The organism is Epibacterium sp. MM17-32, assembly GCF_022348205.1.
In the GTDB taxonomy this organism is placed as follows: domain Bacteria; phylum Pseudomonadota; class Alphaproteobacteria; order Rhodobacterales; family Rhodobacteraceae; genus Epibacterium.
Window position 1 is genome coordinate 167,037 of sequence record NZ_JAKRFC010000008.1, and the last position, 52,028, is coordinate 219,064.

Annotated in this window: 75 protein-coding genes and 1 tRNA gene (2 of these 76 cut by a window edge); 53 read left to right on the forward strand and 23 right to left on the reverse strand. The window is 59.5% G+C overall.

The window, feature by feature from the left end; genetic code table 11:
- The 11 genes from MHM88_RS14325 to MHM88_RS14370 form a co-directional block, all read right to left on the reverse strand.
- Window positions 1–2,267, reverse strand: the 5' portion of a protein-coding gene (locus MHM88_RS14325) for a hypothetical protein (protein WP_239366455.1). It extends 1,282 nt beyond the left edge of the window; the window shows 2,267 of its 3,549 coding nt (coding positions 1–2,267); its start codon is at window positions 2,265–2,267; its stop codon lies off the left edge, out of view.
- Window positions 2,267–7,858: a phage tail protein gene (locus tag MHM88_RS14330; protein ID WP_239366457.1), complete on the reverse strand. Its 5,592-nt coding sequence runs from the start codon at window positions 7,856–7,858 to the stop codon at window positions 2,267–2,269. The genes MHM88_RS14325 and MHM88_RS14330 overlap by 1 nt, the downstream gene beginning before the upstream one ends.
- Window positions 7,858–8,565 carry a hypothetical protein gene (locus tag MHM88_RS14335; RefSeq protein ID WP_239366459.1) on the reverse strand — a complete coding sequence of 236 codons (708 nt, stop codon included), beginning with the start codon at window positions 8,563–8,565 and terminating at the stop codon, window positions 7,858–7,860. Before MHM88_RS14335 ends, MHM88_RS14330 begins: the two co-directional genes overlap by 1 nt.
- A complete protein-coding gene (locus tag MHM88_RS23205) occupies window positions 8,507–8,737 on the reverse strand; it encodes a Mov34/MPN/PAD-1 family protein (RefSeq protein WP_370687495.1) in 231 nt (76 codons plus the stop codon). The genes MHM88_RS14335 and MHM88_RS23205 overlap by 59 nt, the downstream gene beginning before the upstream one ends.
- Before the next feature lie 22 nt (window positions 8,738–8,759).
- On the reverse strand, window positions 8,760–9,320 hold the full coding sequence (locus MHM88_RS14340; protein ID WP_239366461.1) for an NlpC/P60 family protein: 561 nt from the start codon (window positions 9,318–9,320) through the stop codon (window positions 8,760–8,762).
- Complete coding sequence (locus tag MHM88_RS14345) at window positions 9,304–9,792, reverse strand: hypothetical protein (protein WP_239366474.1); 489 nt, start codon at window positions 9,790–9,792, stop codon at window positions 9,304–9,306. The genes MHM88_RS14340 and MHM88_RS14345 overlap by 17 nt, the downstream gene beginning before the upstream one ends.
- Window positions 9,789–10,154, reverse strand: a complete 366-nt coding sequence (locus MHM88_RS14350) for a hypothetical protein (protein WP_239366477.1) — start codon at window positions 10,152–10,154, stop codon at window positions 9,789–9,791. The genes MHM88_RS14345 and MHM88_RS14350 overlap by 4 nt, the downstream gene beginning before the upstream one ends.
- Complete coding sequence (locus MHM88_RS14355; protein ID WP_239366487.1) at window positions 10,154–15,016, reverse strand: phage tail tape measure protein; 4,863 nt, start codon at window positions 15,014–15,016, stop codon at window positions 10,154–10,156. The genes MHM88_RS14350 and MHM88_RS14355 overlap by 1 nt, the downstream gene beginning before the upstream one ends.
- Before the next feature lie 332 nt (window positions 15,017–15,348).
- Complete coding sequence (locus tag MHM88_RS14360) at window positions 15,349–15,738, reverse strand: hypothetical protein (protein WP_239366490.1); 390 nt, start codon at window positions 15,736–15,738, stop codon at window positions 15,349–15,351.
- Window positions 15,739–15,797: 59 nt separating this feature from the next.
- Entirely contained in the window at window positions 15,798–16,133 is a 336-nt protein-coding gene (locus MHM88_RS14365; RefSeq protein WP_239366493.1) for a hypothetical protein, read from the reverse strand.
- Window positions 16,134–16,189: 56 nt separating this feature from the next.
- A complete protein-coding gene (locus MHM88_RS14370) occupies window positions 16,190–16,954 on the reverse strand; it encodes a hypothetical protein (protein ID WP_239366497.1) in 765 nt (254 codons plus the stop codon).
- A gap of 117 nt (window positions 16,955–17,071) precedes the next feature.
- Between MHM88_RS14370 and MHM88_RS14375 the strand changes: the two genes are divergently transcribed.
- Window positions 17,072–17,278, forward strand: coding sequence for a hypothetical protein (locus tag MHM88_RS14375; protein ID WP_239366499.1), 207 nt, complete (start codon window positions 17,072–17,074; stop codon window positions 17,276–17,278).
- Here the strand turns inward: MHM88_RS14375 and MHM88_RS14380 are convergent.
- The 11 genes from MHM88_RS14380 to MHM88_RS14430 all read right to left on the reverse strand — a co-directional run bounded on the left by MHM88_RS14380 (window position 17,229) and on the right by MHM88_RS14430 (window position 26,794).
- Window positions 17,229–17,660 carry a hypothetical protein gene (locus tag MHM88_RS14380; protein WP_239366502.1) on the reverse strand — a complete coding sequence of 144 codons (432 nt, stop codon included), beginning with the start codon at window positions 17,658–17,660 and terminating at the stop codon, window positions 17,229–17,231. The two genes, MHM88_RS14375 and MHM88_RS14380, sit on opposite strands and share 50 nt — an antisense overlap.
- A gap of 2 nt (window positions 17,661–17,662) precedes the next feature.
- Window positions 17,663–18,367 carry a hypothetical protein gene (locus MHM88_RS14385; protein WP_239366505.1) on the reverse strand — a complete coding sequence of 235 codons (705 nt, stop codon included), beginning with the start codon at window positions 18,365–18,367 and terminating at the stop codon, window positions 17,663–17,665.
- A complete protein-coding gene (locus MHM88_RS14390; RefSeq protein ID WP_239366507.1) occupies window positions 18,367–18,885 on the reverse strand; it encodes a hypothetical protein in 519 nt (172 codons plus the stop codon). Before MHM88_RS14390 ends, MHM88_RS14385 begins: the two co-directional genes overlap by 1 nt.
- 1 nt (window position 18,886) lies before the next feature.
- The gene (locus tag MHM88_RS14395; protein ID WP_239366509.1) at window positions 18,887–19,594 is read right to left on the reverse strand and encodes a hypothetical protein; all 708 of its coding nucleotides are present in this window, start codon (window positions 19,592–19,594) and stop codon (window positions 18,887–18,889) included.
- Between the two features lie 3 nt (window positions 19,595–19,597).
- Window positions 19,598–19,924: a hypothetical protein gene (locus MHM88_RS14400; RefSeq protein ID WP_239366512.1), complete on the reverse strand. Its 327-nt coding sequence runs from the start codon at window positions 19,922–19,924 to the stop codon at window positions 19,598–19,600.
- Between the two features lie 70 nt (window positions 19,925–19,994).
- A complete protein-coding gene (locus MHM88_RS14405; protein WP_239366515.1) occupies window positions 19,995–21,188 on the reverse strand; it encodes a hypothetical protein in 1,194 nt (397 codons plus the stop codon).
- Between the two features lie 14 nt (window positions 21,189–21,202).
- Window positions 21,203–21,601, reverse strand: a complete 399-nt coding sequence (locus tag MHM88_RS14410; RefSeq protein ID WP_239366518.1) for a hypothetical protein — start codon at window positions 21,599–21,601, stop codon at window positions 21,203–21,205.
- Window positions 21,602–21,617: 16 nt separating this feature from the next.
- Entirely contained in the window at window positions 21,618–22,787 is a 1,170-nt protein-coding gene (locus tag MHM88_RS14415) for a hypothetical protein (RefSeq protein ID WP_239366520.1), read from the reverse strand.
- 119 nt (window positions 22,788–22,906) lie between these two features.
- Complete coding sequence (locus MHM88_RS14420) at window positions 22,907–24,382, reverse strand: hypothetical protein (RefSeq protein WP_239366522.1); 1,476 nt, start codon at window positions 24,380–24,382, stop codon at window positions 22,907–22,909.
- Between the two features lie 142 nt (window positions 24,383–24,524).
- Complete coding sequence (locus MHM88_RS14425) at window positions 24,525–26,270, reverse strand: phage terminase large subunit family protein (protein WP_239366524.1); 1,746 nt, start codon at window positions 26,268–26,270, stop codon at window positions 24,525–24,527.
- Window positions 26,267–26,794, reverse strand: coding sequence for an HNH endonuclease (locus MHM88_RS14430; protein WP_239366526.1), 528 nt, complete (start codon window positions 26,792–26,794; stop codon window positions 26,267–26,269). The genes MHM88_RS14425 and MHM88_RS14430 overlap by 4 nt, the downstream gene beginning before the upstream one ends.
- 150 nt (window positions 26,795–26,944) lie before the next feature.
- Here MHM88_RS14430 and MHM88_RS14435 point away from each other — a divergent pair, with 150 nt between their 5' ends.
- The 6 genes from MHM88_RS14435 to MHM88_RS14460 all read left to right on the forward strand — a co-directional run bounded on the left by MHM88_RS14435 (window position 26,945) and on the right by MHM88_RS14460 (window position 31,009).
- On the forward strand, window positions 26,945–27,424 hold the full coding sequence (locus tag MHM88_RS14435; protein WP_239366528.1) for a hypothetical protein: 480 nt from the start codon (window positions 26,945–26,947) through the stop codon (window positions 27,422–27,424).
- Between the two features lie 2 nt (window positions 27,425–27,426).
- Window positions 27,427–27,753: a hypothetical protein gene (locus MHM88_RS14440; protein ID WP_239366564.1), complete on the forward strand. Its 327-nt coding sequence runs from the start codon at window positions 27,427–27,429 to the stop codon at window positions 27,751–27,753.
- Window positions 27,750–30,209 carry a phage/plasmid primase, P4 family gene (locus MHM88_RS14445; protein ID WP_239366567.1) on the forward strand — a complete coding sequence of 820 codons (2,460 nt, stop codon included), beginning with the start codon at window positions 27,750–27,752 and terminating at the stop codon, window positions 30,207–30,209. Before MHM88_RS14440 ends, MHM88_RS14445 begins: the two co-directional genes overlap by 4 nt.
- Window positions 30,210–30,273: 64 nt before the next feature.
- Complete coding sequence (locus MHM88_RS14450) at window positions 30,274–30,480, forward strand: hypothetical protein (RefSeq protein ID WP_239366570.1); 207 nt, start codon at window positions 30,274–30,276, stop codon at window positions 30,478–30,480.
- Window positions 30,480–30,809: an HNH endonuclease signature motif containing protein gene (locus MHM88_RS14455; protein WP_239366588.1), complete on the forward strand. Its 330-nt coding sequence runs from the start codon at window positions 30,480–30,482 to the stop codon at window positions 30,807–30,809. The genes MHM88_RS14450 and MHM88_RS14455 overlap by 1 nt, the downstream gene beginning before the upstream one ends.
- Window positions 30,806–31,009, forward strand: coding sequence for a hypothetical protein (locus MHM88_RS14460; RefSeq protein ID WP_239366591.1), 204 nt, complete (start codon window positions 30,806–30,808; stop codon window positions 31,007–31,009). The genes MHM88_RS14455 and MHM88_RS14460 overlap by 4 nt, the downstream gene beginning before the upstream one ends.
- Before the next feature lie 10 nt (window positions 31,010–31,019).
- Here the strand turns inward: MHM88_RS14460 and MHM88_RS14465 are convergent, their stop codons facing one another.
- Window positions 31,020–31,349: an H-NS family nucleoid-associated regulatory protein gene (locus MHM88_RS14465; protein WP_239366594.1), complete on the reverse strand. Its 330-nt coding sequence runs from the start codon at window positions 31,347–31,349 to the stop codon at window positions 31,020–31,022.
- Window positions 31,350–31,376: 27 nt separating this feature from the next.
- Here MHM88_RS14465 and MHM88_RS14470 point away from each other — a divergent pair.
- The 46 genes from MHM88_RS14470 to MHM88_RS14695 all read left to right on the forward strand — a co-directional run.
- Window positions 31,377–31,452, forward strand: a tRNA-Thr gene (locus MHM88_RS14470).
- Between the two features lie 949 nt (window positions 31,453–32,401).
- Window positions 32,402–32,977 carry a hypothetical protein gene (locus MHM88_RS14475; protein WP_239366597.1) on the forward strand — a complete coding sequence of 192 codons (576 nt, stop codon included), beginning with the start codon at window positions 32,402–32,404 and terminating at the stop codon, window positions 32,975–32,977.
- A gap of 187 nt (window positions 32,978–33,164) precedes the next feature.
- On the forward strand, window positions 33,165–33,500 hold the full coding sequence (locus MHM88_RS14480) for a hypothetical protein (RefSeq protein WP_239366600.1): 336 nt from the start codon (window positions 33,165–33,167) through the stop codon (window positions 33,498–33,500).
- 614 nt (window positions 33,501–34,114) lie between these two features.
- On the forward strand, window positions 34,115–34,525 hold the full coding sequence (locus MHM88_RS14485) for a hypothetical protein (protein ID WP_239366603.1): 411 nt from the start codon (window positions 34,115–34,117) through the stop codon (window positions 34,523–34,525).
- Window positions 34,519–34,794: a hypothetical protein gene (locus MHM88_RS14490; protein ID WP_239366605.1), complete on the forward strand. Its 276-nt coding sequence runs from the start codon at window positions 34,519–34,521 to the stop codon at window positions 34,792–34,794. The genes MHM88_RS14485 and MHM88_RS14490 overlap by 7 nt, the downstream gene beginning before the upstream one ends.
- A 99-nt stretch (window positions 34,795–34,893) precedes the next feature.
- A complete protein-coding gene (locus tag MHM88_RS14495; protein ID WP_239366607.1) occupies window positions 34,894–35,292 on the forward strand; it encodes a hypothetical protein in 399 nt (132 codons plus the stop codon).
- A 222-nt stretch (window positions 35,293–35,514) separates the two neighbouring features.
- A complete protein-coding gene (locus tag MHM88_RS14500) occupies window positions 35,515–36,195 on the forward strand; it encodes a hypothetical protein (protein ID WP_239366609.1) in 681 nt (226 codons plus the stop codon).
- Window positions 36,196–36,211: 16 nt separating this feature from the next.
- Entirely contained in the window at window positions 36,212–36,730 is a 519-nt protein-coding gene (locus MHM88_RS14505; protein ID WP_239366611.1) for a hypothetical protein, read from the forward strand.
- On the forward strand, window positions 36,721–37,008 hold the full coding sequence (locus MHM88_RS14510) for a hypothetical protein (protein WP_239366613.1): 288 nt from the start codon (window positions 36,721–36,723) through the stop codon (window positions 37,006–37,008). Before MHM88_RS14505 ends, MHM88_RS14510 begins: the two co-directional genes overlap by 10 nt.
- Window positions 37,005–37,256 (forward strand): hypothetical protein, encoded by a 252-nt coding sequence (locus tag MHM88_RS14515; RefSeq protein ID WP_239366615.1) that lies wholly within the window; start codon window positions 37,005–37,007, stop codon window positions 37,254–37,256. Before MHM88_RS14510 ends, MHM88_RS14515 begins: the two co-directional genes overlap by 4 nt.
- A 91-nt stretch (window positions 37,257–37,347) precedes the next feature.
- Window positions 37,348–37,515, forward strand: a complete 168-nt coding sequence (locus MHM88_RS14520) for a hypothetical protein (RefSeq protein WP_239366617.1) — start codon at window positions 37,348–37,350, stop codon at window positions 37,513–37,515.
- Window positions 37,508–37,774, forward strand: a complete 267-nt coding sequence (locus MHM88_RS14525; protein WP_239366619.1) for a hypothetical protein — start codon at window positions 37,508–37,510, stop codon at window positions 37,772–37,774. Before MHM88_RS14520 ends, MHM88_RS14525 begins: the two co-directional genes overlap by 8 nt.
- Entirely contained in the window at window positions 37,771–38,076 is a 306-nt protein-coding gene (locus tag MHM88_RS14530; RefSeq protein WP_239366622.1) for a hypothetical protein, read from the forward strand. The genes MHM88_RS14525 and MHM88_RS14530 overlap by 4 nt, the downstream gene beginning before the upstream one ends.
- Window positions 38,073–38,330 carry a hypothetical protein gene (locus MHM88_RS14535; protein WP_239366625.1) on the forward strand — a complete coding sequence of 86 codons (258 nt, stop codon included), beginning with the start codon at window positions 38,073–38,075 and terminating at the stop codon, window positions 38,328–38,330. Before MHM88_RS14530 ends, MHM88_RS14535 begins: the two co-directional genes overlap by 4 nt.
- Window positions 38,317–38,577 carry a hypothetical protein gene (locus tag MHM88_RS14540; RefSeq protein WP_239366628.1) on the forward strand — a complete coding sequence of 87 codons (261 nt, stop codon included), beginning with the start codon at window positions 38,317–38,319 and terminating at the stop codon, window positions 38,575–38,577. The genes MHM88_RS14535 and MHM88_RS14540 overlap by 14 nt, the downstream gene beginning before the upstream one ends.
- On the forward strand, window positions 38,574–38,777 hold the full coding sequence (locus tag MHM88_RS14545; RefSeq protein WP_239366636.1) for a hypothetical protein: 204 nt from the start codon (window positions 38,574–38,576) through the stop codon (window positions 38,775–38,777). The genes MHM88_RS14540 and MHM88_RS14545 overlap by 4 nt, the downstream gene beginning before the upstream one ends.
- A 16-nt stretch (window positions 38,778–38,793) precedes the next feature.
- Entirely contained in the window at window positions 38,794–39,264 is a 471-nt protein-coding gene (locus MHM88_RS14550) for a hypothetical protein (RefSeq protein ID WP_239366639.1), read from the forward strand.
- Window positions 39,248–39,541, forward strand: a complete 294-nt coding sequence (locus tag MHM88_RS14555) for a hypothetical protein (RefSeq protein ID WP_239366642.1) — start codon at window positions 39,248–39,250, stop codon at window positions 39,539–39,541. Before MHM88_RS14550 ends, MHM88_RS14555 begins: the two co-directional genes overlap by 17 nt.
- Entirely contained in the window at window positions 39,538–39,930 is a 393-nt protein-coding gene (locus MHM88_RS14560) for a hypothetical protein (protein ID WP_239366645.1), read from the forward strand. The genes MHM88_RS14555 and MHM88_RS14560 overlap by 4 nt, the downstream gene beginning before the upstream one ends.
- A complete protein-coding gene (locus MHM88_RS14565; protein ID WP_239366648.1) occupies window positions 39,917–40,405 on the forward strand; it encodes a hypothetical protein in 489 nt (162 codons plus the stop codon). The genes MHM88_RS14560 and MHM88_RS14565 overlap by 14 nt, the downstream gene beginning before the upstream one ends.
- Entirely contained in the window at window positions 40,402–40,764 is a 363-nt protein-coding gene (locus MHM88_RS14570) for a hypothetical protein (protein ID WP_239366651.1), read from the forward strand. The genes MHM88_RS14565 and MHM88_RS14570 overlap by 4 nt, the downstream gene beginning before the upstream one ends.
- On the forward strand, window positions 40,761–40,976 hold the full coding sequence (locus tag MHM88_RS14575; protein ID WP_239366654.1) for a hypothetical protein: 216 nt from the start codon (window positions 40,761–40,763) through the stop codon (window positions 40,974–40,976). Before MHM88_RS14570 ends, MHM88_RS14575 begins: the two co-directional genes overlap by 4 nt.
- A gap of 4 nt (window positions 40,977–40,980) precedes the next feature.
- On the forward strand, window positions 40,981–41,364 hold the full coding sequence (locus MHM88_RS14580) for a cell wall hydrolase (protein WP_239366657.1): 384 nt from the start codon (window positions 40,981–40,983) through the stop codon (window positions 41,362–41,364).
- 166 nt (window positions 41,365–41,530) lie between these two features.
- A complete protein-coding gene (locus MHM88_RS14585; protein ID WP_239366660.1) occupies window positions 41,531–42,154 on the forward strand; it encodes a hypothetical protein in 624 nt (207 codons plus the stop codon).
- A complete protein-coding gene (locus MHM88_RS14590; protein ID WP_239366663.1) occupies window positions 42,138–42,551 on the forward strand; it encodes a hypothetical protein in 414 nt (137 codons plus the stop codon). The genes MHM88_RS14585 and MHM88_RS14590 overlap by 17 nt, the downstream gene beginning before the upstream one ends.
- Window positions 42,552–43,081: 530 nt before the next feature.
- Window positions 43,082–43,459 (forward strand): hypothetical protein, encoded by a 378-nt coding sequence (locus MHM88_RS14595; RefSeq protein WP_239366666.1) that lies wholly within the window; start codon window positions 43,082–43,084, stop codon window positions 43,457–43,459.
- Window positions 43,460–43,741: 282 nt separating this feature from the next.
- Window positions 43,742–43,996, forward strand: a complete 255-nt coding sequence (locus MHM88_RS14600) for a hypothetical protein (RefSeq protein ID WP_239366668.1) — start codon at window positions 43,742–43,744, stop codon at window positions 43,994–43,996.
- A gap of 30 nt (window positions 43,997–44,026) precedes the next feature.
- Window positions 44,027–44,320, forward strand: coding sequence for a hypothetical protein (locus MHM88_RS14605; RefSeq protein WP_239366670.1), 294 nt, complete (start codon window positions 44,027–44,029; stop codon window positions 44,318–44,320).
- Complete coding sequence (locus MHM88_RS14610; protein WP_239366672.1) at window positions 44,320–44,538, forward strand: hypothetical protein; 219 nt, start codon at window positions 44,320–44,322, stop codon at window positions 44,536–44,538. Before MHM88_RS14605 ends, MHM88_RS14610 begins: the two co-directional genes overlap by 1 nt.
- Complete coding sequence (locus MHM88_RS14615; protein WP_239366674.1) at window positions 44,535–44,843, forward strand: hypothetical protein; 309 nt, start codon at window positions 44,535–44,537, stop codon at window positions 44,841–44,843. The genes MHM88_RS14610 and MHM88_RS14615 overlap by 4 nt, the downstream gene beginning before the upstream one ends.
- On the forward strand, window positions 44,840–45,202 hold the full coding sequence (locus tag MHM88_RS14620; RefSeq protein WP_239366676.1) for a hypothetical protein: 363 nt from the start codon (window positions 44,840–44,842) through the stop codon (window positions 45,200–45,202). Before MHM88_RS14615 ends, MHM88_RS14620 begins: the two co-directional genes overlap by 4 nt.
- Window positions 45,199–45,399 carry a hypothetical protein gene (locus MHM88_RS14625; RefSeq protein WP_239366678.1) on the forward strand — a complete coding sequence of 67 codons (201 nt, stop codon included), beginning with the start codon at window positions 45,199–45,201 and terminating at the stop codon, window positions 45,397–45,399. The genes MHM88_RS14620 and MHM88_RS14625 overlap by 4 nt, the downstream gene beginning before the upstream one ends.
- Complete coding sequence (locus tag MHM88_RS14630; RefSeq protein WP_239366681.1) at window positions 45,396–45,593, forward strand: hypothetical protein; 198 nt, start codon at window positions 45,396–45,398, stop codon at window positions 45,591–45,593. Before MHM88_RS14625 ends, MHM88_RS14630 begins: the two co-directional genes overlap by 4 nt.
- Entirely contained in the window at window positions 45,590–47,581 is a 1,992-nt protein-coding gene (locus MHM88_RS14635; RefSeq protein ID WP_239366683.1) for a hypothetical protein, read from the forward strand. The genes MHM88_RS14630 and MHM88_RS14635 overlap by 4 nt, the downstream gene beginning before the upstream one ends.
- An 11-nt stretch (window positions 47,582–47,592) precedes the next feature.
- The gene (locus tag MHM88_RS14640; RefSeq protein WP_239366685.1) at window positions 47,593–47,997 is read left to right on the forward strand and encodes a hypothetical protein; all 405 of its coding nucleotides are present in this window, start codon (window positions 47,593–47,595) and stop codon (window positions 47,995–47,997) included.
- Entirely contained in the window at window positions 47,997–48,458 is a 462-nt protein-coding gene (locus tag MHM88_RS14645) for a phosphohydrolase (RefSeq protein WP_239366698.1), read from the forward strand. Before MHM88_RS14640 ends, MHM88_RS14645 begins: the two co-directional genes overlap by 1 nt.
- On the forward strand, window positions 48,445–48,870 hold the full coding sequence (locus MHM88_RS14650; RefSeq protein ID WP_239366701.1) for a hypothetical protein: 426 nt from the start codon (window positions 48,445–48,447) through the stop codon (window positions 48,868–48,870). The genes MHM88_RS14645 and MHM88_RS14650 overlap by 14 nt, the downstream gene beginning before the upstream one ends.
- 30 nt (window positions 48,871–48,900) lie before the next feature.
- Window positions 48,901–49,110, forward strand: coding sequence for a hypothetical protein (locus MHM88_RS14655; protein WP_239366703.1), 210 nt, complete (start codon window positions 48,901–48,903; stop codon window positions 49,108–49,110).
- Between the two features lie 183 nt (window positions 49,111–49,293).
- On the forward strand, window positions 49,294–49,881 hold the full coding sequence (locus MHM88_RS14660) for a hypothetical protein (RefSeq protein WP_239366712.1): 588 nt from the start codon (window positions 49,294–49,296) through the stop codon (window positions 49,879–49,881).
- Window positions 49,878–50,234, forward strand: a complete 357-nt coding sequence (locus MHM88_RS14665; RefSeq protein WP_239366715.1) for a hypothetical protein — start codon at window positions 49,878–49,880, stop codon at window positions 50,232–50,234. The genes MHM88_RS14660 and MHM88_RS14665 overlap by 4 nt, the downstream gene beginning before the upstream one ends.
- Entirely contained in the window at window positions 50,231–50,524 is a 294-nt protein-coding gene (locus MHM88_RS14670; RefSeq protein ID WP_239366718.1) for a hypothetical protein, read from the forward strand. The genes MHM88_RS14665 and MHM88_RS14670 overlap by 4 nt, the downstream gene beginning before the upstream one ends.
- Entirely contained in the window at window positions 50,511–50,783 is a 273-nt protein-coding gene (locus tag MHM88_RS14675; RefSeq protein ID WP_239366721.1) for a hypothetical protein, read from the forward strand. The genes MHM88_RS14670 and MHM88_RS14675 overlap by 14 nt, the downstream gene beginning before the upstream one ends.
- A complete protein-coding gene (locus tag MHM88_RS14680) occupies window positions 50,776–50,967 on the forward strand; it encodes a hypothetical protein (RefSeq protein WP_239366723.1) in 192 nt (63 codons plus the stop codon). The genes MHM88_RS14675 and MHM88_RS14680 overlap by 8 nt, the downstream gene beginning before the upstream one ends.
- Window positions 50,968–50,995: 28 nt before the next feature.
- Window positions 50,996–51,343 carry a DUF2958 domain-containing protein gene (locus tag MHM88_RS14685; RefSeq protein ID WP_239366726.1) on the forward strand — a complete coding sequence of 116 codons (348 nt, stop codon included), beginning with the start codon at window positions 50,996–50,998 and terminating at the stop codon, window positions 51,341–51,343.
- On the forward strand, window positions 51,340–51,657 hold the full coding sequence (locus MHM88_RS14690) for a hypothetical protein (RefSeq protein ID WP_239366729.1): 318 nt from the start codon (window positions 51,340–51,342) through the stop codon (window positions 51,655–51,657). Before MHM88_RS14685 ends, MHM88_RS14690 begins: the two co-directional genes overlap by 4 nt.
- A protein-coding gene (locus tag MHM88_RS14695) for a hypothetical protein (RefSeq protein WP_239366731.1) crosses the window boundary here: on the forward strand, window positions 51,654–52,028 show its 5' portion. Its footprint extends 201 nt past the window's final position; the window shows 375 of its 576 coding nt (coding positions 1–375); its start codon is at window positions 51,654–51,656; the stop codon falls past the right edge of the window. Before MHM88_RS14690 ends, MHM88_RS14695 begins: the two co-directional genes overlap by 4 nt.

Consider the following 52,028-nt stretch of genomic DNA (forward strand, 5'->3'; position numbering starts at 1 on the left):
GAGGAGTAGTTCCCGTCACTGTTCCCATCACCAAGGAGGTAAAAGGAGCTGCCGTTAATTCCAAGGAAGGCATTGGCCCCATCGTTCTGGGCGAAATAGATCGAGGGGGCGTCCCCTGTCAGGCGGAACCGGTTTTCGTCCCAGGAGCCAGCATCTACTTGGATCCCCCCGGAGAAGGTAATCCGGTGAGAAGCTGTGTCGGTGGTGTTTGAGCGCAGGAAGCTAGAGGCGTGATGACCATCCAGCTTGTCCGCGTCGAGGCCAGAGCCGGAGCCGTCATTTGCTCCGTGCCATACGACACCCCCTCCGACTTTCACAGTCCCACCAGGGTTGAATACTAGGTCGCCCGCTGGCTTAAGATCCAAGTTACCCGCCAGGGTGCCGATAATACCGGTGCCGGAGTTGAAGATCTCATTGTCGTCCATCGACCAACCTGTGGACGCGTCACCGATCCGGAACCAACCATTGTTCCAGTTGCTGCCCCCGATAGCCCCACCGTCAGTATTAATCGTGAGGGTACTGGTCATGGTTTGGGAGCTATCGTTCCGCACGAACTGGGAAGCCTGGATCCCGTCCAGCTTATCTGCGTCGAGGCCCGAGCCGGAGCCGTCGTTACCGTCGTGCCAAATTTTACGCCAAGACTTCCATTCCCCGACGCCACCGGTGTTAGGGGAATTTCCCCCACGGAAACGGATGTTGTTCTTGTGGTCGATAACTAGTTGCCACCCCACATCCGAGTTGTTGTCTCGGATTGCGAGCATGACGCCGTAGTCCACCTCGTTCGGAATATTCGTGGAGTTTTCCCCAACACCATAGACTCCCCACACCTTGGTGTCTGCATCAATGTCGTCACGGTTCCAGCGGGTTAGGAAACGCTCCGCCTGCAACCCATCCAACTTGTCGGCGTTCAGACCCGATCCCGCTCCGTCATTCCCTGAGTGCCACATCGTGTTGCCGTTCAGGATGAGCTCGCCTCGGACATCAATGCCGCTGTCGTTGATGATGAGACGGGTCTCATTGTTCGTGCGGATTTGAACCCCAGCAGTGCTGTCGGTGATCCGGATCGAGTTGCCTCGGCCCGCGTTCTTCAGCTCGTAGTCCCCAGCGGAATAGTTGATCAGCTGGAGCGCGCTGCCGTTGCCTTCAACCGAGAGCATCACCTTCGCGGATCCAGCCGCCGCGGTATCGAGGATCCGGCCCTTCTGCATCTGCACTTGGCCAATGGAGGTCACAGCAGCGTTCACAGTCAGCGCGCCAGAGAATGTCTCGGGCTGATCCTTCCGGGCGTAGTTGGCCAGGTTGGTCGGCGCTGGGATGTCAGCTGTATAAGCAACCTCTTTACCGCCGGGGGTCGAACCGTCATGGACGACCAAGCGGCCATCGGTGTTCTGGTAGACCAGCTCCGCAGCCAGTCCGGTCAGGGTGTCGTTGTCTGTCGCGGTCTCAGAACGGATCTGAAGCCGGTTCGCACCATCGAACATATGTCCGTGAGCCGAAGGGGAGAAGGTGTCGGGCTTGTCAACAATCTCCCCCCAAGTCGGAACGTGGCCCTCGTGGAAGACACGACGCATCGTGCCGTTGTTGTCTTCCATCGTCCAGTCGTTGACGCTGTCGCTCCACTGAAGCGTGCGAAAGGTGCTCGAATTGTTGTCCCAGAAAAGGATGCTGCTATTACCGAGTGATCCGGCGCCAACCTCGAGGGTGCTCTTCGCTTTAAGGGTGCCAGAGGTCTCCACCTGGTTGAAAACCACGTTGTCGGTGGTCCGCAGGTTCTGGTCCACCGACTTCCCTGCCACAGTTTGAGCGTTTCCAGCCCTCGTGGCGTAAGCCACCGTCAGCGTGGAGAGGGTGGTGTCGTCTGCGGCCTTCAGGTCAACGTTGTCCCCGTTGTTTTCGAGGCGGAAGCCGTACCGGCCGTCAGCTTCCGTTTCGGTATAATAACGGTCGTCGTGATTGTGCGCCGACGGGGTGAACGTGGCGGGCTTGTTCGTGAAGTTGTTCCAATTCAGGTAGTAGGCGCCGTGCTGTCCATCCAGCTTGTCGACGTCAATCCCGTAGAGATCGGCCAAGGGATCCCAGTCATCGGAAGCGTTTCGTTTCTCCCAACTCTTTGTGACCGGATTCCAGCGGATGGTACCCTCGAGAATGTTCGTGGCCGTGGAATGTTCCGGGTTGAACATCGTCGCGAGGTCGAAGTCCCGATCCTTCAAGATGTTGAGAAGGTCGGTGTAATTTGTCGTTAGGACGGGGTTTGTCCAATCTGCCATTAGTAGCCTCGTACTGCCCAGCTGAAGTCGCCGCTGACCCTGTTGCCGTTTTTATCAAAGAGATAGACAGTAAAGCCAGTGGGATTTTGAGTATCCTCGAAGTCGTACACTGGAATAACCGGAGTGGTTGTGTTTGGTGTGACTGTAATGGAGGCCACGTCGACAAATTCCACGTTGAAGTTGACTTGAGTGCCATTTGTGTCGGTCGCGTTTGCGACCCCCGATCCTGCGTCATTGCGGATCTTCACATTCAGACGCATATCGATACGGCTCACTTCTACCAGGTCGTGCCTGCTGTCGGCCGCGAGCCGGAGGGTGAACCGGACGTAACGGAAGTTCTGCGCGTAGATGCGGTTCTGGTTTTCCCGCTTCGTCCATGGATCGGTTTCTTTTTCCCGATACTCAATGTCGACAGCGATTTCACCGTCTCCAGCCAGTGCTTTGGCGGTTGGGGTCACCGTGATAATCGACGCTTTGAGCACCCCACCAGTGTCGAACTCCTCCTGGTAGGTGGCCAGTGTCAGGTGGTCGACCGGCTGGATGAAGATCGGGTAGCCGGCGTCGACTTGCTGTTGCGGGGTGTCGAACCCATAGTCTTGGAAGTGGTCATCGACGGTCTTGGTCTCGTCGATCCCGAAAAGGAGCCCGTTCGGTCCCATGATGACCTGGTTCATAGTCCCCGAGAAGTCCGAGGTCATGGCGGTCTGCAGCACGAAGTCCGGGGGCTCGTTTACCACAGTGGTGATCGCGGCCGGCGTGCCCCAGTTTCCCGCGCTGTCGATGTTCGTCAGCCAGTACTTGTAGGATCCCGAGTTGAACTCGAAGAATGTCGCGAAGTTCGCATCCATCTGTTGCATCACTTCCGCGGTCTCGTATGTTTCCCCCTTGCGGATTTCGGTCGCCACAACCGGGAGGGTGCCTGAACCATTGGACCAGCGCAGGAGCACGTTGTTGTCAATGACTTCCGAGCGCGGCGACGGTGCTGAGGGGGCAACGATGTCGACCTCAGCGATCTGGGCCGGGCTGGGGTTGCCGGCAGTGTCATATGCAACAATCCAGAAAACTTCGGTCCCTACCCAATCAGCCGGGAAGCTGTGGGCGTTGCCGGTGAGCCGAGCGATGCTGGAAGAGGTTGCGAACACCTCCCCACGCCGCAGCTCGTAATAAGAGATCGGCAGCGTGGCATTCGGAGTGTCCCAGTTGAAATCGGCCAATGTGTCTTTGATACGGGCAGCAAAATTGAAGGCCTCAGGGGCTTCCACCCTCAACTGAGCCTCGCCGGTGCCGCCCCGGTTTCCCGCCTCATCGATAGGGGTCGTATAATAGAGCGTCGTCCCAAGGAATTTGGCCGGGAAGGTCGTGGCCGAGCCTGAAGCCTTCTGGAACAACCGGCGCTCGGTGAGCAGTTCAACCTCCCAGATGCCGATGTCCTTACCGGCCTCCGCCCAGACGCCAATGTAGTTGTCGATGGTGCCCTTCGAGCCCGGCGCCGACAGGGTGTAGTCGAACTCGTACCAGGTGGGGGTGGCATCGACTGTGAAGACATTCTGTCCTGCGCTGCCCGCCTCGTTGGTCGAGTACGTGATGATCAGCTGCTCGCCAGGGTTTGCCCCTGAGGACGCGGCCTTCACCCGTACGGTTATCTTCTCACCGTACCATTGTTTGGTCAGCTTAGCCGGGAGCGTGAGCTTGAACCCGGTGGTGTCCCCAGTGGTGTCCATGCTCGGGGTGGCCGTGGTGGAGAGGACCAGATGGTCGACATTCAACACCACAGAGGTGATGTCCTCTCCGGCCTCCCCAATTTGAGGGTCGAAGGTGTCTGTGTGCCAGTGGAGTTGGCTCTCCAGCTCCACATGGTTGATGAGCAACTCCGTTGCCGCGTCCGACCAGGAGAGGTGGACGTTCTGGTCGACAATGTCCGCCAGGACTTCTGGGACGCCCGGGGGGTCGATGGTCTCGATAACCGAGGTCGGTGCGCTCACGTTCCCTGCTGTGTCGACCGCAACCACGTAGAAGGTCTTGGATCCGTTCCAAGTCACTGGTACCGAGAACGTCTCAGCGTTGATCCGACCAAGTTCTCTGGCAGTCTCGAAGCTCGAACCTTCGTAGATGCGGTACTGTCGGATCGGAAGACTTTCCTTGTTTCCCGTCCAGGTGAGTTTGAGTTGAGAGCGGGAAACTTCAGACTGAAGGCCAGTAACGACCGGCGCCACCACGTTGACATAAGTCGACGCTACCTGGCCGGCGTTCCCCGCCGTGTCGACGGCATAGACCTCGAAGTCGCGATTGCCGATCCACTCCACATTGCCTGAGTAGATGTTGCCGGGGGAGGCTTCCTCGAGGATCGTGTTTGCCGTGACATCCTTCACCACGTAGTGGCTGATCGGCAGTGTGGACGTCGGGACGTTCCATTGCAGATAGTAAGTCGTCTCTGCAATGAAAGCGGCCATATCCGGTGCCGCAGGAGCCACGATGTTTCCGCTGATGGTTTTGACCGGGGACTCCTGACCCGCGCGGTTGACCACGGAAACCTCGAAGGTCTTCGTGCCGATCCAATCGGCGCGGCCGGTGAAGCGAGAGGATTTCCCTCGGAATATCTCGTTTCCGTTCCGACGGACGATGTATTCCGAAACCGGAACTTCATCGTTCTGATCCGGCGTAATGTTCAACACGTAGCGCGAGCGGTCGAAGCTGATGGTCACAGTGGGGGTGCTCGGGGCCGGCACAACGTACTCCAGCTCCGCGGCGGTCTTGCTCTGGTTCTTGGAGGTGTCCACAGCTTTCACGAAATAGACTGCGGGAGAGAGGCGAATGTTTCGGTCCACGAACTCATTGGTTGTGGTTTGGCCGATGTACTTCGCGGTCGACCAAGTGTCGCCGACCTTGCCAAGTTTTACGCTGTAGTGGGATAGATCCACATCTTCCACATCGTCGAAGCTCAAACGTACGTCAGGCCCGATCTGTGTCGCACTAAGGCCAGTCACGTCAGAAGGTCGCTCAGTCTTGCCCACGACGGTGTGGGTGAAACGGATCGGGTTCCGGCTGCGTCGACCAAGGGGGTTCACCGCCAGGACGTAGATCTGGTAGGTCGCGCCATCTGGTACGTTGTCGATGAACGCATCGCGACCGCGAACGCTGAACGACTGGTAGCGGGGTTCAACCCCTTTGCGGCGGTAGAAGACCAGAAATTCGTCAACGAAGGAACTCGGATTGTGCTCCCACTCGAGGTAGATCCGAGAAACGATCTTCCCATCCTTGGTCTTGTAAAGGTGGTCCGTGCCACTCTCCACTTTAGTCACGACCGGGGAGTCGGGGAACTTGGCCCAGTTGCTCTCGTAGTTGACCGTGCCGGAGGAGGCCATGTTGTCGGCGTCAGCATATTTGTTGACGTTCTGCTCCAGCGCCGTGATCGTGAGCAGCTCCGGGTTTTCTGCGTCCTCTTGAATGCTCAAGATCCGGAACGGTTTGGTCAGACCAACCTGCTGAGCGGAGATCGCGAATTGCGCAAACTCCGGAGCATCCGAAGGCCAGAAACCACTCTTGATTGTGAGATTACGGGCAGCGGGCTGGCTCGCGCGTACGACCAAGTCATGAACCCCCGAAGGAGTTTGGACTTGGAGGTCCAGATCCTTATTGGTGGGTAGGAACAAAGTGTCCCGCAGATGAATGGTATTCCCTGAACAGCTTTTCACACGACCGCTAACGCCCCAGTTCATCTGAGGATCAACGATCCCGATCAGGTCAAAAAGCTCGAGGCCGAGACCCATTCGTGCCGTTTGGAAAGAGACCGTGGTCGTCTCGGTGTTTGCCTGAAGCAGCCGGCGGAACGCACGGCGCTGAGCCTCGTAGACGTCATTGCACCCCAAGGCCACCATCTCGTCGGGGATACGCCCGTTGGTGTCGATCAGCGTCTTGTCGAAGACCTGGCGAACGTCCTCTTCAAAGTCCAGGGTCGGGTTGATGAACTTGACCGAGATGTCGTTCGGCCGCTGGGTCATGTCCGAGAAGGAGTATTGAAACCCTTCCGAGGTGACACTCTCCGGGCCAAAGATCTGCACCGGGATGCCAGGCTTGTCGATCTTCAAGCTGACCGTACCGTTCAAGTCGGTGACCGGGATGGCGCCGAAGATGCCCGCGATCTGGAACATCATCTCAATTGCGTTGCGGGGCTGCTCGATCTTGTCGTTGTAGGTGAACCGCGGCTGGTATCCCCCGCCTGGGCGAGGCACCAGTTCATCACACCACTTGGCCGCGTCATAAAACGAGTATCGGTCCACCCGCAGATGGGGATAGTACCGCTTGAGACCATAGGTCTCGTTGGTCATCAGGTCATAGAGACACCATGCCGGGTTGTCAGTGTGGGCCAGCTTGAAGGTGCCGTCCCAAGGTCCGGAGCAATACCGGGTGATCGGATCGTAGTTCGACGGGACGCGGACCAGCTTGCAGCCGTAGACCCCCGAAAAACGCGGGATCCCTGCAAATTGGTCCGAGGCTTGTCCAAGCCCTCGTGCCACCGCCAAGTTGTCGTAGCTGCGGTTTTCCTGGGTCACCGCTTGGTAGCTTTCCCATGTCATGACGACCGTGGTTTGCGGTTCGTTATCTGGGCTCAGCTTCTCGACCTGGATCTCCCAGTCGACATCCTTTTTGGGAACCCCTTTCACGAACTCCTTCACATACCCACTGGTGGTCTTGCCCCGAAGCTCGATGATGGATGCCGAGCGCACTTGGAGCCTGAGTGTGGAGTTCCCCTCGGGGGAGTTCACATGGAACGTTTCCGTCCGGTGTTCAGAGAGGTTTGCCGTTTTGGCCGGGTCGGGGACATAGGTGTACTGGTCGTTCGACGTGTTGAGGTACAGAGTACCATATGTGCCAACCTTGCTTTGGTTGTAACCACTCTTGGAGGTGTCTGCTGAGCCCCCTGCAATACTGAAGTTCGAGTGACCCAAGGGGTGTTTGCTGCTCAGCTTTCCCTTTCGGCTGATGTCGGCCGTCTTTTCAACTGTGACGGTCGTATATCCCTCGTCGCGACCCGGGCGCCGCTTCCTATACTGGTAGGAACTGGTCAGCTCAGCTTTCAGAACTTGATCTTCCCCAAAGAAGTTCTGCCACTCCAGGGCGCCGGCCTCGCGATACAGGAGCCGGAAACGAGCAGTCTCCTCCAGCTGATCACCTTGGTCATTGGAGGCCACCAAGGTGTTGAAATTTATGCGAACCTCGAGACGGTCGATCTCGCCACGCAGTGACTGAGGTGTCACACGGGTTACGGGGGTGTATTGAGCCAGCCGCACCCCCACCTGGAAGTTTGAGACCACTCCCCCAAGAGCGTTTCTTACGTCGGAGGCATTCTCGTCCCCGTGATAGAGGTGCAGCTCGAAGGGGTTGAAGTTGTTGTCGTCGGACTGGGAGACGAGGGGGGTGTCATCCAGGTAGAAGCTCTTCGGCCCATCAATCAAGCCCGCGATCGGGCCCTCACAAAGGCCCAGCGTGAACTCAACGATGTCCTTCGAAATCAGCGTGTCTGGTGTGATGATCGGGGTGTGGCCTCCACCGCCGCCACCGCCAGAGCCAGAGAGGTGAACAGGTTTATTCATCAGTTTTTCCACCCAGAAGTAGGGATGTTTGTCGGAGAAAGAGTTGCGCTGTCGAAGATCGGGTTGACGGGGACGAACGTCACAGGGGTTTTGTCGTGCTCCACGTAGACACTCTCTCCAACCAGAGAGGGGGTGCCGTCCTCCTCGTCCTCACCAGCCCACTCCATGGCGTCGACATCGAAGGAGAGGTAATGACCAGCCAGGCGGTTGTTGCCGTAGGCGAGGGGAATGCGGGTGCCGATCTTCACGGTATTGCCGGAAGCGTTCAGGTATTTGGAGGTCTCGCTTTCCTCGTACCCTTGAGGGGTTGGCATCATCATCTGAAGGAGACCCCCCAGGACCATCATTCCCCCCGCGAGGCCCAGCTGTGTCGCAAACGCCTGGGACATCCCGAGAAAGGCGGGGTTCCAAACTGCCAGGGCGACGAGCACGACCCCGAGGACGATCTGTAGCAATCCACCCCGCTTCGCACCCCCAGTGCGGGGGTAGACGTGGATTTCCTCCATGTCCGTTTCGGAGAAGAGGGAGATCTCATTGTCGACTTCACGGACCGTGACCGGCCAGGGCATCCCCGATGCCGGCCGAAGCTCTTCTATCGTTTCAAGCGAGCGCAGGGCTTCGGCAACGGTAGCCGCTTCGACTACGATTTCATGGGGATACTTCTCGGCCAGATGGCCGTGCAGGATGATCTTTTTCTTCGTCGACAAGATGCACCAAACCTTCACAAGTCACATAGCATCTTACTTCGTCGTTTGAAATAATGAAATGGGTTTGATTTGGCCACGACTGGAAAAACCTATAGTCGTCCAAAGACAAGTTCGCGGTTCCATTTGGGTGACTGTGCCAGGTGCCAACCACTCCTTCGAGATCCTCCAGCATGAACTCGAAGCGTTGTTCTGGTTCAGGAGAGCGGTTCTGCTTCTCCTCGACCCCCAGCTCCGAGGTGATGACCCCGCACAGCTCCACGTTCGGGCTCCAGTGCTTTTTCAATTTCTGCTTGAAGGCCTGGATTTCGGAGAATGTCAGCATCGATTACCTCGTGAAGATGAACCACCTCGATCTCGGCCTCCCGGGCCGCAGTGATCTGAGGGTGGCGAAGATGGACCATGACGCGGTTCGCCCACTTTGGGCGCAGCCGCTCAAGTGAGCTCAACTGATTGGGCAGGTGATGTAGGATTTCGTTGTCGTCGACGACCACCGCGGCGTGGTTGTTGATCGAGGCCAGGATGGGCATGAGCAGGGCGTCTCCAACCTCGTAAGTGTGATCGAGAACCGGTTTGAAGCCGGTGGTTTTGTAGAGCTGGTAGAGGTCCATTTCCGGATCCTCCCAGAAGCGATCTGGCCGCGCGTAGTTCGGCAGCTCAATACCCCACTCCTGAGAATAGTAGTCGCGTGCTATCGCGTAGCAGTCCTGCTTGCCGTCGATGTACTGCCGGCCGACCAGATTATGAAATTTTGACATGGGGGAACTCCGGCGGGTAGAAGGCCCGAGCGGGCAACTTGAAATGGTGACCATCCAGCACGTCGCGGAGTTCAGCCGTCGCAACTTGCTGGCTGAGGTTCACGATCCGCGAGACCCGGAACTGTTCGGTCAGCGCGAAGTCCCGGTTGGCATCCAGGTCTTTCTTCAGGATGCGATACCGGGTGACTGTCGCATGATCGAGGTTGCCCCGGTAGATTTCGGCAGAGAACATCCCACCTGGGTTCGCAAAGGTAAGTTTCGGGCGAGACATTTTGCCATCTGCTTCTTGTGCGACCTCTGCCATGTGGCAGGGTACGGCATCCCACTGAGACCCTCGCCAGGTCACTTCGCCTTTGGGCGACAGGTGAAAGACCGTCCCGTTCTTCAGCTCAATTTTATAGAGCCGCACCAGTGCGTCAGGCGCCAGGTCGTGAAGACTTTCCTGAATGGAGGTTGGGAGATCGGTTCTCATGGCTGTTCAATCAACTCCACTTCAAATTCTGGCAGGAGACCGTCACCCCCAGCGATCCCCTCCGGGATTTCGAGTGCCCGGTTGAACTTACACGTCACCGGCCCGTAAGCCGGGTGGTCCAGTGTGAAGGAGGTCGCCAGCTTGTGGTCGTTGTAGAACTTCTCCAAGACGCCCATATTGCGCCCCGTTTCGGTGACCAGGTCGTCGAAATACTGCATCCCCTGTAGCTTCAGCATGAAGACACGCTGGTCTGGAGCCTCCGGAGGAGTGTCGAACTGGTAGCTGCGTCCCAGCTGGATCCGTACCCCAGACTGGGGGTACTTGGTTGAAAAGCGGAAGTATTTAGCGGGAAAGAGCGCCATTACATATCTCCCATCTGCACAGTTTTGATCAGTTTCTTTGTGGTGCCACCGCGAGCGATGTCATCGTTGACGATTGCCAAGATGTCTCTCGGCCCCAGGGAGCCCGCCTGCGAGCGTTCGTCGACAAGATAGATGTTCATGTCACGAGAGGCTGGAGATGGTTTCGAGGGCTGGCTCGCTGCACCTTGATGACCGCTGGTCTGGGCCACGGTGTTGCCCATTGCGTTCAGGCGGTCCAACTCGTCGACCCCGATGGCCTGGACTGCGGAGCGGCGGAGGACATATTCCCCCGGCATCAAGTTGTAACGGCGACTGTCACGGTTCAGGTTGCCCTGGACGTATTCCCCCTGTGCTGCGTTCCGGACCTGTCCACCCTCACGCAAACCTGCGGCTATTTCCGTCAGGGAAGATCCAAAGTCGCCACCGATAGTGCTCCCGAGCCAGCCTAGAGCTTTCTGCAGGATCATCACTGCCAGCATCTCGGTGAAGATGCGGTGGATGGATCTCAGGATCCCGGTGGCCATGTCCTTGAAGGCTTCCTTCCCCGACTTGGTCCCATCGGTCCAGGCCGTGAAGAAATCCGTCAGAGCAGACTTCGCAGACGTGAGCGAGTTGGTGATGCCGTCCTGGAGTGTCTGAGACAGGTTCAGGTTCTGCCGAACCCACGCCTTTGTCGTCAGCAGGATACCTTCCTGATAATCCTTCTGCTGCAACTTGATCCGCGCAACCCGCATCTCTTCGTTGGCAATGAAGGTGGTGAGCCGAGCCTGCTGATCGATCAGCGTATTCAGACGTTCTTGATCCTCGGCGTTGCCCCCGCCGGCCGCGATCCGCGCCTGCAGCGTGTCGATCTGCCCGTTGATCTCATTGACCTTGGCCAGGGCGGTCTCGAGAACATCGGAGTATTCCGTGTTCACCTCCCGGCCCACAGACAGGTAGTTGTCCGCGACATCAAGTTTCGCCTCCAGCTCATCGATAAGCTGGTCAATGTAATCCCGCTTCTTCTTGTAGGGGTTCCCGCCAGCGCGGCCCGCCCGATCAATCCGACGCGTGTTGGTGTTGTTTTTCTTCTCCAGCTGCGCCAGGAGTTTGGAGATCTCAGCGTTTGCGTCCGCAAGGCTGTCTTGCCCCACCCCGTCGGTTTCGGCTTCAAGAGCCGCTTGCTCCCGGAGCTTGCCGGCCCAGGCGCCCGCCAGTTCGAGTACCTCCTTATACCAGGAGGCGTTCTCAGCATGCGTCTTTGCAGCATCTCCCAGGCGAACCACCTCGTCCAGTGCATCCTTCGCAGCCTGGGTGTTCCGCTCCGCGACCGCGATAGCGTCCTCTTGGTTCTCGTCCGAGATACCTCGCAGGCCTTCCTCCAGCTCGCTCTCGATCTCAGCAATCGTGGTCTCCAGATCCTCAGCGCCCGCCTTGGTCAGTTGGGCCTGCTCGATCTTCTTTTCGGCAATCTCAGCGAACAGGATGGCGATTTCGTCGCGAACTCCTTGCCGCTCCGCCGCGTCCCCGCTGTCTTTCAGCTGGCGCTGAAGCTCGACCAGCTGGAGGTTGTTTTCCCGCAGCTGAATACCGATGATGGCCGCGATCCGGCTTTTACCCTCCTCGACGATCTGGCGGCTCTCTTCCTCCGCTTCCGCCTCGATCTCGGCCAGGCCCGCCAGGAAGGCCTGCGAGCTGGTGTCGCCTTTCGACTGAACCCGAAGGTCATCGATCCGAACCTGCTTTTGACTGTTGAGGTTGGCGAGGCGTTTTGCCGTCAGATAGTCGACTTGCTCCGGGTTCTCCTCAAGGGAGACCGCTGTGCCCAACTTGGCAGCATCCGCCGTGAGGATCTGTTGACGTAGCTCAGAACGTGTTTCCGAAGCGTCTTGAGCGACCTCCAGGATCTTGTCCAGTTCGACTTCAGCTTGGGCCAGGTTGTTTTTGATGCTCTCGATGAGGGACTGACGTACCTCCGGCAGAAGCTCCTCGTTGCCTTCGATCTCAGCCTGAAGCCCCTTGGCTTCAGCCTGCAGCTGCTCCACCTCGGCCTGTGCCCGGGCGAACCTCTTGACCGGCTGAGAGGCACCTTCCACCGAGTTGAGCACTCGTCCGCGGGCCTGCAGGCCGAACGACTCCGCCCGCTGCACAATCGCGGTATTCTCCTGACGGTTCCGCTCCACGGCCCGCTGGTTCTCAATGTCCTTCAGCTGGCGCTCGAGGCTGACGTCCTGAGACTTGATCTCAATCAGGCTCTCCATGATTGTCTTGGCTTCGCGCAGACGATCCAGGATGTCCTTGTCGATCCCCAAGGCGTACAGGCCTTCTTCATCATTGACCGTATTGTAAGCCGAGAGCAGCGCATCCCCCTCAGCGCGCAGGGCGTGCAGATCCTCGAGACTGTTGGTGGGCTGAGAAGCCCGGTCGAAGAAATCCGCCTCACGGTTCCGACCAGTGCGACGATACCGCTTCAAGGTGTTGTCCCCGGGACGAAGGGAGCCCCGCAGGGTGTTGGCCCGTGCTGCATTCGCTGAACGCAGAAGTTCCAGGCTCTCAGCAGTGGCGCCAATCCGGATCTCGTATTTTTTCGCCAGCTCGCTACGGAGGGACTGCAAGGCCACAACCAGCTCATCGACAGAGCTGACATTCTCGCCCAGCTCGATACCCATCTCACGGAACTGCTCTCGGACCTTTTCGGCCTCCAGGTTCAGGAGATCCTGATTGTCCGTCAGGAGCCCAGTCCGGTCCGTCAGCTCTTTGATCCGGCCGTCAACCATCTCGATCTGGGAGGCCATAGTCTCCACGGCGCCGGAGGCGTTATCGAATGCTGTGCGCGCCTGCTGGACCTCTTCTTGAGCCTTCTCAGTCTCTGCCCGGTAACTGGCCCAAGCGATACCGCCTGCTGCCAGAGCGGTGGTGATCAAGCCCACTGGGCCGAGGGCCAGTGACATCGCAACACGGAACCCGCCGACCAGGGAGGTCACCCCGGCGAATGCCGTTCCTACGCTCTTGAGGTTGAGTACCAGTGAGGTGAGGTTCCATGCCAGCTGGGCTGCTCGGGCCGCGACAAACGCTGCGGCCAAGCTCGTCACGCCGGTCACCAGGAAGCGAACTGCCCCAGGGGCTTCGTTCAATTGCTGCAGCCAGTCGGCGCCAACTGAAAGGGCGTCCCTCAGTGAGTAGACCATTGGCTCGAGGCCTGTGGAGGCCACGGCTTGCAGGTTGGCGGTGAAGCGACGCCCCTGGTTGCTCAAGGCGCGCATTTGGGTCTCGTTCGCTTTCGCGGCGGCAGACGAGTTCAGGAACGCGCGCTCAAGTTTCACCACCTCGCTCAAATTGCCAGACAGGGCGTTAAACGCCGAGGCAGCGCGGACCTCAAAGGAGCGGATCGCGTCCGCGGCGGTGAAGCCCCCATCCTTCAGGTTCTGCATCACCCCGTACAGACCGTTGCTGCGCAGATCGACGTCTTCCATCGCGATGCCCAGGCGGTTCATCGTCTCGAGGAACTCCCCCGAGGGCTTCTGCAGCGCGATCATGATCTGCCGCATGCCGGTGCCGAGGGTGGAGCCCGAGCGGATACCCGCGTTGGCCATGGCCCCCAACGACGCGGTCAGCTCCTCGAAGCTCACCCCAGACTGCGCGGCGGTGTTGCCCGCGTACTGGAGGCCCAAGGTCAACTTGTCGATGTTCAGCTTCGAGTTGTTGACCGCCGCGGTCAGCGTATCTGCTACGCCGCTCATCTGGTCGGCTTCCATGTTGAACACCCCGAGGATCGAGGTGGCCAGGTCCACCGACTTGGACAGGTCGGTACCAGTGGCAGTTGCCAGGAGGGCGACGGCCCGGACGGATTTCTCAATCTCGTCCGTCGAGAAGCCAGCCTGACCCAAAGTCACCGCCGCGTTGGCGATGTCCGTGGCGAAGAACTTGGTCTCTTCCGAGACATCGAGAATGGTGCCCTTCAGGCGTCCCAGGTTCTCGTCAGTGATGACGGTGATCGCCTGAAGGTTTCGCAGAGACTCGTCCAGATCCGCAGCGAAGGTTGCGGCTCCGACGACAGCATTGCGCGCCTGGTTCATAGCCACGTAATTGGCCATGACGTTCGCCTGGATGGCGAACAAGCCCGCGCCGCCGTCGCCCCGGATCCGCTCCAGGGTCTGCCGGCGGGAGGCGACAGCTTGGGAACGCTCCAGCTCCCGATCACCACGCAGATTGCGTTGGATCGTTTCTGCCCGGCGCTGTTCCGCCTTGGCCAGCTGATCTGCTGCTTTCTTCTCACGATCCAGAAGAGCCACACGTTCACGCGTGATTTTCAACAGGCGTTCGGCCTTTCGGGCCTGCTCGGTGTTGCCCGCGGCGATCTCTTTACCCTTGCGGAGTTCGAGAGCCTGCAGCAGTTGCCGGGCGCGCTCCAGATCGTGGATTTGTTTGATACGCAGAACTCGACCGTCGAGGATGAGCTTCTCCGCCTCCATCAGCGCCTTTCGCTGACGCTCGAAGGAAAGCCCCTCCTTAGCCAGACGGGTCTGTTCTTTGAACAGGGCCACCTGCTGGCCGATGCCGGTTCCCAGCCGGGCAGTGGACGCAGCGCGCTGCCCCGCTTTGAAGTCCACACCTTGGAAATAGGTACCAGGGCCATTGCGGAAAATCGCGTTGCGCTCCAGCGACTTCGCGATCATGTCGAACTGCTTCATGTCCTGCTTCAACGCTTGGAGGGTTGAGGCATTCTGGACAATGGAGTTGGAGATCGTTTTGAAGGCTGCGTCAGTCAGCTTGGCTGTTCGCTGTACCTGCTCCATCGTCTGCAGGAATTTGCGAAGCTCAGCCTGAGACTGCTCAGAGAGCCGAAGATCGATTTTAGGGTCTTGCCCGTTACCAGCTGTCATGAAATGGCCCGGAGAGAGGTATACTTCACCTCTATTTACCCGGGCCAAATGGTTCTTACTGGTTTACTTGCCAAACACTTGGGCGAAGGACGACTGCAACTCCTCAGCCGTTTTGGGCTGGTCCGCCGTCCCCTTATCTTTTTGATCTTCCGATCCGAAGAGTTGCGAGGCTACAAGGGAGAGGTTCTGGTAGTCTTGAATTGCCAGGGCTTGCCTCTCTCCCAAGTACAGTCGGAGCTTGGCTTTCAGATCGTTTCGGGTGACCCGCCAAAAGAGGCGGTGGATGTCTGACGGGACGCAATCGAAGGCTAGTAGGATTGCGTCCTGGAAGCTCAGTTCGGTGAACCAGTTGAGGTAGGCATCAGGGCTTCGATCTGAGGTTGCCGTGCCTCCATCAGAGCCTTGGACCGGATCATCTGTTTGAGCAAAAAATCGGTGATATGCACCCCCACCCATTCCATCAGCTCAACCACTTCGTCCGGGGCGATGTCAAAATGAAACAGGTTGACCGGTTCCACGATCACACCCTGTTCGTCCCGGCGGGCAAACAGCTCGTTCAGGAGGGTATTCCGCAGTTCGGTGTCGAAGCTGATCTCAGCCACGCCCTCAATATCGCCAACCGTCCGGACCAGTTCATTGAGCAGTCCGAAAGTCATCTTGAGGTGCCGCGGATCCCCGGCGACGGTTACGGTAAAGGTGTCAGGTACTTTGGGTTCGCTCACGGTTAGTCTCCAAGGATGTTTCTCCGGAGACGTAACGCGAAAAAGTGAACCGTGGTGGTTTACTTCCAGATCTTACGCATAGCCGAGAGGCAGCTGATTTCCTGCTGTGCCGCGAAGGTTTTGATCGCCGCCTCGCGCTGATACTCGTCTAGGATCACCGGTTCCTCGAACGCCTCATTGGCTAGATCGGAGTATAGCGGTTTGAGCTTCGAGCTGAAAACGTATCCGGCCTCTTCACGGGAAACCCCTTCCTGCCGCCGGCTCATCACGATCTGGGCCGCGTCTTTCCACCCCTCGCAATACTGTTTGATTTCAGCATCTGAGAGGGGTTCCACCGCTGCCGCGGTGGTGTGCGGGAGGAGGAGGGAAATGGATAGAGCTAGGTATTTCATCATACCTAGCTCTTAGCCGATATTTCGCGAAATAGACAAGAGGGGATCCCCCTCTTACCTTACTTCTTGGTCAACAGCTTGGCCTGCTCGCCCTTGAACTCGCTGTAGAAGGGGTCGGTGGCAACCTGGTCAAAGAACGAGAACTCATAGGGCAGGTTGTCAAAGCCCTCTGTGGTGAAACCCAGCGAGAAGCCGTTGGTAATCCGGATCTTCGGACACAGGATCACATTCTCGGATCCGTCGGCGAGGGTGCCGACGATCTTTGCGGCCAGGAAGGGTTGGTCTTCCTTGGAGCCGATGCTGATCGCGTTCGATTTGGACACCAGCGTGCCGGCGGGGAGTGCTTTCGGCAGCGCCTGCGAAAAGGACAGATTGGTTGCAGCGACTGCGGTCAGTTTGCGAACATAGACCTTGTCCTCGGCACCGTCCTGGATCATGACATAATCACCAACAGCGAACCCGGTCTCATCGGTTACGGTCACGGAGGTGTCCGCTGCCGAGGCGGGGGCTGTAAGATCTGTTTCGACGGTCTGAGCCGCCAAGGCCGACCCTTCCAGGCCCAGCGAGTAGGCGATGTTCCGGCCGGTGTATTCGTAGGCTTCCATGGAGGCCCGGACCGTGTTGCCGGTCATGACGGAGTAAACGATCTGGTTTTTCACACCCTGGGTCAGGTCTGTGTAGCTGGGCTCCGAAGTGATGCGAAAGTTCTTCACCAGGCCGATGCTGTGATCTTCCGGGTTCAGGTCGAAGAGCTGGTCCGGCTTACCGATCATCACGGTAGCTGCGCCCAGCATAAAGGCGGATGTCTTGGCTTCACCGGCCATTTGTCGATCTCCTAGTTTGACTTGTATTTGTCGGGAATATACTTGCCAAACCGTAGTCGACACAAAGGTTCTTTCAGGTTATATTTGAACCAATTGCAGTCAAGTTAGGAGAATGACATGGAAGACCTGAAAGCCTTCACCATTCGAGTGCCCGCCCGTTTGGTTGACCAGATCGATGCTCGGGCCAAGCTCAACCGCCGCAAGCGCAACGGTGAGATCAACGTGCTTCTTGAGACCGCCATCGACGCCGGGGTGCAGAGCGACCTCAACGTGGTCAAAAAGACCGAAGGTCGCTCTCAAACCGGATCGCAATTGGTTGAATAGGCTGCGTTTTTGTCGGCAGCGGCGCCCCGATCCGGGTGCCCTGAAGAACAAACAGCTTTCCGATTTCCATCCCCGTCTGCGCATTGTAGACGGGGATGTTTTTGTTGGGCAGCAGGAAGCCAGACAGCTTCTGCATCAGCTGGCCCATGCGAAACAGGTTGGTGTCGTTCAGTGTGGACAGGCCGAACATGCACTGGCCAGCGTAGGTCTCGGCCACATCGACGTTCAACTCACCCAGGCCGATGAAGTCGCCTTCCGGCCATTGGGCTTCGTCGGTGTGAGCGTCGAGGTTCACCGTGCCGAGGCCAGGGTTGGCTTCGGCAAAGTCAGCGCAGAAGCGCAGCAGCGAGGACTGGATGTTCTGATAGTGGACATAGGACATGGTCACACTCCTTTGCGGACAAAGTCCTCGAGCTCGTAGCGGAGCATGTCGCCCGCGTACCAGTCGAGGAAGGGTTTCACGAGGGGCCGCTTCGGCTGCTTCCTATTGCCGAACTCGAACATGGAGGCCTTGAGGGTGTTGAAGCCAGAGGTCATCCGCCGGATCGCCTCGTGGGTCGACTTCCCTTTCAGCTCCGGGAACAGCTCAACACGTAGCGAAGTCTCCAGCGAGCTGAAGGCTTCACGGGTCGAGGCAAACTGGCCCTTGCGCGCGGAGCGGATCCGGGTGCCACGGGCGAGTTTATTCCGGGAGTGGACGGGTCTGCCGGCGGAGTTCAGGCGGAACCCTGATTTCAGCGCCCCGCCGGCCCCCTCTGTATAGGCGACAAAAGGACGGCCCCAGTCTCGCGACGGGTTGCGGCTCAGCAACTCAGACACCAACCCGCCCTTGTGGCGGTAGAAGCCAGGGTCGCCTCCTGGGAGGTTTGCTTTTCGGGCCTCGTAGTCGGGATCGAGAAAGGGGTATCCCTCAGCCTCATCCTCCAGCGTAACGTTGACCATGTAGAGGTAAGCGTTCCGAGAATAGTCCCGAATACGCCTTTCCAATCGCTTCCGGATCTGCTCCACGCTCAGGTCGTAGGTGTCCGTCACCCGTTCCCGGATCGTATGAAGGGCTGAGGCGAAGACCGCGTCGTTTTTGTCCGCCATCAGGCCACCTCGACCAGCTTCAGTCCGAACAGCTCGTCTAGGTGCAGGACTTTCTTTCCCCCAATTTCATCGCCGAGGCGGACGTCGGCAGTAGTGAACAGACGTTCTTGAGGCTTGGTGAACTTCTTCTCCTCCAGCGACCTTTGAGGCTCAATGGTGACGGGTAGCGCGGGGTCGAGTACGACCTCCTGGTCGTCCTTCTTCATCTTGGTGACAGGGTCGACAATCTCCGTCAGGCGCTTCCACTGGAGGTGGGCGTTCACCTCAACTGCCAGGAAGCGCTTGGTGCCTTGTAAAACATGCTGTCCACACAGGAGGTACTCGACACCATGGTGGCGCACGAGGTCGCCAGCTTCGGCCACCGACGCTCGACCGGTGACCAGGGCGCGGTGCGGGAGGTTTTGGATCTCTTTGCGTGGCCGAGGGAACGCCCCCGGGTCGCCGAACTCGCCGCGGAACTTGTGGCCCGCGGCGGTGCGTAGAGTGACGGAAAATCGGTCGCGGATCTGGCGGTGCATATTAAGCTCCGGTGATTGCGTCGGTCGGGTTGCTCAGAACGATTGTCGCCGCGCCGCCGGTCGTGATCCCCCGGATTACGTCGAGCGCGCGGCCCAGTTGCTGCCCCAACCGGATACGGATCTCGCTGACGTCAAACTCCGACATACGTTCGACCGAGCTGTCTTCGGCCTTCATCTTGATCGCGGCTCGGAACGGCAAGCCATCAACAAGGGCGAGCGCGGCTTTGACGGCCACCGCCTTATTTATCGCCAGGCTCCTCTGATCGCCGGAGGTCAACGCGTCTTCGATTTGCGTGCCGTAGTCGGCGCGCAGTGTCAGGTAGGCCGACAGGATGTCGATGTCGCGGTCGGGGAGCTCGGAGCTGTCCAGGCCCAGCTCGCGGCGGACGTCCCCCGGGGTGGTGGTGAGCGGTACAAAGGGATGGAGCCGGTAAGAATGGACCCGGGTATAGGTCTCCCCTTCGTAGACGAAGGAAGTAACCACGAAGCGGGTCTCGAAGGTGTTCCCCGCGGCCACGGTGTTCTGGGCCGCAGGGATAGTCAGGGTTGCCGACGTGGTGTCGACCACCAGCGAGACCGCGGTCAGCTCCGCAATCGGGACGCCGGCGTTGTCGCGCACAGTCGCCTCCGCGCTGGACGGGATGACGAACTCACCGTCCACGACGTAATCGATCAGAAAGTTGACGTCTTCACCGGCGGTCCGCCACATAGCTTAGTCCTCCGCTTTCGCAGCGGGCTTCTTGGCGGCGGGCTTCTTGGCGGCGGGCTTCGGCTTTTCATTCTCCTCTGCGAATGTGGACAGATAGGCCTCGACCGCGAGGTCTTCCTTGCCGTCTGCTTCGGCCAGGAATTTCTGGAACTCAGTGTCGGATGCCTCGGTCGGCAGGTCCGACGCCAGGATCTTAATCTGGCCCTTACCAGTGCGCGCTTCCAGGAACTGGGTCCAGGTCACCACGGAGGGCTTGTCGTGGGTCAGGATCTCACGGGTCTGGGGGTCGACCAGCATGATCGATTGGGAGGTTTTTGCGATAGCTTTCATCAGGGGATCTCCAAGAAATGAGGCCCACCCACTCTGGTGGGTGGGCCCTTTACTCGAACCAGCGCCAGGGTTAGGCGTTGGTCATCAGCAGCGTGCGGGTGTCACCGAAGGCCAGCTTGTAGCCTGTCACTTCAGTGCGGACGTAGGTCAGCGCCTGGTTGGTGATCGACTGCTCGTTCTCCGAGATGGCCGCGCCAGCTTCCACCAGCTCTTCCAGGGTTTCACCTTTCGAGTAGGCCAGGATCGTGTTCGCGGGCATCGCGGAGGCGATTGCGAACTTCACGGAACCGCCCATGATCGGCAGCTGCAGCGACGGACCACCAATCGCGGCGATCTTCTCGATGTCGGAACCGTCTTTGTTGTTCAGGGTCGGCATGAACATGAACATCAGTTCGACATAGGTGTCGAAGTTGCCCACCAGGGTGTCCACCGGGTTGCCAGCACGGGCGCGGTCCATGATGAACTTGGCCAGGGCCCGATAGTTGTCCTTCAGGGTCTTGCCGTTCGTGAAGTCGGCGCCGTATTCGGACAGGTTCTTGGTCGGGGCTGCGGGGTTCACCCCGTCGCCGTTGATCAGCACAGAAACCGCGGCGGTGACCTTGGAGATCTCCAGCTGACGCTGCACGCGGGCCGCGAACGGTGTCAGGATGTCCAGGGAGGCGCGGCGGTTGAACTCATAAGAGGTGCGATAGGCCGAGCCGTGTTTGAACATACCGACCGAGGTCTGGCTGGTGCGGATCGTGCGGACCGGGATGTTCGCCAGTTCCGGCACGATGAACGTACCGCGTTCGGCGCTGTCATCTTCGACCACGGTCGAAACCATTTCGACGCCGGCGATGGTGCGGGACTGGCCGACCAGGTTCTCGGTGCTCTCGAACTGGTCCTGGCGGTCTTTCCAGCGAACCATGTCATCCACAACTTCCGGGAACAGTGCCCGGGTGCCGGGGAATGTCTGGAAGGTGTCGGATGCGGCCTGCAACAGGACACCCTGTTCCAGGTCGTTGTGGAACGGCAGGTTCAGGTAGTCGAGCGTGGCTTCGTAGCCATTCAGGCCAGCTTCCAGGAAGCGGGAAGAGTGCTCGCCAGCGCGGGGGTCAACGGCCAGGGTCAGATAGTCACGCAGGCCCAGGCCTGCCTCGCGCGCCTGCGCGATCAGCTTGGCAGCAGCTTCACGGGAGTCGTGCTGACTGTCCGCTTTCAGCTTGCCCACCACGGCTTCGACCGACTGGCGCGGTACATCAGTGAGGGAAAAATCGAAGGGCATTGTCGTGGGTCTCCTTAGCGAACGACGATGATGTTGTCGCCGTCCACCTCGACAACCATGTTGTCGGCGTGGTCAGCGGATGCAGCAGCTTTGACCTCGCCACCACCTGCGCCGACGACGGTGTCGCCCACGTTGATGGCCGGTGCTGCGGCTGCTTTGGTGAAACGGAAGCCACCACGCAGGGCGACGGTGCCAACCAGGACGCCCTCAACCGAACGGTTTTCGTGGGTGACCAGTTTGCCGATAATTTTGTCGTCATCGCCAGCGAGTTTCACGGTGTTCGCCGCCGAGCTGTCGAGGGCGACGGCCTTGCCGACGTCGGCATTCGTGATCCCGCTTGCGAGGTAGAACGGATAGTGGAACTTTTCGTGGACCATGCCACGCAGGGAGATGCCCTGACCAATGATCGCCATCTATTTTCTCCTCAGATTAGCGTTTCGTTTTGAAGGCACCCGCGCGGCCACCTGAGGCCTTCAGCGAATGCGCGTCCTCGACAGCAGATGCGGCCACACCCCCCACCGGGAGTTCCGGCTGGGTTGTTTCCTCTTCTGCTTCCGGCTCGGCCGATAGCTCAGCGATCTTCGCTTGCGCGGCGGCGAGTTCTGCTTGCAGGTCTTCGATCGTCGGCTCGGGAGCGGGCTCCGGCGCGATGCGAGTTGCGAGTTCTGCGAGTTGGGCCTGCAGGGCTTCGATGGCGGTGATGGCGTTGAACTCTTGTTCGTCTTCGCCTTCCGGCTCGCCCTCGGTTTCCGTGCCTGCGGCCTGCTCGGATGTTTCTTCTTCCTCGGCTGTGGTCTCTTCAGCCGTGGTCTCCTCGGCTGTGGTCTCTTCAGCTGTGGTCTCTTCGGCTGTGGTCTCGTCAGCCGTGGTTTCTTTGGGCATTTCAGGGGTCTCCGTAGCCATTGAGTTGAACAGGAAGAGGGCCTCGACGGGCTTGCCGTCGGCGGCGATCCGGTCATGCTCTTCCTTGGAAAGGAGCTGCTTGGCGCGGCTCAAAATCTTCGGCTTGTCAGAGGCGCCGCGGGACACGAGCGACAGCTCCATCCACTTGTCCAAACCCGAGAGTTTCAGGTGAGTGCCGTCTTCACCGATGGTGTGTCCGTTGGTGCAGGTCTGTGAGAACAGGTGCGTGAAGTCCGCGTCCGCGCCGAAGTAGTCAAAACCGCACTTCGAACAGAGGGCCTGCTTTGACTTCGTGCCGACGGAGACCTCATCCAGAATGCCCAGGTTGATCTTCTCGATCAGCTCCTTCTCGGCGAGCGGCAGGTAGAACATCGCGCGCAGGGTCGCGGAACCGTCGATTTCGTCGACCACCGCGCCCTGGAACACCCGGCCCACCGGGATCTCGCCGCCCTGCATATGTAGGGTGTGCAACGGGACGCTTTCGGCGCCAGAGTTCAGCGCTTCTGCCATGTCCGACAGCATGCCGCGGGTCATCCGCGCGCCGTGATAGATCGAGCCCATCTTGTGGATCTCGCGGGTGGAGGCGGCAGCGGCTTCGAAGACGACGATATTGTCAGCGTCGACGGTCGTGCCGGTCACGCGCTCGATTTGCGCGAGGATGTCGTCCGTAATTTCGACTTGCTTTTGACGTGTCATCTCTTGGTTCACACAAGTTGCGCGGTTCTTTGATACGCAAGATACATGAACACGACTTCGCCAAACAAGTCGTCAATTTGGAATTTTGCAGTTAAACCAAAGTGGTGAAGTATTTTGACTTATTGGCCTGCGCTCTTTGACTTCACCGCGTTGCTCTTCGTGGCGTCCCCACCTTCAGGGGTGAGAGAGCGGCCCATCGGGTCGTCGTTGGTGGCCACGTCGCTGGTGTCGACCGGGGAGGAGTTCATGAACCCGGTGCCAGACAGCTCCGGCGCGCTATCGGGCCGCAGGCGTCCGTACATCTCCAGATGATACTCGTCGTCGGTGATGATACCGTCTGAGAGATCCTGCCGGAGGCGCGCGGCGCGTAGGTTGAGCATCGGCTCCAGCTCGGTCAGCGGACGCAGCTCAACTGGGCGAAACTTGCAGTGGACCTGGCTCTCGGACTTGGCCACGACGCGCAGCGCCATGGTGAGCATCTTTGCCCACATCTCAGCGACTGGCTCATTCAGGGCCTCAGCATGCATGGAGAAGATCCGGGCCTCGACCGAGGCGGTGTTCACGCCGCTTTCACCTCGGCCGAGGATGGTGGCCATGGAGCGCAACGCGGCCTGGTTCATCGCGTTCAGCGCGTTGACGATGCTGTCGATGTTCAGCGCGTTCGAGGGGGACTTCTCGTTGAACATCTTGATGTCGACCGAGTCCGTATGGACGAGGGCCTGGTCAGCGCTGGTGTTGGACAGGGAGGACTGGATCCTTGAGATCTCCCGGTCGACGTATTCGCGCTGTTTTTGGCCGTCCGCTTGCACGTCAGTCGGTGCATTTTTCAGCAGCACCTCTTCCAGCACCGTGGCCTCCATGCGCGGGTAGCCGGTAATCTGCATGATCCGATACAGGTCGTTGATTACCTGCTGACGGGCGGCGACCGTGTTGATCGAGCTGACGAAGGGCGAGTAGGTGTAGATCGAGGTCGGGTCGCGGCGGAAGAAGCTCACGAAGAAAGTCGGGATGTCCAATGGGATCGCGTCACTGGAGGCCTCGGTCTCCTGTTCGGGGATGAACAGATTGGGCTCTCTCTCGTACCACTTGACTGTAGCCATATCGACGTTGCGAACCTCGGTGGGCGCCTGGTTCTTATCAAACACCAGTTCTGCTCCAATACCCCCGCGTAGCAGGAGCATGTAGCGCATGTCCTCGGACATGGCGCGCAGCGACGGTTTCATCAGGAACCCCTTCTGATAGTCGTAGCGCGTGGTCAGTGTGGCGATGATCTTGTTCAACTCGAGCTGGCCCTGCCGGTCGAAGTTGCCGTCGGGGTCTCGGACGGTGAAAATTGGGTCTGTGTCTGCGACGGTGAGAAAGGCGTTGACCGCGGCGGAGACGTCCGGATCTTGGACGAACAGCTCCTTCATCAGCTTCCGACTGTCATCGGCCTGGCGACTGGTAAAGAGATCGGTCAGGTGTTCTTTGTACCGCGGGGCGGTCAGCACCTGGTTCTTTCGGTCCGCCGAGAAGGTATTCGTCTGAGCCTGTCCCTTCGGCTTCACGCGTGAGGGGACGAGGACTTTCATGAGCTTGTCGAGTGGGCCGGCCATTCAAGTATCCTGCAAAGTTTGACTTGACTTATACCAGATGCGACTTGCCCACGACTAGGGGGCTATTTCCGAAACTGGGTGAGGATCCAGCTGTCGAATTTTGGGGTCGGAAATGCGGTTTCCAACCAGAAAATCAGCGCGATCATCGCAAAAGGCCTCCTGCTTTCTGTGTTTTGCCGATCAGATTGGTGTTCAAGCTCTGGACCGATGCCCCAACTACCGCGACGGTGGTGCGGGGGTCCGAAAAGAGGCCTCGTTCGGTCTCTTTGAGCCGTACGGCGAGGCCCAGGAACGCCAGGGCGTGAAAAAAGTGGTCCGAGCCGGTCAACTTGACCCACTTCGCCTCGACTTCCGGGTTTTCGTCCCGGACCATGTCCTTCAAGTGGTCAGTGATGATCGATTTCTGGTTCCCATAGCCCGAAAAGCGCCACCGCTTCCGGCGAACCGCCGCGGCGACAGCGTCAATAGCCTGGGTCCGGTTCGCCTGGGCGTAAATGATGTCCTCGGTGACCTGATCCTTGACCAGGTTGACGCTTTTCTGACCTCGATATTCAACGGGAAGGATCCGGCCATCGGAGAGTTCCCACAGATCATCCGCGTTTGGGGTATAGGGGAAGCGGTCCACGGCGCCGCCGATCACGTTGTAGGTGGCCAGCATGTCTTTGATGAAGTCGTTCAGCTCCTTAATTGGCACCTCGGCGAAGCGTACAATGTGCAGATCTTCGGCGGAGCTCCCTTGGGCGACCACAATGTGGCAGGTTTGCCCCATATCGACACCGATCCAGGTCGGTGCGCTGGCGTCGACGGCGGGGATTGACATCTGACCGGTGAAGCAGCGCTCGATGTCCGCATCCGAAAGGCGCGAGTTGCCGTCAGTGAAGGCCTCACCACACACAGTATTCCACCAGCCGCGGATGTAATCCCTGGATTTGTACCGCAGCAGTTGGGTGATGACGTATTCCGGCGGCAAGCGGTCCGTCGAGAACGGCGACACCCGATAACCTCGGTGGTGGGTCCGTGAGGCATAACGCGGCACCCATTCACGGAGCTCAGTGTTCCCGAGATCCAATGGAGCATGGCATTTCTCACACTTCACGTAGCTGTTCATGATGTCGATCTTGCCGTCATCAATCATTTGCTCGTCGATCTCGACGAGATCGTTGATGTCCGAAGAAAGCCCTGGGATGTGGATGAACTGCGGCCGGAAGATCGGCGCGTTCCAGTGGTTGCAGGCCGCGCACTTGCACAAATACTCATGCTGGTCGGAGACCTGAAAACCCTTGTCGATCCCAAAATTGGAAAAAGTCGGAGTCGAGAACCGTTGGTTGATTTTGAAATCAGAGTTCTGCAGACGAGAGTTGAACAGCGCCAACATCTGCTGGTCCGTCAGGTCCACCTCGTCGTTAAAAACGGCGTCCGCTGAGATCGATGTGGCATCACCTTCGGTCGCGTTGGTGACGTGCATGAAGCTGCTGCCCACCTGGTACAGACCCATGGAGCGTGTTGGCTTCTCACCGGTACGCGTCTCCAGATTGAAGGCCTTCTCTTCCTCCACCAGAGGTTTGATCCGCGTCACGGACTGTTTTTTGAACATCTTCTCTGTGGGGAAGGTGAAGATGAGCGTCGTACCACGGTTCCGGGCGATGAAGCCCAGTGACTTGCGGATCTGGACCTCCGTCAAACCAATTTGGGATGGTTTGATCACGTCGATGTTCGGATGGAGATCGTCACAGATCTGCTTCTGAAACGGGTAGCGCGAGAAATCGAACGGCCGACCACGGAGGTGCGTGTTTGCGCAGACCCAGTCTCCCAACGACATGTCCTCTGCGTCGACGTTGAACCGGGCTTCGGCGCGTCGGTACAGCTCCTCGATGTAACTGTTACTCATTGGCGCCGCCCATGATGTGGGTGAAACCCCTGACGGGTCTCCGCGGCTTTTCGAGCGAGAATAGCTTCTCCAAGACAGGGGAAGGTGCCGATATAGTCTCTCGACAAGCGGACCTGCCAGGCACGGCCCTCGGTCTGGTAAACCCCCATAACTCCTAAGGTATTTCCCTGACGAAGCCTCTGATTTCGTGTGTTCTGCTGCTGGGTTCCGTCAACGAGGTTGTCCAGCCGATTATCCCCAGGGTCTCCGTTGTCATGATCAATGGTGTCGGGTTCCGTCCCGTAAACCAGCTTCCAGATCACCCGATGGGCGAGAAAATTCTGCCGGTTAATTGCGCCCACCCGATACCCTCGAGGATGTTTCGCGGTGAACGCCTCCTTTCCCGCGTGCTGGGTATTGAAGATCTTCTGCGCCCTGACACTTTTGCAAAGCTCCAGTGGCCGCTCCTTCCAGAACAGCTTCCCGGTGTCGGGCTCGTATCGCAGCAGCGCTTGCAGTGTGTCCTGATCTGGGAGCTCGGCCATGAACAATCCTCAAAAGTCGTATTGCCTCGCAATTTAACAACACGGTAGTCAAGGCGCAATGACGACTTTGCTTCGCGAAATCAACGAAAATATAGACTTCAGTTTTGCGGGTGATTGATACATAACACTTTCGCAACCACGGAGGACCACATGAGCGAATTTCCACCAGCCCTTCCCCCTGGAGCCGCCAAGAAGCTGGCGGTCATCCTCCAGTGCATTGAGGCGGATCCTGACTTTTTGGAGCTGTGCCCGTACCCCGCTGACGACGTCGCAGTGCTTCAGCAGTTCACCAGTGCCGCGGCCGAGGGGGAGGACTTCGTCGAAGAGGACATCCCCGAGGAGACGAATAAGTGGGGGCGTCTGGAGCGCGAGAGCAACAAGCTCTTCAAGATGCTGACCAACTTCAGCAGCAAGTTGGACAGTAAGGATAACGCCGAGACCATGGCCTATTTCCGCACGGCCACCTCGCTGCTCGACAAGATCGTCGGCATCCAGGAGCGCGCGGCGAACCTCAAGCAGATCAACCTGTTCCACGAAACCGTGCTGACCGTGATGGAGGACGTCCTCGACGCCGGTCAACGCACTGAAGTCATGAACCGCCTGAAAGCGGCAATCAAACCTGAGGTATAACCATGAAACTGAGCGACAACACGAACCTGGTCTCCGGAATTGCCCACGCAATAACAAAATCCGGAAAATGTTCCGGAGACCTTGATATGATCGAGGAGGTCGTCGGTATGGTGCTGGACACCCTCGTCGAGACCCAGATCACCACCTACACCTTCCCGGACCCTGAAGGGGTCAACTATTGCCATGGCGACCTGGACGACGTGGCGATGGGCCTGGATCTCTTGGACACGGGCAACGGCCAGCAGTGGCCGATCCACATGCAGATCGAGATGCGTGAGCCTGTCTGCAGCATCCAATTCGTCAACGACCAGGCGGTGCTGCTGAAATGAGCCACGAGAACATCTTTGCCAACCACGCGCCGGGCTTCTACGCCCGGGGCATCCCCGTCATTCCCCTTTACTCGCGTGAGAAGCGTCCAGTTCCGATGGACTGGTCGCGTTTCCATGACACACCAGTTGAGCAGCAACAGCAGGCAGAGTGGTTGCATGCCTTCCCTGATGGCAACATCGGCGTCGTGCTTGGTGAGCAATCGGGCATGTGTATGCTCGACATCGACAGTGAAGATGAGGGACTGATCCAGCTGATCCGTAAGCTGGTCCCTCAGTCTCCCTGGGTCCGTATTGGCGCTAAGGGGATGGTGCTGGCGTTCAAGTACAGTGGGCACAAGACCTTCCGGGTCAAGACCGCAACGGGTGAGACGATCTGCGAGCTTCTGTCGACCCGTACCCAGGTTGTGTTGCCGCCGTCGATCCACCCGACCACCCAAATGCCTTACAAGGCGAACTGCGACCTGCTGTCCGTCTATGACCAGTTGCCAACCCTCGATCCTCAGATCGAGCAGATCCTGCGTGGTGCGCTGGTCGAGGAGGGTGGTATTCAGCTGAGCCTCTCTGGCAGCTCCAAGCTGACCGATTTCGTGTCCGCCGGCTCCCGCGACACCTCGCTGACCGAGAAGGCGGGCCTGTTCGCCTATGCCGTGATGCGTGGTGAGCGGACCCTGAAAGAGGCCGTCGGGATGCTCCGCTCCTACAATACCGAGTTCGTTGAGGCGGTCGCAGGCGACGGTATCGACATCGAGAAGCATGTCACCAACCTGATCCGGTTCCTGCATCGCGACGTCCACGAGAAGGGCAAGCAGCTGCCTGAAGGCTGGGACGACGACATGACCCAGGAGGAGAAGGAAGAGCTCGGCGTCGACTTCGACAAGGAGGACGAGGAGTGGTCCTTCGACGACATGCGTGACTTCCTCCGGGGGGAGTTCGAACGTCATCCGGTCGAGAGCCGGGGGCGCTCCCTTGCCGTCGACAAGATCCTGGACCGGATCTCCCGGGCCACGAACCTGTCGTCGCTCGATGAGGGACGCCTGTTCCAGTACATCGTCGATGCCGGCCAGACCGGTGTGCGGGTGCCGATGTTGCGTCAACGCGTGCGTGAGCTGCGCAACACCGGTGTGCAGGGCACTGACCATAGTGAGCTTGCCCAGGCGGTGCTGAAGGACATGGAGCAGATCCACGAGGTGCGCCGCTATGGGACCGGACTGTGGTGCTACAAGGGCTCCCACTGGGAAGACCTGCCTCAGGAGGCGGTGATGGCTAAGATCTCGAACGACTACGGGCACCTGCAGGCGGCTCGGAAGCATTCGGACCACAAGGGGATCTACGCGACCATCCTCAACATCGCGACCCAGGGGATCAAGACCCAGGATTTGAAGGGGGTGAACTTCGCCAACGGGTTCTTGGACGAGACGTTGGAGCTGCGGCCGCACAGTCACGAGTATGGCATGGTCTACACTTTGCCGTTCCGCTACCTGCCGGAGGAGGCCGGGAACAGCCCGCACTTCTTCCAGTTTTTGCAGGATAGCTGGGGTCACGACAGTGACTATGAGCTGAAAGTTGCAGCGCTGCAGGAGGCGTTGTGTGTGACCCTGTTTGGCATGGGGCCGCGCTATCAGCGGGTGGTTCTGTGCCAGGGTGTGGCGAAGTCGGGCAAATCGCAGTTGCTGAAGATCGCGCAGTCATTGGTGCCTGACGACGCGAAGTGTTTTGTCCCGCCGAACGACTGGGCCGACAAGTTTCTGCCGACGATGATGCATGAGAAGCTGATCAACGTTTGCGGCGAGCTTTCGGAGAAGAAGAAGATCGACGGTCAGCGCTTCAAGGACATCGTCGACGGCGCCGAGATGTCTGGTCAGCACAAGGGGCAGCAGATCTTCAAGTTCCGCCCGATCTGCACCCACTGGTTCGCGTCCAATCACACGCCGAAGACTGAGGACACATCAGAGGGCTTCAACCGCCGTTGGCTGATCCTTGAGTTCAATCGGCCTGTGCCGCCGGAGAAGCGCCGCACGGATCTGGGCGACATCATCGTGTCCGAGGAGCGTGAGGCGATTGTGGCCTGGGCCGTTCAGGCCATGCCCCGGCTGCTGCAGAACAACGAATACACTCTGCCGCCGTCGCACAAGCAGCTGCTGAAGGAAGTCGCACAGGAGAACAACTCAGTCCGTTTTTTTATGCAGGAGTCCCCGACGGTGAAGGTCGACCCGACGGTGGACTCCTCCTCCGGGAAACCCACGAGCCGCACATTGGAGACCAAACTGTACAAAGAGTACTGGAGTTTCTGCTTCGGGCCGGGGGGTGCGAAGCCTGTTGGTTCGAGGGTCTTCCGGGCGCGAATGCGGGAGCTGCAGAGCGAGATGGGCTTCGAGCTGAAGTTCGAGACGAATGCGATGGGCGTCCAAGAAGCATTCTACGACTTCGTCACAGTTGTGAACGTACCGACGATGTAGCGGTCTGGGCCGACGTTTACCGCGACATCAAATACAAGCAGATCAAGCTGAAGAGGAAGAGCCGATGAGCTATGGGCATTACATCCAGCCAAAGATGGAGGAGCTGATCACTGGCCTGGAGAGCACTGAGGGAGCTGTCGCGAAGCAGGCTGCGGCTGAGATCCGCTCCCAAACCAAGCGGGGGGACGACAACGCGGCACGGATCCGTCACCTCGAGGCCAAGATGGAGGGGATGTTGGAGATGGCTGAAGTGTTCGCGAGGGCTCGCTGATGATCCAGATACATGATCGCCGCGCGAGCATCATGGATAAGGTGATGGCACGGGTTGAGATCGACGAGGAAACCGGGTGCTGGGAATGGACCGGCCCGACCTCAGGCGACGGCCGCGGGGGTGGTTACCCCCGTATGAGCCTTGATGGGCAGACTGTGGCTGTGCATCGGGTCGTTTACACAAACGTCCACGGGTACATCCCCTCTAAGAAGCAGATCGATCATGGGTGCAACAACCGCCGCTGTGTGAACCCTGCGCACCTGGAGATGATGAGCCATCTGAAGAACCAGCGGCTGCGCGCGGCCCGGGCGCGAGGGGCGTCGGCATGAGCCTCACCTTTGATCAGATCATGAACGAGCTGGCCGACTACAGAGAGCTCGACGCGCTATTGTGCTGCACAGGCTTCGACAGCTATGGCCAGGTGGGGTGTGGTTGTCGGGGTGTGACGCTTCGGGAGGAGATTGCGCACCGGCTGGTGTTCCGGCAGGAGCAGCCGGAGCAGCCAGCCGAGACGATAAGGGCCCTGTAGGGCCCTTTTCTTATTGGATCCGCATATCGTCAAGCGAATGCCCTAGCTCGACGGCGGCGACGAGCCACTTCGGTTTCCGACCCAGGCCAGTCCAGGTGAGGTCGGGCTTCTCTGGGTGGCGGTACTTGGCGCGGAAGGCGCGTTTCTGTTTCGGCTGCGTGCCGCCGCGGAACTCGGATAGAAGCTCTTGCAGTTTGAAGCCGTATTTTTCCGCTGTCGCTTCGGCGGCGAGGAGGGCTTCCCGTCTCCGCTCTACGGCGCGTCGATCAATCTCGATAGAAAGCTGCTCCTGCAGCTGAGAAATTTCCTCATCAGATAGACGTGTGATCTTGATTTCCATTTTTCGTTCCTGTACGCGGTCCTGAGTGCCGGTATAGCTCAGCTGGTAGAGCACCTGACTTGTAATCAGGGGGCCCCGGGTTCGACTCCTGGTGCCGGCACCAACACCCCCCTTATTTTCCATGGTCTGAAGCCCGGTTCGTCAACCGGGTAGATGTCGACAGCTTCCTTGTGATCCTCGCGGATTGGTATCGGCAATATGTCGCTTATTCAGCAAGCTCAAGGGTGAGGGTGTCAAATTTTGACACCCCGCTTTAGACGAGGCGTAAACCTCACGTTGAGCAGGTATTCGGGGTCTGGAAGCCTCTTTTTCCGCTTAGAGCTGTGTAGGTACCCTTGAAGCAGTGTTCTGACGACATATTCGCTGAACCCGTGTCGTTCACCCTTGCAGATGGTAAATATTTCCGCGCTGAGCTGCCGTATCAGCTTCTGGCCCGTGGTTGTCAAAATCACCCCCTCAGCGCTGCTGCTCAAAATGCCCATTTTTTCAAGCTCTTGGAGGTGGGGCAGGATCGTGGTTCGGTTTTCCTCGATCAGGAGGGCCAGTGAGCTGCGGGAGATGCGCCGCGGAGAGAGAAGAAGGTGTGTGACAATACGAAACTCGATCTCCGGAAAGTTGAGGAACTTTAGAACCCGAAGAAGCCGATGATACATGTGGACCGAATTTTGGTCTGAGGGCGAGAGAGTATGCACAAACCAGTAAATTGTGGCCGCTAGCATAGCGGCACTCTCACATTCAACTCAAATAAAGTTTAGGCTTCGTGACCCCGGGGCGGATTTTGCTTCCATGCCCTAAATTCCGGTGTTGGTTCAGAGTGGTTAATTCTGAAATTCCAAAATTTTCCTAGGAATAACAACGGCATAGTCACAATCCCTGGCAAGACACGCCCCCATAAAAGCGTGTACACCTTATGCATCGGGAGCGAAGGCCAAGCGGCCCCGGCCCGGATCATCGCCAACACATAGCCCCGAGAGGGGAACGGGCGAGGTGTGTCTAAAATCTGGGTCAGGACAAAATCTTGGCCAAACGGAAACGGAAAGGGAAACGGAACAATGAGCGGCTTCGAATTGAGCAAGGAAAGCGCAAAGGCAATCAAAGCGGCGCGCGGTGAGTTCGGCAAGGCCAGCGTGGCGCTGGTCACGGCTTGCGCCGGTATCGGGTTAGCGCTTCAGATCGAGCGGATCAACGCTCTGACCATTCCGGCCCCGCGCCGCCCCAAACTGGCAGAGATCAAGGAAGCGATCCGGGCTGAGTTCGGCGGGCTGGAAAAGGAGGCCAATCGGCAAGCCTATGACCTGTGCAGCCTAGCGTTCCGGGTGCTCGCCAAGGTGGATAAGGAAGGTGAGGAAATTGTGCAGGAAGCGCCGGGCAAGGGCGCGGCATGGTTCCGGGATCAGATCAGCGCCTTGGCAGGGCGGGCCACGGTGGACGCTTGGAAAGCGTGGGTCGTGGGTGAAAAGGCCAAGCCCGCCGAAAAGTCGCCGGCTGAGCGGGTGACGGCCTATCTCGAAAAGAACATGGCCGAAATTGATGCGGACACGTTGGGCAAGCTGGCCGAGATGCTGAGCGCTGAGGTTGCCAAGCGTGCCCGGATCGAGGCCGAAATCGCCGAGCGCAACGCCGCCTGATCCGAACCCGAACCCGAACCCGGGCCTGATCCGCTACCTGCGGGTCGGGTTCGACCTGCTCGCCCGCCTGGGCCCGCGCTGTGGGCCTAGCCGAGTTAGCAGCTTTCAGTACCGCGCAAGACCGAAATTTGGGGACTTTCCCAGATAACGGGCGAGGTGCGCCTAAAATCCAGAGGAGGACAGAATTTTGGCCACGCTAATCCAATCCTACACCCCGAACGGCTGGAAGGCCTTAGCCACGCTGGAAGAGGCACCGACCCCGGCCCTGATCGAGGCGGTTCGCAGCAACAAGCGTCCGGTTCGCCTCTTCGACGCGGCGCGCTCCAAGGTTCTGGTTCGCAGTGATGCGGCCCAGCGGATCGTCGATCCTCATCCGCGGCCCGGGATTGAGCGGCTCTCGATGCTGCTGCTCACGGATGCCAAGCGGATTGAACAGCGCGAACCCGATCCGTACTCGCTGCCCGAGCCTCGCTCTAAGCGGACGCGGATCCCCGGTCGCTACCCTCTTTTCGCGAAAACGTGATGGGACATCTGCTATGGCTCGGGTTCGGGTTCGCGGCGTTTCCGCTGCTGGCCCTAATCGCCGACGGAAGGGATTTCGGGAAATTTAAAAATTTCGCGAAATGGATTTCGGGAAATTGAGGCCGCGAGGGTTCACCACTACGGTTCTGTTATGGAAGGTCGGGTTAGGCCAGGTGTTGCCTCCCGGCGCGCGCATTAAGAATGGCTTACAACCCCTTGGTTTCACTAGCTTTTTCTCTCTTTCTTCTTCTTTTCTTCTTTCTTGATCTTCTCTCTAAAAAGAGAAGAGAGAAGAGAAGAGAGAGTAGAGGAGCTGAAAAAGTGTTATGGAAGGGAAAGTAATTGCTCTAGGGTAGAAAGTTTTGATTTCGCAAAATCATCTTTTTTTCTCTTAGTAGAAATGACGTCCCTTCCATAACACTTTTTCCTCTGGGGTCGAACCCGAACCCTACCCTCAAACCGTGCTGCTGAGCTGCTCAAACCGTGCTGCTGAGCATCTCAGGGACGTGCTGCCAGCTGCTGAGCTGCGTGCTGCGTGATTTCGCGAAATGCCCCTCGACTCCTCGCTGCCTGCTGCCGCACAACGAACCCGCATCCGATGGAGGATCTTACGACATGAACATTCAGCTTTTAACCGAAATCCGGGACTGGCTCGCCGCCGGCGCCCCGGAGGACCAGGCCCACGGTTTTGAATTTGACATGTGGCGCTGGCTCGAGGTCGAGACCACTGACACTCCTCAAGGGTGGTGCGGCACGGCCTGTTGCATCGCGGGGGCTGCACTGGTTTTCGGCGACCTGCCCAACATCACTGCGACGGTGGAGGGCTTTGCCCCCGGCCAACCTCTGGTCCCCTTCGACTATCACACCTCTGACCTCGCGGCGGAACTCTTGGACATCGACGGCCTCACTGCCGAAAAGCTGTTCGAGCCGTGGCACTACTTCGAGGACGTCCCGCGCAACCCGACCCCGAGCCACGCCGCCGAAGTCCTCACCCGCTTGATCGAGACTGGTGAAGTCAAATGGTAAGTCGCGAACAACTGCACAAAGAGATCAACGACGCGCACCGCGACCTGATGCACATCTCCCTCACCTTGGAGACTATCGCGGGCAATGTCGCATACCTATACCGCCACCTGGGCGACGATCTGGCCGCGCTTGCGCACGACATGGAGCAGGCCCGCAAGACGATCCAGGGCCACCATGCGCAACTCATCAACCTCGATCTGCAGGCGAGCCAGAGGCACGTCGCGGACATCTTCACTGCGCTGCTCGAACCGGGCCCGGCGACCTCCTGAACCGAGACCACTGGTGACCGCCTTATTAGCTGCGGGCTGGCATCCCGGACAACTGCCACCGACCACCCCAATTCCCCCCTTTATCCGTTGGAGGATATTATGGACCTGAAACAATTCATCGACCGTGCTGACATGCTCGAGACCTCGCTTTCCGAGCGTGGTTTCATCAAACCGGAAGTCACCACATGGGTGCGCTTCTGCGGAGACGCTGCGGCTGTCAAAGTCGAGTTCAAATACTCGGACGCCTTGATCGCGACCCGGACCGTCTCCCCTTTGTTCCGTGCCCGTGAGGTCTCTGACGTGGACGCTGCGTTTGCCCAGCTCGAAGCGTGGATTGATGAGCAGCCGACCCCGCAACAGGCCCGTGAGCAGGAGTTCACGAAGACCTTGGCCTTCCTCGTGGAAGAGGGCCGCGCCCTTGGCTCTCCGATCCTGGCCGATCTCGAGGCGACCATGAAGCGCCTGTCCGAGAACATCCTGGAGTTCCAGGAGACGTGACCGAGCCAGACCTGCTGCTGAAGGTCACGGACACGCGAACCGGAGCCGCCTATCGGCTCGCGTGTCCGAGCAAGACCTGGGCTCGCCGCCGGCTCGTCCGGTTCGACGACCAAGCTGGGGAGTACCGTTCCTTCTGGAAGCTGGAGGAAATCCCGTTCCACAAATTCCGACGACTGTCCCCCGTCCCGGGGCATCTGCTGAAGTAATCCGCTAGAGGATCACATGCCATTAAGACAATTGCCCAAGGTGTTCGCGAAGCACCGGTTTTCGATCTCTAAGTCGCAGCAACCCTACCTCGTGTTCCATCTCCAACGTCAGGAACATGTGGCCCTGACAGAGAACATCCACAGTCTGGCGGATGAAGGTCACGTCGCGATCCAGTATTTCCCTAGCTGGTGGGTAGAAATCGATCAAGGATGGGGGCTGCACTGCCGGTGTGATGACGACAAGGTCAATACCCTGGACCTCTATGACCCGCGGGGGTTGCGACACTCGACCGACTTCGTCTCGAGGGAGATGGAGACGTACGTTCGGGAGAAGGAACAGAGCCCCTCCGGCTTGAACCTCAACACACTGGCCCGGTCTCTTTTCCTTGAGGCTTCCACTGCTCTGCACTTGCGCTTGGAGGGCGCCCCTCGGATCAGCACCTACACGGGGGTGACGAACGAGAAAGCGATCTCGGTTCGTGTCGGCGACACGATGAAATTCGTGCCGTTCTCCCGCCTGGCCACTGCACCTGTGTCCCAAGCCCCCCGCCGAGAGGAGGGAGCCTCGGGGATCCGTAAGCGGGAGCATGTGGTCCGAGGCCACTGGCGCCAATACCGCTCTGGGGTTCGAGTTTGGGTGAATGCCCACCGTCGCGGAGATCCCGCGCTCGGCACCACGACCCGCATCGTTCACTAATCCGCTGGAGGATCACATGCACGACCCAATCGAAACCTTCGACGCCAAAGACGGCCACACGATCGAGATCTTCTACGACGATCACCCGGAGAGCCCGCGCGATTGGGGGCACTCGAGCACATTCTGGACCTTCCACTCTCGCTACTGCAGCCCGGACCCGAACCCGGACCCGGACTTCACCCCGAACGACCGTGAGCACATCTGGCTTCCAGTCTGGATGTACGATCACGGCAGCGTGGCCTACACCGCGGCACCCTCGAACCCGTTCCGCTGCCCATGGGACAGCGGCTGCGTGGGGGTGATCTGGATCTCGAAAGAGCAGGTCCGCCGCGAGCACGGCTGGAAGCGGATCACCAAGGCCCGTCATGAGCAGATCCTCAGCTACCTCAAATCTGAGGTCGAGACCTACTCGCAATGGGCGAACGGTGAGGTCTACGGTTTCGTGACCAAGGACGCCGAAGGTGAGGAGGTCGACAGCTGCTGGGGCTTCTACGGCATGGACTACTGCCGGCAGGAGGCCGAGGCATGTATCTGAGCGAGACCCCCGTCAAGAACTACACTGACATGGCCGCCCGGGTGATTTCCTCGGGCCAGCCGACCACTCGGCGGTTCGACTCGGCATTCGAATGGTGGGGAGCCTCGGCCGTCGCCGTTGCCCTCTACCGGCGAACGTTGAAACGCCCGAACACGAACCTGGCTCGGAACCTGTTCAGGTACATCAACGAGGACATGACCCTCGCGGATGCAGCACGTTTCGCCGACTGGGATGATTTGGAGGCCTTGGCCCGACACCTGAAGGAGCAACAAAAATGACCCGAACCTTTTCCGAAGTGGCGCTCTGCCACCTGCCTGACATCGAGATCTCCTGGGTCCGGCGCCTGGTTGAGGATCATCAACTGACCTCAGCATATATCAACGGCATAGGCTTCATGATCTGGCGCAAGACCCCACTGCCGTACTGCCGCGTCATCCGCTCGATCCTGAGCAAGGCCGAGACCGACTACGTCCTCTTCAACGTGGACGTCGAACCCGATCCTGAACTGGAGACCTACGATGCCTGAACCTCAGGTCTGCGAACACTGCGGAGAGGATGTCGCGTGGCACCATACCGGACACTCTAGCCGTTGTTGTCAGTGTTCCGAGCGGGGTTTGTTGGTCCTTCTGGCTGATGCCGGGGCGATCCTACGGGATCTGGAAGCTGGGTTCCCTCGGAGCGAACTGCATGCTGACCCGGCCTGGGTCGTCGATGAGATCGCCGAGACGCTTGAGGATCTCGGCCACACCTCGAAATCTGACTTTCTAGGAGAAGGTGATGTCTGAACCGACCATCTGGAAATTTGTACTGCGGGACACTCTCAGTCACCAAACCGTGGATATGCCGAAACCCCTGCGGATCCTCTCCGCCGGGCGACAACAGCGGGACATCGTCATCTGGGCCGAAGTGGTCCCGGGCGAGCCCACTGAGCAGCGCCTGATCCAGGTCGTCATGACCGGCCAGCGGCCCCCGCTCGACGCCCAGTTCATCGACACCGTCTTCTATGACGACCTGGTTTTCCACGTCTACGAGGTGATCCCGTGACCAAGAAACCCAAACCGCCCAAGCGTACCCGAGCCGAACTCGAACTCCGGCTCGCACATATGGAGGCACAGCTGGCCTCCACCTACCACTTCGCCGACGCCAGCATTGGAAAGGCGAGCCAGCAGCATTTCACGGCCAGCGGTGTCGTGCTCGAACTCACGGCCTACAACGGCAAGGAGATCATCCCACCCGTCATGATCAAAGACGGGTTGAGCGACGAGACCATCGCGGCCATCCGCGCCGACCTGGCCCGCAGCTACGACCTCGCCGTCATGTTCAAACCGCAAAGGGTGAAATCGTGACCAAGAACCGACAGCCTCTCCCCCTCGACGTCTCCTTCTACGTCGAGATCTTCATCGACAACCGGATCCTCGGCGGGATGGCCGAGGACCAGGTGGACCGGTTCATCGAGCTGCTTCACGAAGAGGGCGCCACCGAGACCTGCCACTACGGCGGGATCACGGTCTCCTTCGACCATGGTTGCGAGCAGACGGCCCGGAACACTGTGCAACGGGCGCTTGACCGGCTCAATCGAGGCCACGATGCGACCCCTTGACCTGATGCCGGAAGAGCCGGAGCGCTACGCCTATCATGATTGGTCGGTTGTTCAGGACACACTGATCACTGAAATCTGGGACGGTGACCTACTGGTTCAGACCGTACCGACGATCGTGATCCAGGCCCACAACGACGTCTTGAAGCACCTCTATCAGGCCTACCAGAAGGGGCTTCGCGAGGGGGATAATCGAGGCACTCGTAAGGCGCAGCGCGAGTTCCGAAAGGCCTGTGGTATTTCGTGGTGACCCACGTCCACTTCATTGGGTTCCGCGGCGAGGAATACTGGTCCGCGGTCAAGGTCTTCGGCCCGCCCGACTTCATCCATCTGACCCACGACCACCGCATGTACGGCGACGTGGGTGACGACGACATTCTGGTGTTCGGCCCCAAGGCCGATCCCTCGGTCATCAGCCAGTACAGCTGGCAGGACCACGAACTTTGGTAATCCGTTGGAGGATCACATGCAAAACTGGAACATTGGGGATGACATCCTCGACACCCGCGACCTTGAGGAGCGGATAGACGAACTCGAGGCTCTCGAGAACGACTATCTCGACGCGAAAGCCGAACATGAAGAGGCGGTTGAGGAGGACTATGGGGCAACCCAGGAGGAGATCGATCAACTTCATGCCGACTTGTTAACGGCGGCCGCAAACTTCGATGCTGATGATCGTCAAGAGCTGAAGCAGCTTCGGGACTTCAAGGCGAGTATGGAGGACTACTGCGACTGGATCCTCGGCGAGACCCTGATCGAAGAGGACTACCGCGAGACCTACGCCGAACAGCTGGCCTCAGATATTGGAGCAATCAACCGGGACGCGCGGTGGCCTCTCCGGCACATCGATTGGGAAGCCGCCAGCGAAGAACTGTTCGCCCACGACTACCACCACGCAGAGCTGGGAGGGTTCACCTACTATGCCCGCATGTGTTGAACGCAAACCTGGCCATTACTGGGTCAAGATCGAGGACGCCCGCGTCCAGTGGCACATCGCCCGCTGGACCGGGGAGCACTTCGAGATGCCCTGCAACCCTTGCCCGTTCCCCCCACTGGCCTTCACCAAAATCGGCCCGCGTGTCGAGGACCAGCTGCTGTCTGTCAAGGCAGCAATGGACGCCCCGCACTACGGCTGGAACGACACCCTGATCGACAACTATTTCGACGCTTGTGACCCGATCCGGAGCTTCGTCGAGGAGGCAGATCTGAAATGACGCGAGAAATTTGGATCGTCCAAGGGGTCGTCACTGACCCTGACGCACACAACGGCCGAGCGCATATCGGCGACACGGAGTGGCAGTTCAGCGATGGCCCGGCCGGCCAACGTGGATCCTCCGCGGACTACCTGTCGCTCGAAGAGGGGATGCGTGAGCACCCCGGCTGCATCTTCCACTTCGACCCCGAACCCCAAAACTCACACTACGAGTTCACGGTCCGGTTCTCTGTCCCATACGAAGAGCTGCAGACCTACTGGTGGACTGAGCAGAAGTATCTACCCCCGATCGCCACGATGGCCGCGATCCTGCAGCGCGACCTGTACGACGATGTCGGCATGTCTGGTGAATTTGACGTTCTGGAGGTCAAGAACCTTGAAATGTACTGAGATCAAGACCCATCAGCTGCTCCTGACAGAGCGGGAGCACGCTGAGCTGGGCAAATACCCGTTCACCAAGGAGATCGAGCTGGAAGCGGCCATGTGTGCCTGGGAGGCGCTGATCGACCGCCGCAAGGAGCCATGGGAGGGAGGCGCCGCCCAAGGTCGCTACTGCTGCGGGAACCTCGCCCTTGCCATTCACATTGGCTACTGCGTGGCGAACGTCGACGACCGCCTGGACGGCTTCGCCTACGACTGGGACTTCGTCCCGTGGTTCATCGGCACCTGCGTGAAGTGGGACACTGCCGCAGCCTATATCTCTGGGACACCCGAACTGGTCGACAACTGGCTGGACCTTTGCCGTACCTGCCTCGTGCAGCCCGTACCCGAACCGAGCGACGAGGATCTCCTGCGGGATGCTCTGAACCTCATCGCCCCCGACAATCCTCTCGCCCAACAGATTACCCGGAGGCTCGCACAATGATCCAACCCCTAGCCCTTTTCGCCACCCCCGTCAGCCTCGACGCGCTCATGAACCAGCTGAAGCAATTCAGCGGGGGGGAGCGCGCCGCGGCGATCCTCGCCCACGGCCTGACGTGGAATTTCCTCGCCGCCGAGATCGCCAAGATGAAGCCGGAGCCGATCACCGTGATCTGGGGTGAGACGGCTGTCCGCCTGTACGACGAGGGTGAGACCTCCCGGGAAGCACTGACCGACGTCGGCAGCATCGACACCTACCAGTTCCAGACCCACGCGGATCTGGACCTTGCGATGCGCCTGATGGCCGATGCCGACGGCTGGTACGACTCTGCGGTCGTCGAAGGGGTGGAGCTGACCGAATGATGCTGCCGAAGTTCCAATTCCTCGTGAAGTTGAAAGACCACGAGCCGACGGCGGTTGAGGTCACCTCGAACGATATGCAGACCGCCGGCAACACTGCGGTCCTGTCAGCCCAATGGAAGCTGGGCCAGAAACTCCGGCTGATCGGCAGCGACGGGTTCCCCTGTGCTGCGATCAATCCGCCGGAGGCCGTCCAACTGGTGGGTATCGCCTAAGACCATGCCCCTCACAACTGCCGCCCTGTGCCTCGCCTCCGTCATATACGCGGAGGCGAGAGGGGAACCTGTTGACGGTCAAATCGCCGTCGGCCAGGTCGTGCTGAACCGCGTGGCGTCGTCCTACTACCCGGACGAGGTCTGCGCAGTGACCACCGAGCCCCTCCAATTCGCCAGTCTGACGCCCGACGAGGAGCGGATCCGGCTGGCCACTGAACTCCTGGCCTCCCGGCACGACGACCTGTCGGGCGGCGCCACTCACTTTTTCTCGGGATCCCCTCCGTGGTGGGCCGACGACATGATCCTCGTCGGGGCCTTAGCCGGTCACACCTTCATGGTCGAGGATTTCGCGAAATCGAGGTTGCGTCTCGCTCAAGTCGAGGAGTAACCAGAACATGTATCCGATGGAGGATTATATGACCACGACTTCCCATCTATTCCGTGGAATGCTCACGGAACCGACTGCTCACCACCTTTGCGATAGTGGTAGCATCTACGGCCGCAGCTACCAGCTTAATGCTCAGCGTGACTTTGCTGCCGAACCTCAGGCGACCTTGACCATCGGGCCCTTCGGCCCAGAAATCACAGTCTCGACCTACCACCACATTGAGGCCTGCCTGGAGCTGGACGACCTCTGCACCCAGTTCAACGTGTTGGAAACGCCGAGTGTTTGGAACTCGGACAAATACTATGGGGTCGACAGTGAGCAGGAATGCTGGCTCGACGACCACGGGTTCTGGCCGAAGGACCGGTGCCGGGGTTGGAACAGCTACAACTGGGAAAACAACTTCGATCAGGTCTTGCAAGGCCACAGCCTTGAGCGGGACAGCGAGGACTACGTCCTGTTGCAGGTCCACGGCGGCTGTGATGTGCGTTCCGGTTACACGGACGCGAAGCTGTTCAAGATCCAGGACTGGATGCAGGACTACTGGCTCCGTGATGACAGTCGCTTCTGGATCCCTCGCGCCGACGCTGAGGCGGCGGGCTATGAGAGCCCAGAGCTGGATCCGGTCCATGGCTGGGACAGTGACGGGATCGACGTCCGGGTCTTCGGCTACATCGGCCACGCTGAAGCCTACGACCACCGCTCACAGTGTGATGTAGAGCTCCCGGTCGACTTCTGGGAGCACCTGAAACACCAGAAAATCGAGGGGGTGCAAGATGCTTGCGAGCATTGACTATTCCGGCGTCGAGATGCGCCTGATGGGCGCGTTGATGACCGAAGTGGCTGAGGCCATTGGCAACGCACGGGACAACGGTTTCCCGACCCACGAGATGACCGACCGCGAGCTGGCGGAAGACCTCCTCGAAAAGGCCAACATCGGAGAGGCGTACTCGGTCGATCTGATGGAGCATGTGGTCAAGCTGGCCCGCGAGCTGCGGCATTTCAAGGTCTACCGCAACTACGGCTGGAACAGCCAGCAGCTGCTGCTCGAAACCTGGGACGAGGACTATGCGCGCCGCTGGTTCGAGGACGTTGTCGAGGACGACGAACCAGGCCTCTTCGAACTGGCCTGGTTTGCTGAGTGTGGGGAGTACCATGTGGTTCTTTCTCACGGGGAGGCGCCTGACTGAGATGAAGAAATGTCGCCGGGATTACTGTTCAGCCCCAGCTGTTCCGAACCGGAACCCGCAGCTATGTGCCAAGCACCATGAGGACCGGCGCCAACGTCAGATCCGGACAGCGAACCAGCCTAACTGTGCTGCAGGGTGTGGGAATAAGGCTCCACTACATGGTGACCTTTGCAACCAATGTGCCGAGGAACAAGAGAAGGAGGCCGAGCGTCAGGACATCCATGCCCGACTTCTTTTCCGGACCGACACATTGGAAGAGCTGAAGGAGCTGATTGCGGAGGAAATTCTACCCCGACTGGAGATGTAAAATGGACCACTGCTTTGTGGTGGGTGATCTGGTCCGGTTGAAAACCGGGAAAGCCCCTCAATGGGTACGGCACGTCAATGGCGACCGGATCAGCACCCAATATAAGAGCGCCCGCGGACAATCCTACGAGGACCGTTGCTCTTACTACGACCGACCGGCCCGGGACTATGTCCTGGTCCAGTCTCGCTTCAATAGAAACAACATTCGTCCGAAGGAGGACCACATGACCCAACCGAGCCCCAACACCAACCAGCTGTTCAAGATCCTCGCCACTGGCCAGTTCGGCACGTTCCTGACCGAAGACGGGGACAACAAGTATGTCCTGTCCATGTCCGACGGGGGGTACGAGGCCTTCACCCCCGAGGAGCTGGAACGTGTCTGCCCCTACACCATCCAGATCGACTTCATGGCCGGCGGCGGCGCGCACTTCAAGGTGCCGAAGGACCACGGTTTGGAAGAGGGGGACTCTGTCATCATCGGCCGCAACTTCGGGATCGTGAAGAAGCTCGACACCCGGCGTGACAACGCCCAGACGGCGGAGAACCTCCGGTTGATCGTGACCCAGCCGATCTCGACCCAGAGCCCGCAGGTCGTCGCATGATCCTCGCCCCGCTCACCCGGTGGTGGGTGGGGCAGTATCTCTTCGGCCGGGGATGCTTCGCGGAGGTGACGGAGATCGATGACGAGGACCAGTTGAAGCTCTGGATCTACAACGGGCACTGGGGCTGTTGGTACTGCCCTACGACCCTGCGGATGCAGTTCCTCAACGATGGTCCCCGGGGCGATCATTACGTCGAGACCCCCTTCCAAGAAATCGTGCAGATCGACGAGGGTCGCTACTGGCCCGCGGTCGACGGGCAGTATCCCCCTTGGGAGACAGATCATGTTCCTGACCATCACCCACAACCCCTCGGGCGAGATCCTGCACCAGAGGAGAATATCCCCTACTGAGCCGATCTGCCCAGAACACCACACCGACCGCTGGCTGGAGATCCGCTATGATGGAGAGCTGGAGCGCGCACCATCCGACGGCTTCATTCCCGCCGGATGCGCTGAATACCGAACTGAAATCCACCCGTACAAGCACGACACCTTCCACATCTGGTCCGCATTGGACTGGTTTGGACGACCCGTGTGACGACGTGACCAAATATGGAGAACTGAGCAAATGGGTGACATCGCCGAAGCCATGCTCTGGGGCGAAATGAACGGCCGGGACATGGAATGTCCCGAGGACTGGCTGAACTACTACGAAGACAGCGCCCCGCCGAGCCCGGACCTGATCGCGGATGAGGGCCGGCTGCTCCTGGCCTGGATCCGGGAACACACTGTGGAGGGGGAAGAAGGCCTCGAGACCTGGGAGGTGCTCGAGGAGCTCTTCCCGGGCATGGACAACGGCCAATCCCAAGCCGTCGCGACGGGTCTCGAGATCCTCGCATCGTTTCACAAGGAGGACATTTGATGGAGGTCAGGCTGAACGGCGCCGTCGTGCCGAAGAATGAAGCCCCGATGATGTTTCATGAACAGATCGCCTTTGGCTCCGTCGGCGAGGAGGAGTTCGTCGTCCGCCGCGGGGTGAACAGTCTGCATATGCAGATCGAGATGGGGGACCAGGTGGTCACCTTCAACATCGCGGACATGATTGAGCCGGTCGTCCGTCAGCTGGGGGGCGAGGAATGATCGAGTTCTTCGCCATTCGTCACAAACCCTCCGGGGGCTTTCTCCCGGCCCCGAAAGGGCGAGGGGGCAGAGGCGGTTCCCACGTCGAACCGGTCCCACCCTCCGAGGTTAACCCTCCTAGGCTCTTTCATTCGAAACACGCAGCGTCTGTGGCTCTCACTCACTGGCTCAAAGGTGCCGTCACAGTGGACTACGTCGAATACGACTTTGGGGAGGTCGACGAGCTTTGGAACCTGGATCCGAAACCCCACCGAAAGCGGGAGGACATGGAAGTCGTCCCCGTGAAGATGGAGCTACCACAATGACCTACCCAATCCGCAACAACATCGGGAGCTTCCCCACCTGGCTCTGGCGTGATGAGGCCGAGATCATCAATGCGCTGATCACTGCCTGCCTGAAACGCGGCTTCATGATCTCCGTCTTCGACGGCGAGGAATGGGCTGTGAAGAAGTCGACCAAGCGCGCCGAGATCCAGAAGGAAGTGGCCGCGACCGACGAGACCACCTTCCGGGTCCGGGATGCCGAAGGCGAGTATGTCGGCTTCTTCTGGCTGATCCACGGCAACCGGGCGCATGTGGTTTCCGACCACACCGCCAACGAGATCTGCGAAGCGATCTGGGAAGAGATCGAACCGGTCATCGATCACTGGGAGGCGCAGGCGTGAGGGTTTGCGAACTGATCGACGAGCTGGAAAAGCTCGACCCCGACACCGTCGTCCTCGTCTCGAACCGGGACTACGCCGACACCTACCGGGCGCCGATGCTCAACCGGACGATCTGGACGGAGGAGCAAAGCCCGGAAGTCTGGAAGGACGTCTCGTTTGATGAGCGCGACCGCGACCAGTTGGGGGTGGTGCTGTGAGCTTGCTCGTCCGCTACCACCCCCGGCACATCCGGTCCCGGCCGATTGGCGGGACCGGGTTCTGGGACGAGTACGTCCCGACTGAAAAGCAGCCCCAGGCTGAATATGAGCAACAGTTCGGCCACCCGGCCGACATCGACAAGGTTTGGGCTGCTCGCGAAGCCGCCTACGAAGCAAAGGCAATCACACCATGAACCAGCAAACCGTCATCACCTCGTCCTTCGCCGACTTCTCCATTGCGGTCGAGAACCACTTCAACGAGATGTCCCAGCACGAGCTCTACGTCGTGGACAGCGACCGGGACACCATCGTCGAGACCTATCTGTCCGCGTTCCCGGAGGGCACCAACCCGATCTTCCGCACCAACACCGAGCATGACTGCTCCTGCTGCAAGCAGTTCATCCGCGGGCTGGGCAACGTCGTCGCGATCATCGACGGCAATCTGGTCTCGGTCTGGGACATCCCCGGCATCGGCTATCCCTACAACATCGTCGCCGCCAAGATGGCCGAGTATATCAAGAGCCTGCCGATCCGCTCCGTCTTCCGGACCCAGGAACGCAGCTACGGCGCTGCCGTGACCCACGAGCTCATCGACGGCCACAGCCACGCCTGGAACCACTTCGTGGGCCGGGTTGCTGATCGCCACTATGACCGGGACGCCGATGCGACCCGTGGCCGGGTCAACTCCGTTCACGGTGTCCTGCGCCGCGGCCTGGAAACCCTGACAGCCGATGCGCTGACCACGGTCCTGGAGCTGATCGACAGCAACGCGATCTACCGCGGTGCCGAGTTCCGTAAGGACGTGGCGGGCTTCCTGAACCTGCAGGCCAAGTATCTCGCCGCGGCGGACAAGACCCTGTTCGTCTGGGAGCACGTCAAGGACCGCAACGCGCGGTTCCGCAACACTGTGGTCGGCACTCTGGTCCAGGATCTGTCCGATGGCGTCGATCTGGAGCGGGCCGTGAAGTCCTTCGAGACCAAGGTTGCGCCGCAGAACTACAAGCGCCCGACCGCGCTGATCACGCCACGCATGGTCGAAGCCGCTATGGGGACCATCCGTGAGCTGGACCTGGAAAGTGCCCTCCAGCGCCGTCACGCGAAATTTTCGGACGTGAGCGTGAACAACGTGCTGTTCGTCGACAATGCGGTGCGCGGCCAGATGCAGGACAGCGACTTGACGGCACTGCTGATGGAAGAAGCGGTGAGCGCGGCCCCGAACCTGGACAACGCCCCATGCCTGTCGATCAACGACTTCATCACCCATGTCCTGCCGGGCGCGACCTCGATGGAGCTGTTGGTCGAGAACTCGATGCTGAACAACTTCGCCAGCCTGACGGCGCCGGTCTTCGACGGCAATCGCCTGTTCAAATGGGGCAACAGCTTCGCCTGGTCCTATGATGGCAACGTGGCCGACAGCGTCAAGCAGCGCGTGAAAGCGGCCGGGGGCCGGGTGGACGCCCGCTTCCGGGTGTCGCTGGGCTGGTACAACCATGACGACCTCGACATCCACGTCTACGAGCCGGATGGGAACCTCATCTACTATGGCAACAAGAGTGGCAAGCTGGATGTGGACATGAACGCCGGAGGCCGCATGTCCCGCGAGCCGGTCGAGAACGTCTGCTGGGATCGTCTGAAGGACGGCGACTACAAAGTCGTCATCCACAACTTCACCCGCCGCGAGAGCATCGATGTCGGCTTTGAGCTGGACGTCGAGTTCGACGGGGTGCCGCACAAGTTCTTCTACCCGAAGCCGGTTAGGGGGGAAGTCAAGGCCCTGGCCTTCAAGGTCAAGGGCGGCAAGGTCGTGCAGATGGGCATGGGCGACAACGCCATGGAGGCCGGGTCCATCAGCCAGGAGAAATGGGGCATCCGCACCGAGACCCTGGTCAAAGTCAACACCATGGTCCTCAGCCCCAACCACTGGGATGAACAGTTCGCCACCGGCAACAAGCACTGGTTCTTCATCCTGGACGGGTGCCACAACCCCGAGCCGGTCCGTGGCATCTACAACGAGTTCCTGCGCCCCGATCTGGAACAGCACCGCAAGGTGTTCGAAGTCCTGGGCGACAAGACGAAATGTCAGCCGACCCCGGACCAGCTGAGTGGTCTGGGCTTCTCTTCCACCCGCGAAGGCGGCGCCAAGGTCATCGTCGACCGCCGTCCGTACAACATCCAGTTCTAAGAGGACACACCATGAACATTTTCGAGAAAGCCTCCCGTCAGAAACTGCGCTTCCCCTCGGTCCGGGGGGAGCTGACCGCTGAGCAGCTCTGGGATCTGCCCCTGACCAGCGCGGCCAACAACAAGGCCGACCTGGACACCATCGCCCGGAACGTGAACGGCGAGCTGAAGTCCCTGTCTGAGGACAGTTTCGTCCAGACCAAGCCCGACCCCCGCAAGCCGACCCTCGAACTGCAGCTCGACATCCTGAAGCATATCATTGCTTCCAAACTCAAAGATGCCGAGGAGGCGAAGACCGCGGCACAGAAGGTGGCCAAGCGCCGCAAGATCTTGGAGGCCCTGGCCGACCGCGAGGAGCAGGAACTGGCGGGCAAGTCCAAGGAAGAACTCCTGGCCGAGCTGGAGGCCTTGGGTTGATGTGTCCCTCGCTGCAGCAAACTGAAACCCTGGTCCGTGAGAAATTCGCGGGCCAGACCGACCGCCGGGGTGACCCGCTGTTCAACCACATCACCCGGGTGGTGGGCTATCTGGAGGGCGAGGACGAACACACGCTCCACGCAGCCTGGCTCCACGACATCGTCGAGGACACGGACGTGACAGTCCCAGACCTGATCGAGATGGGTTACTCAGAGGAGGTGGTCGATGCCGTCACCCTGCTGACCCACAACAAGAAGGCTGAGCCTTACGCCGACTATATCGACCGGATCTGCCAGTCGGGCAACCTCCGCGCGATCAAGGTGAAGCTGGCCGATCAGCAGGACAATCTGGATCCGCGCCGCTGGCTGGGCCTGAACCGTTTCGTCCAGAATGCCCTGCGCAAGCGCTACGCCGGGGTGAAGGACAAACTCATGGAGGCCGCGATCAATGCCACCGTTTGAACTGAAAAAGGCCCTGCTGAAACAGCACGGGTTCATTGTCGGGGAGCGTGACCCGAACGCCAAGACCCCGTTCCCCGGGAAGTGGATGGTCTACTATCCCGACGACTATTTGATCGTCGGCGAAGACCTGGTGAAGCTGGTAGACGAGGCCTTTGGACATTTCGACCTCACCGGCGCCGAACTGAAGGACTGGCAGGAAGAGGACGGCGGTCCCTCGGCCTTCTACGGCATCGACACCGAGGCGGACCGGATCGACATCGTGTTCACCAGTGGGGAGTCGATCTGGATCGAGCGCCAGGACGGCCGGATCCGCGTCCACTGCTTCCACGCCAAGAACGACGCCCCTGTGAATGTCGAGATCTACGGCGACCGGATCGAGGTCGACCGCCACGACCACGACGTTGAGGCTTAGGCCTCAGCGTCCCATCCGAATGAGGATCACATGCCCAAATTTCAAGTCATTCTGACCCGCGACGTGACCGAAAGTGTCTGCATTGAGATCGAGGCTGCAGACCACGACGCCGCGACAGTCAAAGCCATAGAGAACGTGCCCGACACTGGGTGGGAACTCGACGAAAACCTCCCAGACGACGCCTATGTCACGGGTGTCGATGAAATCGACCCCCCAGGGGGACTATCGGAGGCGACATGAAGAAATACCTCCGGACGATCCACAAACTGGCTGATGAGTTCGACCGAGACGTCTGCAAACTCAAACGGCGAAGCCACCTGGCCCTCAAGTGTCGCGAAGGGCTTCGTCCCACCGTCTTCACGTCAGCAACACCCAGCGATTTTCGGGTGGTCAAGAACCTCCGATCTCAATTGAGGAACACGAATGAAGCTCGAGACCCTGGCTAAACGTCTAGCCGAGAAGACCAACACCCCCATCTTGGAGCAGGTGGTGCTTGGCGAAGCCCCCATCACAGAGCTGCCGACCGAATGTATGACCTGGACCGGCGCTAAGCTCGGGGCCGCTCCCCGTAAGGGGCCGCGAGTGAGCCGCGAAGCCCGAGATGGCCTGACGATCGCACAAGTTCAGGATCAACCTTACGGCATCATCCGCTGGCAGAAGAAGACCATATCGGTCCGTCGGCTGCTGTTCCAACTCATCAATAAGCCCGACTACGAGTTTCGCATGCGTTGCGATTGCAATGTGCCTCTGTGTGTCAACCCGCTGCACTACACGGTCGAGGACATTACGCCGGAGGATGTTGATCAGGACGGGCACACCTTGGAGGACATCACCTTCGACGGTGATGAGGGCTGGGAGCTCGGGGAGGTCGAGGAGCTGGTCGAGATCCTACTGACCGAGAACGAACCTTCCTCTTGGGAGGAAGTCGTCGATCATCCCCTAATGGAAGACGTGCCTCCAGAGCTCCTCCGCGAGGTGCTTGTCAAACTGAACAAGGAGCATTTGACATGATCAGTTCTCTCGAGGTGCCCCTGGGTATCTTTCACGACGTCACCGCAGTGGCCGTCAACAACGACTGCATCTCAATCCTGGATACCCGGGGAGAGGAGCAGCTGATCCCGATCAAGCCCTGCTTCAATCCGAAACCGCAGCCGGTCGAGGTCCGCGGCGAGTTCGGGGATTTCGCCAACACCCGCGGCGGGGCTCTGCTCCGCGGGATCGAACCCCGTGACGTGACCGCGGTCGAGATCGAGCCGGAGCTGACCGACGGCGACCTCGATTTCCATGTCCGCCGCCTCCGGTTGCGCAGCGCTTCGGGCCTGACGCTCAGCTGGGAGCTGTTCTGTGAGGGGCCCGGCGAATGAGCATCCAACTGAAAACCGACGAGATGTTGGAGGTGCTCTTCTACACAGGTCACCCCCAAGCGGCACTGTTCCAACGACAGCTAGAACAGCTGGCGGACACGATGGCCGATGAGGTGGCTGAGGTGCTGCAGATCAACCGCAACGGTCCCGCCAGCTTCGAAGGACTGGCCTTTGCCGGTACGTGCGCCCCGTTTGAACCCAGGAGCCGGGATCAACCTTGTCCCGGGTTCCTCCTCGATTTCGACATTGAGGTCGAAGAGTGGAGTGACATGCAAGATGATACGACATGAAACCCAAATCGATCTCGACACTGAACTCGGCTACCTCGAAGGGGTGCCGGCGGTCTTTGATGTCGAGGTCGAAGAATACCCGGCCGAGCCCTACTCGTGGGGTGAGGACCGCGGCACCGAGCGGACGGTAAGCGCCCGCTTCAAGGCCATCCAGCTTAACGGTTTGACGCTACGCGAGAACGAGGCACTCGCGTGGCTGGGCCGTGATCAGATCGAACGCCTCGAAACCTTCATTGAGGAGACATTTGAAGATGAATGAACTGATTGGCCGCACCATCGTCGGCACCCGTAACCTGACCCAAGACGAGAGGGACGTAATGGACTGGCGCCATGCTGAAGTCCTGATCTTGGATGACGGTACCGAGCTCGTCCCGGTCAAGGACGCGGAGGGAAACGACGCCGGCGTCTTCTGGCACTGTGAGCTGGGCGAGCTGCTCGAGTAACCTCAAACCCTATCCGCTGGAGGATACGATGAAACTGATCACCAAGGAGCTCAAGCGCCAGCTCCTCAAAAACGGCGCGGCAGCTGCCGACGGCATCGATACCTCGGACTGCCAACCGGTCCTGAAAATCTTCTGCCCTTGGGGAGCTGCAACCTGGCTCTTCTCCGAGATGGACCCTGAGAACCCCGATATTCTGTTCGGTCTCTGCGACCTGGGTCACGGTACCCCCGAGCTGGGGGGCGTGAGCCTGTCCGAGCTGGAGAGCGTCTCTGGCCCGGCCGGCCTGAAGCTGGAGCGCGACAGGTGGTTCAGCCCCGACAAGACGCTGAGCGAATACGCCGATGAGGCCCGGGCTAAGGGGAGGCTCGTGGTATGACTGAGCTTGTTTGGACTGAAGAGGCCGAAGTGGCCTTCGAGGAGGGGCGGAAGGATGTCCGCGAGGCGGGGGTCTGGGTCGTCCACTACTGGCCCGAGGGGGAAGAAGCGCAGACTGAGGTCTTCAGCAGCGAGCTGGGGGCGACGACCTGCGCGCTGGGTTTCGCGATGGAGGTATGGAGTCGCTTCTGGACCGAAGATGGCGACTGGCCGATCCAACCGGAACGCTGGCACCAGATTTTTGATGAAGTCCTCAACCGTGCAGGCAACTGCTCGGATGTGCTCACGGTTGAACACAAGGAAATCCAGGAATGAAGATCTGGACCATCACCTACAACGACGACGAGGGGGTCCGTGTGGCGGTCCACTCCTCGAAAGCCAAAGTGGAGGATGCGGCCTCCCAATGGTTGGATCACTACCGGGAACGCTACCCCGACATCGATTTTAACCGCGATTGGCTTTCTGTCGTGAGCGACATCAAGGAAAGCGACCCCAGCTGGTTTGATGAGATCTTTGTCGAACAGCACGAGGTACAGCCACCGGCGCCGTCCGATCTCCAGAAAATCATGATCGAAGCCGTCCCGGCAAACGATGATCTCGAGGTCGACGACAACGCCCGGGTGGCCTGGGGCGGCGACCCCGGCGCGTTTGTCCAGACCTGGACCTGGGTGCCCTTCCGTGACGTC

Coding starts and splice junctions, on each gene's coding strand:
- MHM88_RS14330 (WP_239366457.1), bottom strand. CDS start 7,858: ATGAATAAACCTGTTCACCTCTCTGGCTCTGGCGGTGGCGGCGGTGGA.
- MHM88_RS23205 (WP_370687495.1), bottom strand. CDS start 8,737: ATGCTGGAGGATCTCGAAGGAGTGGTTGGCACCTGGCACAGTCACCCA.
- MHM88_RS14340 (WP_239366461.1), bottom strand. CDS start 9,320: ATGTCAAAATTTCATAATCTGGTCGGCCGGCAGTACATCGACGGCAAG.
- MHM88_RS14345 (WP_239366474.1), bottom strand. CDS start 9,792: ATGAGAACCGATCTCCCAACCTCCATTCAGGAAAGTCTTCACGACCTG.
- MHM88_RS14350 (WP_239366477.1), bottom strand. CDS start 10,154: ATGGCGCTCTTTCCCGCTAAATACTTCCGCTTTTCAACCAAGTACCCC.
- MHM88_RS14355 (WP_239366487.1), bottom strand. CDS start 15,016: ATGACAGCTGGTAACGGGCAAGACCCTAAAATCGATCTTCGGCTCTCT.
- MHM88_RS14365 (WP_239366493.1), bottom strand. CDS start 16,133: ATGATGAAATACCTAGCTCTATCCATTTCCCTCCTCCTCCCGCACACC.
- MHM88_RS14370 (WP_239366497.1), bottom strand. CDS start 16,954: ATGGCCGGTGAAGCCAAGACATCCGCCTTTATGCTGGGCGCAGCTACC.
- MHM88_RS14375 (WP_239366499.1), top strand. CDS start 17,072: ATGGAAGACCTGAAAGCCTTCACCATTCGAGTGCCCGCCCGTTTGGTT.
- MHM88_RS14380 (WP_239366502.1), bottom strand. CDS start 17,660: ATGTCCTATGTCCACTATCAGAACATCCAGTCCTCGCTGCTGCGCTTC.
- MHM88_RS14385 (WP_239366505.1), bottom strand. CDS start 18,367: ATGGCGGACAAAAACGACGCGGTCTTCGCCTCAGCCCTTCATACGATC.
- MHM88_RS14390 (WP_239366507.1), bottom strand. CDS start 18,885: ATGCACCGCCAGATCCGCGACCGATTTTCCGTCACTCTACGCACCGCC.
- MHM88_RS14395 (WP_239366509.1), bottom strand. CDS start 19,594: ATGTGGCGGACCGCCGGTGAAGACGTCAACTTTCTGATCGATTACGTC.
- MHM88_RS14400 (WP_239366512.1), bottom strand. CDS start 19,924: ATGAAAGCTATCGCAAAAACCTCCCAATCGATCATGCTGGTCGACCCC.
- MHM88_RS14405 (WP_239366515.1), bottom strand. CDS start 21,188: ATGCCCTTCGATTTTTCCCTCACTGATGTACCGCGCCAGTCGGTCGAA.
- MHM88_RS14410 (WP_239366518.1), bottom strand. CDS start 21,601: ATGGCGATCATTGGTCAGGGCATCTCCCTGCGTGGCATGGTCCACGAA.
- MHM88_RS14415 (WP_239366520.1), bottom strand. CDS start 22,787: ATGACACGTCAAAAGCAAGTCGAAATTACGGACGACATCCTCGCGCAA.
- MHM88_RS14420 (WP_239366522.1), bottom strand. CDS start 24,382: ATGGCCGGCCCACTCGACAAGCTCATGAAAGTCCTCGTCCCCTCACGC.
- MHM88_RS14425 (WP_239366524.1), bottom strand. CDS start 26,270: ATGAGTAACAGTTACATCGAGGAGCTGTACCGACGCGCCGAAGCCCGG.
- MHM88_RS14430 (WP_239366526.1), bottom strand. CDS start 26,794: ATGGCCGAGCTCCCAGATCAGGACACACTGCAAGCGCTGCTGCGATAC.
- MHM88_RS14435 (WP_239366528.1), top strand. CDS start 26,945: ATGAGCGAATTTCCACCAGCCCTTCCCCCTGGAGCCGCCAAGAAGCTG.
- MHM88_RS14440 (WP_239366564.1), top strand. CDS start 27,427: ATGAAACTGAGCGACAACACGAACCTGGTCTCCGGAATTGCCCACGCA.
- MHM88_RS14445 (WP_239366567.1), top strand. CDS start 27,750: ATGAGCCACGAGAACATCTTTGCCAACCACGCGCCGGGCTTCTACGCC.
- MHM88_RS14450 (WP_239366570.1), top strand. CDS start 30,274: ATGAGCTATGGGCATTACATCCAGCCAAAGATGGAGGAGCTGATCACT.
- MHM88_RS14455 (WP_239366588.1), top strand. CDS start 30,480: ATGATCCAGATACATGATCGCCGCGCGAGCATCATGGATAAGGTGATG.
- MHM88_RS14460 (WP_239366591.1), top strand. CDS start 30,806: ATGAGCCTCACCTTTGATCAGATCATGAACGAGCTGGCCGACTACAGA.
- MHM88_RS14465 (WP_239366594.1), bottom strand. CDS start 31,349: ATGGAAATCAAGATCACACGTCTATCTGATGAGGAAATTTCTCAGCTG.
- MHM88_RS14475 (WP_239366597.1), top strand. CDS start 32,402: ATGAGCGGCTTCGAATTGAGCAAGGAAAGCGCAAAGGCAATCAAAGCG.
- MHM88_RS14485 (WP_239366603.1), top strand. CDS start 34,115: ATGAACATTCAGCTTTTAACCGAAATCCGGGACTGGCTCGCCGCCGGC.
- MHM88_RS14490 (WP_239366605.1), top strand. CDS start 34,519: ATGGTAAGTCGCGAACAACTGCACAAAGAGATCAACGACGCGCACCGC.
- MHM88_RS14495 (WP_239366607.1), top strand. CDS start 34,894: ATGGACCTGAAACAATTCATCGACCGTGCTGACATGCTCGAGACCTCG.
- MHM88_RS14500 (WP_239366609.1), top strand. CDS start 35,515: ATGCCATTAAGACAATTGCCCAAGGTGTTCGCGAAGCACCGGTTTTCG.
- MHM88_RS14505 (WP_239366611.1), top strand. CDS start 36,212: ATGCACGACCCAATCGAAACCTTCGACGCCAAAGACGGCCACACGATC.
- MHM88_RS14510 (WP_239366613.1), top strand. CDS start 36,721: ATGTATCTGAGCGAGACCCCCGTCAAGAACTACACTGACATGGCCGCC.
- MHM88_RS14515 (WP_239366615.1), top strand. CDS start 37,005: ATGACCCGAACCTTTTCCGAAGTGGCGCTCTGCCACCTGCCTGACATC.
- MHM88_RS14525 (WP_239366619.1), top strand. CDS start 37,508: ATGTCTGAACCGACCATCTGGAAATTTGTACTGCGGGACACTCTCAGT.
- MHM88_RS14540 (WP_239366628.1), top strand. CDS start 38,317: ATGCGACCCCTTGACCTGATGCCGGAAGAGCCGGAGCGCTACGCCTAT.
- MHM88_RS14550 (WP_239366639.1), top strand. CDS start 38,794: ATGCAAAACTGGAACATTGGGGATGACATCCTCGACACCCGCGACCTT.
- MHM88_RS14555 (WP_239366642.1), top strand. CDS start 39,248: ATGCCCGCATGTGTTGAACGCAAACCTGGCCATTACTGGGTCAAGATC.
- MHM88_RS14560 (WP_239366645.1), top strand. CDS start 39,538: ATGACGCGAGAAATTTGGATCGTCCAAGGGGTCGTCACTGACCCTGAC.
- MHM88_RS14570 (WP_239366651.1), top strand. CDS start 40,402: ATGATCCAACCCCTAGCCCTTTTCGCCACCCCCGTCAGCCTCGACGCG.
- MHM88_RS14575 (WP_239366654.1), top strand. CDS start 40,761: ATGATGCTGCCGAAGTTCCAATTCCTCGTGAAGTTGAAAGACCACGAG.
- MHM88_RS14580 (WP_239366657.1), top strand. CDS start 40,981: ATGCCCCTCACAACTGCCGCCCTGTGCCTCGCCTCCGTCATATACGCG.
- MHM88_RS14590 (WP_239366663.1), top strand. CDS start 42,138: ATGCTTGCGAGCATTGACTATTCCGGCGTCGAGATGCGCCTGATGGGC.
- MHM88_RS14595 (WP_239366666.1), top strand. CDS start 43,082: ATGACCCAACCGAGCCCCAACACCAACCAGCTGTTCAAGATCCTCGCC.
- MHM88_RS14600 (WP_239366668.1), top strand. CDS start 43,742: ATGTTCCTGACCATCACCCACAACCCCTCGGGCGAGATCCTGCACCAG.
- MHM88_RS14605 (WP_239366670.1), top strand. CDS start 44,027: ATGGGTGACATCGCCGAAGCCATGCTCTGGGGCGAAATGAACGGCCGG.
- MHM88_RS14610 (WP_239366672.1), top strand. CDS start 44,320: ATGGAGGTCAGGCTGAACGGCGCCGTCGTGCCGAAGAATGAAGCCCCG.
- MHM88_RS14615 (WP_239366674.1), top strand. CDS start 44,535: ATGATCGAGTTCTTCGCCATTCGTCACAAACCCTCCGGGGGCTTTCTC.
- MHM88_RS14620 (WP_239366676.1), top strand. CDS start 44,840: ATGACCTACCCAATCCGCAACAACATCGGGAGCTTCCCCACCTGGCTC.
- MHM88_RS14635 (WP_239366683.1), top strand. CDS start 45,590: ATGAACCAGCAAACCGTCATCACCTCGTCCTTCGCCGACTTCTCCATT.
- MHM88_RS14640 (WP_239366685.1), top strand. CDS start 47,593: ATGAACATTTTCGAGAAAGCCTCCCGTCAGAAACTGCGCTTCCCCTCG.
- MHM88_RS14645 (WP_239366698.1), top strand. CDS start 47,997: ATGTGTCCCTCGCTGCAGCAAACTGAAACCCTGGTCCGTGAGAAATTC.
- MHM88_RS14650 (WP_239366701.1), top strand. CDS start 48,445: ATGCCACCGTTTGAACTGAAAAAGGCCCTGCTGAAACAGCACGGGTTC.
- MHM88_RS14655 (WP_239366703.1), top strand. CDS start 48,901: ATGCCCAAATTTCAAGTCATTCTGACCCGCGACGTGACCGAAAGTGTC.
- MHM88_RS14660 (WP_239366712.1), top strand. CDS start 49,294: ATGAAGCTCGAGACCCTGGCTAAACGTCTAGCCGAGAAGACCAACACC.
- MHM88_RS14665 (WP_239366715.1), top strand. CDS start 49,878: ATGATCAGTTCTCTCGAGGTGCCCCTGGGTATCTTTCACGACGTCACC.
- MHM88_RS14670 (WP_239366718.1), top strand. CDS start 50,231: ATGAGCATCCAACTGAAAACCGACGAGATGTTGGAGGTGCTCTTCTAC.
- MHM88_RS14675 (WP_239366721.1), top strand. CDS start 50,511: ATGATACGACATGAAACCCAAATCGATCTCGACACTGAACTCGGCTAC.
- MHM88_RS14680 (WP_239366723.1), top strand. CDS start 50,776: ATGAATGAACTGATTGGCCGCACCATCGTCGGCACCCGTAACCTGACC.
- MHM88_RS14685 (WP_239366726.1), top strand. CDS start 50,996: ATGAAACTGATCACCAAGGAGCTCAAGCGCCAGCTCCTCAAAAACGGC.
- MHM88_RS14690 (WP_239366729.1), top strand. CDS start 51,340: ATGACTGAGCTTGTTTGGACTGAAGAGGCCGAAGTGGCCTTCGAGGAG.